Raw genomic sequence first — 57,671 nt, forward strand, 5'->3', positions numbered from 1 at the left:
CATATCAAAATTGCCTCGTCCTTTGCTTTTCTTAAATACATCTGAACGTTTTAATGCGGTAACACCATGCTGTAAAAATACACTTTTCTTTTCTTGAATTGCTTTCGCAGCACGTCCAGATCTCACTCGAATATTATGCACATGTCGCGGTGTTTCAGACGCAATCAATAATTTAGAAGCATATAACATAACAAAGTAGCGATACGACATATGGGTAAGAATATTTTTATGTTCTTTTTTGGCATTTAAATAGTCTTTTGAATCTTTCGATAATACATAGTAATACTGCTGTTTGAGATTATTTTTCTGTACATAATCAAACATTGCATAACCGTTATCTTGCGCCGTTTGAGAAAATTTTTCAAACCCTAACCAAATACGTTTTTTATCTAAATATCCTTTGAATAAACGATAAGTTAAGTAACCTGCTTTATCTTTAAAACTTGTCCACTTGTTTTCGTAATTTTCTTTTTCTCTGATCATAAATGCGATATCGTTAGAGAATGTAACATATGGGTAGATGATTTTAGATTTATCGTCACTCAACAAACTATTATTCAAATAATTGGCTTCCACTTGATCCAATATTTCTTTTTGCGTCCCTTTTATTTTAATTGGATAAACCACTCCATTGAATTTCATTCCAACGAATAAATCCCAATACAGTGGGAAAAACTTATTCCAATCCATTTCAAAAGAAAATTCAACTTCATTTTTTGTTTGGTTGATCATTTTACAATTGATTTGCATGTTATATTCTTTACTTCGTAGTTGCAAATAAGCATTTTCCACTTCAAAATGTTCTTGACTGTTTAGTACTATTTTGAATACATAGCCGTTTCCAGCTTTTTTCATACCTTTTAATTTTGTTTGTACTTGAAAATACTCTCTCGCACCAGCAGTATAGGTAGAAAACACACCACAAATAATATTACTTTTTGTTGTGTAAATTAAAAATGATTGCTCTTCAGTTAGTCGAGTTAGACTCAACCCTTCTTTACGCTTTTTGCTCTTTTTCATACGTAACTTGCATTCCTCATATTTTGAGTAGGTCGTCTCAAGAGAAAGACGAAAATCAAGACGTGGAAATGCTCCTACTGAGTTTTCAATAAGTGGGGACAAGTCAAACCCAATAGCTGGATCATCTTCTGTTCGAACCTTACTTTCTAAAATAATTTCTTCCTTCGTTGCACGTTTGATAACTTTTAACTGGATAGGAGATTTGATGCCATCCAGCTCAGGAATAGTTAAGTTTAGAAATTGCTTCTCAATCGTTAGTTCTGTTACATCTAAGTCTTTCGTAATCACTTTTTTCATGAATCTTAAGTATGCTGGATAAACATCTTGCAATAAACTGATTCCTTTGTCCTTATTGACATACAAACCAACATTATATTTCTCAGGTTGCTCATTATGATGTGCAAACTCCATCAGTAATTTACCGGGAATTTTTTCAACTACACTATCCTTGATTTTTAATGGCGAACGTTTGATTGCTTCAGATGCGATTTCTTGAAGATAAAAATCACCATAAAGTTTTGTATCTTGTTCCAATTCGTTCTTTATATCCGAAAGATCAGCAAAATAGCTACCGTCTTCCATCAGGGATAAATGAATTAAAATCAAGTCAGTTTTTCCACGACGTTTCATTATTAAATTTTGTTTTAAAGAGAATCTTTTTTCTGGTACTAAAAATAGTTTTTCCCCTTCAGACCAGATATTCTTGATTCCTACAGGTTTCGTAACTTTGACTGGATAATTCTTAGCTATAAAAGTTTCATAATCATAAGTTAGCAACATGGTTTGCTTGTGGTGTTGAATGAGTGAATAGCTTAATACATTCTGTGGCTGAACTTTTAAGTCCAAATAAATTTTTTGCTTTGTGATACCATTGATCCCTATAATTTTATATTCTTGATTTGGAGAAAGTGGTGTCTTCAATAGATCTAATGTGAATCGCTCACCCGATTTTTGCCAAGGAATGTAACGTTCTTTTGTTTTGCCTTCCAAAGCGATTTCTTCTAGATTATTTATTCTGATTTCTAAGCTACTAAAATTATTTTTTAAAACCGGTTGTGAGTTTGTGAGTGGTTCGATCCAAATAGAATTACCTTTAATAAAAAATTTCACTTGGTTCCCGAGTATCTCGGGATAGTTTTTTAAAACATGTAATTCCTTTTTGGAGAACTTATAAGGTACGAACGCTTGATTCTCTTTTTTAAACAGCTGGATTTGTTGACTTGGTAGCAAAGTAAGACCTTCTTTTGTCAACTGAGAATAATCTGTTTGTTGCGTTTTAATATATACATTTTTTAAATTTTGAATATCCTGTACAGAGGTTACAAATGCTTTGTTTCGAATAAGCATTGTTTGTTGTACATTCTCTAGTAGAAAGAATGATTCTGATAAAGGATAAAATTGAGCATGTTCATTTTCTACTTTTGAAGTAACGATTTTGGTAGCGACGTATTGATCTAATACATATTCAACAAGATAAAAAGAAGAACTACTGAAGCTTTGAATAACGTCTAACTCCTGAATCATTTCGGTTAGATCAACAGAAAGTTTATTGTCTTTTTGATGACCATTGATCCTCAAATAGTAACCAGATTCATTTTTCACAAAGAAATCGACTTGTCGATAGTTTGCGATTTCTTCAATTGTCAAATGATTATTTGTCAATCGAGCTATGATTTGTTCATCATTTTTTATGATTTGATTTGGTGAGATCATGTAGTTAAATATCTTCGATTCAGAAATAAAGAAATATTTTTCTTCTAATAAATGGATAGGTAACGAACTATCTGAGCTATCTGTTAACTCATTGACCTTAATTGTTCCAAAAAGAGTGACTATTTGTAAGGGACGATTAAAAATGTTTAATCCCTGAATAGAAAAGCGATACCCCATTCCTTCTTTACTTGCAAGTATTTCATATGTTTTTCCAGATATACATTCTGTCAAGTACAATTCTTCAATTCTCTCTTCACCAGATAATTCAATATAAATTGATTGATTATCATAAATTAACTTCTTAGCTACTAACGTTGTTTTCAATTTGTTCACCTCATAAGCAATATAGGAATGTTAAAAATTCCTTCTATCTGACTATATCGTTGATACGTATTCTAACCATTTCAACTAGTCGATTCCTTTTAATTCTTTGTTTTAGTCTATTTATTAAATTAGGTTCATATCGTTTGATTTCTTCAAAAATTCTGGCTGAATTTTGATTATCTATATAGGGAAAGACTGTTTTTGCATGTAAGTTTACATCGTTTGAAAGATAACCTCTTTGCTTCATCTCTAAAATCAAAGATTGTACATCAAAACAGCGAGTTTCTTCTAACTCTTTATTAAGATCGAGATAACTTCCTTGCAGTTGTTGATATTTTTCTATGTCAAATTGGAAAAATATTGTTGGTATTCCTTGGTACAAGGCCTCCCAATAAATGCTAGAATAATCTGTTATTAAACATTCACTCTCAGAAAGAAGTTCGTTTAATGGAACATCGCCCATTGGAATAATACGTAGATTTCTATGTGCAGAAACATCAAACAATTGAATATATTCCGCTAATTTGGGATGAATATAAAAAATGATAGTGTAGCTTTCCATCTCCAAGAACTTTAGGAGCTCCTGATTGGAAAGCAGTTGAGAATATTGTTGAAAAAAATCTGATTTGATAAATTCTTCTTGAGTTAAATCTTCTAACCAAGTTCGCCAAGTTGGCATAATCAAAAATTGTTTCTTCTTTATCAATTTACCTTTATTTTTTTGTAACTCATCCCATCTAGCTAGCCCTGTCACTACAATATTTTGAGGAGTATATTCTAAGTATTTCTGAACTATTTTTTTCTCCCACTCTGCTGATGTGATAAAAAGTTCTGCTTGATTATTTGAACGTGTTGCATTAAATGTATTGTCAAGTTTCTTAAGACCTAAAACACCATGTTGAAGAAAGACATATCTTTTTTTATCTAGAATGGGCTTGATTGGTCCTGTTTGTACCCGCCAAGCGTAACCATGACCCTTAGATTCCGAAGCAACCACTCTTCTGGCTATAAGTAGCAAAAAGAGATGTTTCACACTCATAAAATCAACTCGACGTCGTTGATAGTGATCTAACTTGTTGTACTCTGGTGATTCTTTTTTTATTACAAAATATGCACGTTGATTAGTTTTTTCTTGTAAATAATTGAAAAAATAATATGAATTATCTTGTGCTGTATTTGAGTATTTTTCATGAATCAACCAAATATCGTTCCCTAAAAAAAAGAGACCTATCGTATGAGCTAGGACATAAGCAATCCATTCATTTCGTTTGTATTTTTTCGTCTCATACTCGCTAAAGGGACGATAATTAAGACTGATGGCATACTTCATTGTTTGATATGGATACACGATGTTCTCATCTATTTTTGACTGATAACGTCCCGAAAAGTACTGTAATTTTAAGTACAGAAAGAATGACTTATTGATTATTCTACAAGCATATGTTTCTTGCTCACCTTGGCATTCTAAATATAAATCCCAGTAATAATACGCCCAGTCATAGGCAGTTAAATCAATAGAAAAAACAAGTTTCTTTCCGATTCTTTTTATTGGTTCTAATTGATATGCAGCTGTTAGCGTTCCTCTGTGTTGGATTTTCAACAAATAGGTAAAGCCTTCTCTATACTCTATTGGAATCTTAATTTCTATAACCAACGATGTTTTTTTCCTCAAGGCTAACAACTTCGCTTTTTTATGGTAACGAAATTCATTCATTTTAACTGGTGGCTGTATTGTAAATGATAACGATGTTTTTTGAGAGGCATAGATCATTACTTCACGAGTAGCATCCTTATATATAAAATCAAGATACTTATTTTTTTTTGTATGAATCTTAGCTAGTAAAAATTCATAACTCTTCCCTTCAGTTTCAAGGTAAAAATGGTACTGACCTAATTCATTTATCTGGTCAATTAAGTCAAGATTATTTATTGAAATGGTTGTTATTCCAGCTGTTTGACTTCTAAAGTAATGAATTTTTTCGTATAATTTTCCAGACTTTGAGCGAACGTTTATTGTAAAGTCTGTTTGAGACAGATCAAAAAAGGAAAATTTCAATTGCTGATTTTCAATCAAACAATCAAATATAGGTATCTTGTTTTCCTGACTAATCCTCTGTTCAATGAACCAATTATGCGTCCTTAATTCTATTATTGTCGTATTTAAATCAACTAGTTTAACTATTGAGTTGGTTTGAATGTCAGACGGTAATTCTCGATCGACTTCAATTTGAAAAATAAGTTCATCAGCTAGTAGCATTTCCGTTACATTGACGATCTGAAAATTTTCTTGATTGACTTGTAATGAGTAATTCTCCGAGAAAACGCCAAGAAGCGAGGCGTCTTTCAAACTACCTCGCAAGTTGTTATTATTCAATGATATGAACGAACATTCGCACTTCAAAAAAACACCTCTTTCAACTTTGCAGCATCACTTAAATTACACTTTATTCAAGTCTTTCTTGATTTGTGTTGTTGAGATTTCAGGTGTTCTTGGTAAGTAGAAAACTTCAGCAGTTGTTTCTGTTTCCAGAAAATCAAACTTACCTGCCCAATCGTCTCCCATCACAAAAGTATCAATATGATATTCTTTAATGTCAGACGCTTTTTGACTCCAGTCATTTTCTGGAATGACCAAATCAACATAACGCACAGCTTCTAGCAATTGTTTTCTTTTTTCATAAGAAAAATAGCATTTTTTTTGCTTTTGGTTCCAGTTAAATTCATCTGTTGATAGGGCTACAACTAGATAATCACCTTGTTCTTTCGCTCTCTTTAATAAATTGATGTGACCATAATGTAATAAATCAAATGTTCCATAAGTAATTACTCGTTTCATTTTGTTCCTCCTAAAATTTTCGTTAATAATTTTTCAGTCGCATCAATATCATCAATACAAAAACGTTGATAAAATGCATAATACTTACTACTGGATTTAAAAGACGTTGCCTTTACTGCATGGATTTCAGAAATAAGTTCATCTTTTTTCTGAATGATTGGTCCCGGCAACTTATCCAGTACTCCCTCATAAAAGCCTCTGATTTCTTTTCCGTAAGAGTCTAAATCATACATATAAAAGATCATTGGCTTTTTCGTTAAAGCAAAGTCAAACATGACAGAAGAATAATCAGTAATTAGCAAATCTGCAATCAAATACAAATGACTGATATCTTCATAACTAGAAACATCTATCACACGATTGCCATATTGTTTAGGATCAAAGTGTTCTGCCACTAAGTAATGCAGTCTAGTCAAAATGACCGTATCTGATTCTTGCTCTAAAATTTCAGCGAAAGGAAATTGATTATCAAATTTGTAAGCACCTTTTTTTATAAATTGGTTATCTCGCCAAGTGGGCGCATAGAGGATAACTTTTTGATTGTCAGCAATAGCTAGTTTTTTCCTGATTTGCTTTATTCTTCCATCTTTATCAGGCAACAGAAGAATATCATTTCTTGGATAACCGATTTCTAGTATCTCTCCTTCATATGCAAATGCACTTCGAAAGATTTCCGTACTATAGGCATTCGGTGAAATCAAATAATCCCAACGAGCAGCCTCATTTTTAAAATTTTCCCGATACTTATGTGTATCCGTTCCTGGCATCGTCACATTCTTGATGTCTAATCCTAATCTTTTTAGTGGCGTTCCATGCCATGTTTGAACATAAATATTTTTACCTTTAACCATCCACCCAGGCATCCTAGTATTGAAAAACCAATATTTTGATCTTGGCATTGTCAGCAGCCACTTCAAGCCCATTCGCCTTACATAAGGAACGTCATTTTCAATGAAAGGAGTTTCAAAGCCTTTCTTTACCGCCCAAACACATGTGTACTCCGGATAATTTTCCCGAATATATTCATAAATAGCACGTGGGTTATCACTATATTGTTTGCCGTGAAAACTTTCAAAAAAGATTAGTTTCTCTTTCGGATGTTTGTTAAGTAAAGAAAAAACTTTTTTCACCCATCGATGATAAATTATTTCAAGATTTCTTCGCAATGTACTCACTCATGTCTCCACTCTTTTAACTCTTTTTTGATTTCTACATCTAATTGTTGTGTCTTATTGACCACTTTGACGTCCCTATGCCGCAGAATCGAATATAAATACTTCGGAATCTGCACCAAACGATCGTAACGCTTCATCGAAAGTGACCGGTAAAGCCATTCAAGATCATTGTCTAAATAAAATTTTGGTGCCCGCTTGACTACTCCCGCAAGGACATCAAAGGTGCCTCCTACGTCTAGAAAAACTTTGGCATTCAATTGATCTACGTTTCTTTCCAAAAAGATTTCTTGCTTAGGTGATCCCAAGGCAACAAAGAGAAAGGTACAGTTTGCTTGATTAATTTTTTTAATTACTTCTTCTGTATTTCTGCTCGTGTAGCCATGAAGTGTGCCCGCCACTTCAATATTCGGATATTTTTCTTGAATATTTCGTGCTGCTTGGTTCACTACATCCTTTTTGGCTCCATACAAAAAAATTCGGTAACCAAATTGATTCGCAAACTGCAAGCTTCTTTCCATCACTTCAATACCAGTTATCCGTTCACGAATATTCCCTCGTAACATTTTAGAAGCCTTGACCACACCAATCCCGTCAGCAATCCGATGTGTCGCCCGCTCCAAATAAGCTTTCACTTCTGGATACTGGTAAGCTTGCAAGGTAATTTGAGGATTAACACTTGTAATCAACATTTTTTTATTTGCAGCTAAATATTTTGGAATATCCTCCACGATTGTTTGATAGGTTAAATCATCGACAGGGACTCCACTTATGTATTCAGTCCTATTTGTTTTTTCCACCAATCTCACCCAGTTCCTTTTTCACTAACGCCATTATCTCTCCAACAGTTTCGCCATTTTCATACTGATTCCATAACAGTTTTGTTTTTTTTACCAATTGTTCATTTGCTTCATATGAATATGATTGAATTGTTTGCCCCAACAATTCCTGGCTCTTCACGACTGGTCCAGGTGCCCATTCAAGAAAATCATCTTGAATTCCTGGATTATTTTTATATTTATCAAAATCAGGACAGAAAAAAATAATTTTTGGCTGTTCCTGTATAGTAAGATACTCAAAGGTACTTGCTGAGTAATCCGTAATCAATAATTTTACATTTGGGTAACTTTCCATGATGTTTTGATTCCACCAATGTACATTTTTAGGTAAGGTCCAATTTTCTTGATTGATCGTTGGATGTAGATGTACGTAAAATTGTTCTCCCGATAGTTTAGAAAACGTAGCTAATGCTTGTGTAAAAATGTGCTCCATATCTTTTTGTTCTGGACGATACGTCGGTGCATATAAAATAAATTTTTTTGTTTGTTTCACCGTTTTTGCTACTTTATGAACTGTTTCTAATCTTAGAGAACCTACCTTTTTAATCACGTTGAAATTTAAATCATAGCTTTTTTGAAAAATGCCTGCCATCTTATCTGAATTGACTACTACATAGTTGAAAGAGTTATAAACTTTTTGAAACCTCTTTTGGTCTTGTCGACTACGTTGCTTCGTCTGCGGATCATCCCAACCAAATTTTTTGATTGCACCATCAGCATGCCATACTTGAATGACTATCTGGTCGGAAGCCGTCACTGCTAATTCAGGAAAATAGTTATCAACGATAATCACTTTTGCTTGTTTTAATAAAGAAAGGTTTCTTCCTAAAAACAGACTTTTGGGCGTAAATGGGCGAACATCGACCCCTTCACTCTTTAACTTTTCCGCATACTCGCGGCACTTATCTACAAAAAAAACAGTCACCTTTCCTGGATAGTTCAAGTGAAGCTGTTTGATTAAGTCGCCTTCATTAAACGAAAAACTCATGATGTACACAATCGTCGCGGTCAGTTTTCTTTTAGGCCAAAGCATTGCAGCAGTCATATATCCATTTTTCATTATATCCATTGCTGATCTACTCCTTCCCAACCTAACAATTTTGTCACCTGATCACTATTTTTTATCGATTGTTTTATCCACGAAACGCATAAAAAACAATCGATAAAAATCAATTTTCGGTCTTTAAAAAGGCAATATTTGATTTAATTATACAGAACAATATAGATGATTAAAAGGTGATTTGTTATGTGTAACATCTGAGAAACAATCACGTAATATTTTTTTAACATAAAAGACTTATTCGTAAAGAAAAATATTTTGATAATCGTTATTTTTTAGCTGAAAATAATAAAAAATCACAGATATTTCGTTTTTTAATTACCTACCTACAACAAGAAACACTTTTTAACTCTTTTCCACCCAAAAAAATGAACGTTATATAACAAAACAAACATCTAACTATGAACTAAAAGAACAGTTGCCTTTTTTGCACTAGTTAGATGTTTGCATAATTTGTTTTTTTAACTTATTTGCTTAACTTTTCCCATAAAGCAGGTGCTTGATCCGGACTCCAAACAGCTATCGATGTGTGTGTCTGCAAGCATTTATATTGATGCCCTTGATGAATTACCACATCCCCCGCATGGTACGTGACCCCAACTTTCCACTCTTGGACTTCACTACTATCAGAAGTTGTTGTGCCTGTTACTTGTTGACTGAAATCAGAGAGACCAACTCGATTCACTGCTTTGATTTGATACATGTATGTTGTTTCTGGTGTCAAATTTTGATCCGTGAATTGGTTGTCAGTTGTCGTTGCCACTTTTTTATTCTCACGATAAATCTCATAGGTGGTCACTTCTTCTTCTAAAGCGTTGTTGTCCCATGTTAAAGTTAAACTATTTGCTGTAGCTTTGCTAATTTTTACATTCGTAGGTGCAGAAGGCTTGCTTAACTCGGATGCCTCTTTTGTAACCACATCTAACTTAGTTGAGTGCGCAGATTGATTATTTGACGTGTCTACTGCTACGACTGTATAGCTATAGTTTGTTGCTGCTGATAAACCAGTATGCACAAAATCTGTTGTTTTACTTGTGCCAACTAACTGATCTTTTTCATAAATATTGTAATGATCTACTTTGACATTATCAGTAGAAGCTTTCCAAGACAACGAAACACTGTTTGAGGTTGCAGATGCTGTTAAATTTGTTGGAACAGTTGGTTTCTCTGTATCAGGTACCTGTTCTTCAAATAATCCTTGATAAGTACGTGCAAATGATTCATTGTAACCAATCCCCGCTGAATTTTTTCCTTCATCCCAGTTCACACTCCACGTCATGATCCCTTTTAAAGGAGTCCCTTTTTTCGCTAGCGTTTCAAACACTTGATAGACAACATTCGGATCTTTGACATAACCATTTGCTGCTGCATCTTGGTTGGCTGGAAGTCCTAAAGCTAATTTACTTGCTGGGATATGAATAAAGCCATTATCCCCTTTATCAAAGGCATCTGAGATTCCATATAAGAATTCAAACTTTTTACTATCGTTGTTTTGAGCAATCCATTCTGAGCCAACACTAATACCATCTCCAGCTTGATTATAAAGCTGTGGCGCAATAAAATCATAGTCGTTTTCTAAAGCAGTGATATAAGGTACATATTTCCCTGCTGTTCTCAAATACGGAAATTCTGGCGCCATTGAAATAATAAAGTGTTTATTTTGTTGTTCATAATGGTTACGCACAATTTTTAACGCTGCTGGGATGACTTTTGCATTATCTCCTGCTGCTACAGCCGTTTGTTCTAAATCAATATCTAAGCCATCAAAGCCATATGTATCGACCAAGCGAATAATTTCATTTGCAAAAGCCTGTTCTTGTCCAGTTGAAAGTTCAATATGTGAATCTGCGCCACCTAGTGATAAAAGAACCGCACGATTTTGCGCATTTAAAGTTGCCACTTGGTTTCTGAATGCTTGATCACTCATATTATACGGTTTGAAAGTAGGTATTCCTTCCCCTTTCATAAAGGCAACAGAAATGACATTGTAAAAGGGATTGATCTGGTCTAATTGGACATCAGCGGGAGCTCCGCCCATATAACCTGCCCCCATTTCTCCAGGCCAATTATGATAATAACCAACCGAGATTTGCTTGTTTGCAATACTTGGCATTTCATCTGCTGTATCCGCAGCGACACCATTTGCACAACCAAATATTCCTCCAATGATACTAATTGAAAATAACAATAATTTTTTTTGCATTCTTTTCCCTCCAACATTTATTTTATTTTAAAATCCTCCTCAATTATAAATTACCTCTTATAAAAAAGACTTTTTTGTACGCTATTGCAACAAAATATTCCTTAAAACAAAAGGAATTTTACACTTTTTAATAAAAAAGCAACATAAAAGAAGAATTTCTTTATTCGAATCGGAGTGTGTTATCTTAAACTAGAAATAAAATAACAAAGGGAGTGTTTGGTATGCCAAAACATGCTTTTTTGATTCGGAAGTTAAGGAAAGAACGTGGTTTTACTCAGGAACAGTTGACCATGGGAATTTCCCAACGAGGAACACTCGCTGCTTTCGAATCTCGTGGTACAAAAATCAGTTTTGAGCTTTTGATTAGTTATCTAGAAAAAATGAATGTGACTTTAGAGGAATACGAATTTTTACTAAACGATGGTTCTCTGTCACCAAAACAAAAATTAACCAATTATTTTCTTACAACTCCTGCACTCACTTCTGCACAAGAAGACGAATTACTAAAAGAATATGAAAAAACTGGAAATATTTTTTATCGTTTGCTTTACGCCCAACGGAAAATCATTCTTAATCATTTAGACAACGAAGCAATTACTCCTGAGGTCAAAAAAGAAGCTCAACTAATTATGAATTATTTAGAACATATCGATACTTGGGGGCATTTTGAGCTTTCAGTATTTTCAAGATGTCTTTTTGTTTTTAAAACGGACTATATCGTACGTTCCTTCTATCATAGTGTTACTAAAATGGGAATTTATCAAGATACTGCTGTTCAACAAAACTTATTAGCCAATTTTATTTTAAATGGCGTTAGACTGTCTTTCACTCGCTCATCAAACACTTTAAGAACACTTTTTCTTGCTGAACTTAAAAAACTAGCAGAATTACATACGAATAGCTTAAATATGGCTTATTATAAAATCTTTTCTGCCTTGGATCGTTTATCTCAAGGGGATCAAAGCGTGATTCCCGAAATCGATCAAGGAATTCATTTTTTCAATTGGTTAGGTCTAACGACAATGACGGACTTCATCCTTCGATTAAAGAGCACTTATAGTTGATCACATAATTTTTTTGTTGCAATAACATACAAAATAATTTTTTAAAACTGTTCCATTTTATACTACTTGTTGTTGAGAGATTTGAGTTTTATCTCTCAAATAGAATATTTATTTTGGAGGGTTTCAAGATGAAAAAGAGTACATTGTTAGGATTAAGTTTCATTTTAGTTACAACTGGATTTACTGCATTAACGACTGTTTCTGTTGATGCACATGGCTATGTTAAGGAACCAGCAAGTCGTGGTTATCAAGGCTTTTTAGACAAAAGCAATCTAGGTTGGAGCGGCGCTCATGATAAATATGGTGCAGTTATTGATGATCCTCAATCATTGGAAGCAAAAAAAGGCTTTCCGCAAGCTGGACCTGCAGACGGTCACATTGCTTCAGCTGATGGCGTATTAGGAGATTATACTTTAGACAAACAAACCGCTGATCGTTGGACAAAACATACTGTATTCACTGGAAAAAATAATTTTTCTTGGACATTTACTGCTGATCATGCAACAACAAAATGGCATTACTATATTACAAAAAATGGTTGGGATCAAAACAAACCATTAACTCGTGATGAATTACAATTGATTGATACAATCGATCATGGGGGAGAAGTTGCTTCAACAGATGCAACTCACAAAGTAACGATTCCTGCTGACCATCTAGGCTATCATGTTGTTTTAGCTGTTTGGGATATTGATGACACACCAAATGCGTTTTATAACGTCATTGATGTAAATGTCAAACAAGGAAATCGCTTGACTAATTTAGCACAATAATAAAAAAGGGCTAAGGCAAACGCTTGTACGTTTTGCCTTAGCCCTTTTTATTAACTCATTACAGTTACTTTTACTTGTCGACGTCCCCAAGCAACACATTCTGCAACCGTTGTAAAGTGAACATCAATAATGTTTCCTTTGATTGCGCCTCCTGTGTCAGCAGCGATCGCCACACCATAACCTTCAACATTCACGATTGAATTTAGTGGAATCACACTAGGGTCAACGGCAATTGCTTGCGGATTATCATATAAATCTAACCCACTGGCAGTGATATGTCCTGAACCCGGTTCTGAATAAGAATATGCTGTAGATTCCATCATACGGGTAGCACCTGATGTTGGTACTTCCTCTTTTGGCGTCTCTTCTTTTGGCTTTTCTTTTGATTCTTCCTTAGCTAGTTCAGTCTCTTGTTTTGCTTTTTCAGTCGCCAATTTTTCTGCTTCTGCTTTTTGAGCAGCTTCTTGCTCTTTTACTTCAGCTTGCCTTTTCACTTCTTGTTCTTTTGCTCGTTTTTTTGATTCCTGTTCAGCCGCTTCTTGTTTTGCTTTTTCGGTAGCGATTCGCGTTGTTTCGGCCTCTTTGTTCTTAGCAATTTCGCTAAGTATCACTTGATTGTCTGCTAGCTTTTGTTTTAAAGAATCAACTTTTTCATTCAAAGCCTTCGCTTCAACTTCTAAAGAAGCTCGATTCTCTTTTAGTGAGGTCTGTGTGTCCTCCAACTTTTGATTAAGATCAACTAATTTTTGTCTTTGACTATCCAAACTAGCGATTTTATCTTTTTCTGCTTGGTGAAGAACACGAACGGCATATGCACGGTTGATAAATTCAGCAACTGTATCAGCTTCTAAAAGTGCTTGTAGATTTCGCTCGTTCGAACCATTGATTTGCACATCTTTTAGTCGTTGCGCAACCGCTTCTTTGCGCTTATCAATCGTTGCTTCTGTTTCCTTGATTTCTTGTTTTGATTTATCAATCGTTTGCTTATTTTGATCAATTTCTTGTTTTATTTTCTCAACTTCTTGATACTTTTCATTGACATCATTTAATGTCATTTGTACTTCAACACTGATTTTTTCACCCCGATGTTTTGCAACTTGTTCTTTTTCATTTAAAGAATCAAGCGATTCTGCTTGAGCCACTAAGGGTAGTGCTAAATTTGCTGACAATAAGACAGCAAGCATAACTAAGGCTTTTTTTGCCTTCACGAACTCCAACACCTTTCTCCTAAAATACCAACTCTTACATTATACAAATGATTATTACAATTTATATGTCAAAAATATTACAATTTATTACAAATACAATTCGTGACCAATGAACTATTGGACAAAATAAAAAAGCAATTGAACTTTTTCGTTCAACTGCTTTTTTGAGCAATGATATAAGTTATTTTTTCTTACGCAATTCTTTTACTAATTGACGAATTTCATTCACATCTTTGCCTTCTTTCAACGATAGTTGTGGGAAATTTTTCAAGAAGCGACGTTGCGTATAGTTCAAACGTGGCAAATAATCATTCGTTTTTGCTGACTCTTTAAATGCCTGTAACCAATCAGTAGCAGCTTTTTTCTCTGGTTTTGAGATAATGCCCTTACCGAAAACTGTACCTGAAGTTTTTTGACGTTCTTCCCATTCGTCTTTGGTTTTTTCAAAGGCTTCTTGCAAGTTTGCTTTTTGTTCATTGATTGCTTTTTGCAAATCTGTGACTGCTTTTTGGAAACTTTGCAAGTTTGCCAATGTGTAACCAAGATCCATCATGGTTACCCCAATCAAGATAACTGGTAAATAAAAACCAAAGTGTTCCGCCAACAATTGTTCTAAAACTAAAATATGTGGATGGATTACTTTCACGATCAAGACACAGCCAACGCCCCAAAAAAGTGAGACCGGTACAGCAACTCTCCCATTGATATTCAATGGAACATCATGATAATCCCACCAAGTAGCATGAAACAATTTTTCCAAGCCAAAGCTCGTCAAGTACTCCAAAATCGTGACCAGAACTGTTGATAAAACATACAATAAAACAAGGTTCGATTGGAAGGGCTCGATAAAATACAAGACGCCCAAAATTCCAAATCCATAGATTGGCGTAATTGGCCCAACCAAAAATCCTCGATAGACGAAATGCTTGGCCTTAATGGAGCAATAAATGGTTTCCCATAACCAACCGACAAATGAGTAAATAAAAAATAGCAATACTACACGAATAAACTCGTTCATAAGTACCTCCTTTTTTCTTTTCATTGTATCAATAAGCTGAAAAAATGAAAAGAAACTCTAATGAAAGAGCTTGCTGACTTTTCATTCCAAATTTCATAAGCTACAATGTGTAATGTACTTATCACTTTTCTTCTACTATAAATATAGAAAAAATTTTACTACTCAGGAGGAATCATATGATTCAATTATTGCGTTATGCAAAAGACTATCGTAAGCAAATCATTTTAGGACCCTTTTTCAAATTTCTTGAAGCAGTTTTTGAATTAGTTCTTCCCTTATTGATGGCTTCGTTGATTGATAACGGACTTAAAAAAAATGATACAGGTGTGGTCATTCAAATGGGCGTTTGGATGGTTGTCATGTCAATTATCGGACTGATTTGTGCCATCATTTGTCAATACTATTCTTCGATCGCTTCGCAAGGTTTTGGTACAGAATTGCGTAATCAACTCATGAAAAAAATCAATACACTTTCTCACAGTGAGCTAAATCATTTTGGAACAGACACCTTGATTACTCGAATGACCAACGATATCAATCAATTGCAATTAGCGTTGGCAATGGTTATCCGATTATTGATCCGTGCACCATTTTTAAGCATCGGTTCTGTCGTGATGGCCTTTATCATTGATTGGCAGATTGGTTTATTCTTCTTACTTTTTTTACCTATTTTTGCGGTTATCTTGTATTTTATTATTAAAAAGACAATTCCTCTTTACCAAAAAGTTCAAGAAAAATTAGATTATTTAAACGAAATCGTTAGTCAAAATCTGAGTGGTGTTCGCGTGATTCGGGCCTTTGGTCGAACAAAAACGGAAGTCAAAAGTTTTGACGAGAGTACCGATGATCTAGCCAAGAATTATTTACTGGTTTCCAATATTTCCGCACTTTTGACCCCTGCCACCACTTTGATTATGAATATAGGAATTATTTGTCTATTGACAGTTGGCGGCATCAAAGTCAATATTGGTGGACTACAACAGGGACAAGTTTTAGCGTTGATCAACTATATGAACCAAATGTTGTTAGCTTTGATCGTTGTTTCTAACTTAGTCGTGATTTTTACCCGAGCTGAAGCTTCAGGAAAACGCGTCAAAGAAGTCTTAGCCATGGAAAATTCGATTCAAGAAGCATCAGATGCAAGTACGCCTGAACTTGATAGTAAGATAATCGTTGAATTCAAACATGTAGATTTCCGCTATACACCAGCTTCTGGTTTGTCTTTAGAAAATATCAATTTTCAAGTGAAGAAAAATACTGTCGTTGGAGTCATTGGACCCACTGGTAGTGGTAAAACCACTATGACTCAACTAATTCCTCGCTTTTATGATGTCAGTAGTGGCGAAGTGCTCGTTGACGAATTAGATGTCCGACAGTGGGAAACGGAAAAATTACGAGAGCAAATTGCTATGGTTCCTCAAACAGCTGTGCTCTTCACTGGCTCTATCCGCGACAACTTACATTGGGGCAAAGCAAACGCCACAGATGAGGAATGCTGGGAAGCTTTAGCAATTGCACAAGCTGATGAGTTTGTTCGTCAACTTCCTGATGGTCTGGATACCAGAGTGATGGAAAATGGAAAAAACTTTTCTGGTGGGCAAAAACAAAGACTGACTATCGCACGCGCCTTGATTGCGAAACCATCCTTACTGATTCTTGATGATTCATTAAGCGCACTTGACTATCAAACGGATTTGAATTTACGCAAAGCATTGAAGACTTCTCTTGATTGTACCGTATTGATTATTTCTCAACGAGTTCGTTCGATTCAAGAAGCAGAAACTATTTTAGTCATGGATCAAGGACAGATTGTTGCTCAGGGAACAAATGATGAACTATTACGCACATCAAAAGAGTACCAAGAAATCGTGGCATCACAGGAGGAGGAATAAAATGAAACAAAAAAAATTCTCAATGCAGTTATTCAAGCGATTTATCCCCTACTTGATGGCTTATCCTAAAGAAATTGCTTTAGCAATTTTCTTTGGTTTATTGAATGGGATTGCGACAGTAGTCATGACGTTACAAATTGGCCAAAGTATTGATTTGATGATTGGTATCGGCCGCGTCCAGTTTCAAGAACTCTTTCACTTATTGTTACTCTTTGGTAGCGTAGTACTTGTTAATGTCCTTAGTCAGTGGTTGATCCAAGTCTTAAGTAATCGCCTTGCTTATCTCTCCGTAGCGGCGCTAAGAAAAGATGCTTTTGAACGATTGAACCGTTTGCCTCTTCGTTATTATGACCAGACTGCTCATGGAAATATCGTCAGCCGTTTTACCAATGATATGGATAATATTTCGATTGCCATTGCAGCAGCGTTCAATCAATTATTTTCTGGTGTTGCAATCATTGTTTTATCTTTTATCTTTATGATTCATTTGAGTCCGTTGTTAACTGTGGTCGTCTTGTGTGCCACCCCAATTATCTTTTTAGTCAGCTTTCTGGTTGCACGTTCTTCTCAAAACGACTTTAATCAACAGCAAAAAATTATTGGGGATATTTCTGGATTTGTTACTGAACGGATTGGCAATCAAAAAATCGTGAAAGCTTTTCAACAAGAGTCAGCTAGTCAACAGGCATTTGAAACATTGAATCAGGAACTTTACGTCAAAGGACAACGTGCTCAATTTTCTTCTTCTTTGACAAATCCTTCTTCGCGATTTGTTGATCATTTAGCTTATCTCTCAATTGGTTTAGTTGGCGGATTACTCGCTTTACGAAGCGGTTCAGCAATTACCGTTGGTGTTATCTCAAGTTTCACTATCTATTCGAGTCAATTCTCAAAACCTTTTATCGAATTATCTGGTATCACTACGCAAATTCAAACTGCCTTTGCTGGATTAGATCGAGCGTTTGAGTTGATCGATCAACCAGAAGAGACACCTGATGCCTCTGATGCATTTGCTTTAGATCCCCAAACGATCAAAGGAGAAGTCGTTTTCGAACACGTTTCCTTTTCATATGACCCAGATCAACGTTTGATTGAAGACTTCAATTTTAGAGCAAAACCCGGGCAAACAATTGCGATTGTTGGAAAAACAGGAGCTGGAAAATCGACACTAGTCAATCTTTTAATGCGTTTTTATGATACGAATAGTGGAAAAATCCTGATTGATGGTCACGATATTCGTGATATCAAGCGAACGACTTTGCGTAAAAGCTTTGGGATGGTTTTACAAGACACTTGGTTATTTGATAGTTCCTTACGGGCAAACCTACGCTACGGCAATCCAAATGCTAGTGATGAAGAAATCAACGAAGCGTTAAAAGCTGCCTATATGTATGAATTTGTCGAGCGGTTACCTGAAAAGCTTTCCACCAAAATTGGCGGTCAAGGACTAAAAATTTCTGATGGTCAGCGACAACTATTGACTATTGCACGAACAATGATCAGTAATCCACCTATGTTGATCTTAGACGAGGCAACTAGTTCTGTTGATACACTAACTGAAAAGAAGATTCAACAAGCATTCTTGACAATGATGGAAGGTAAAACTAGTTTTGTGATTGCACATCGGCTTTCTACCATTAAAAATGCTGATCAGATTTTAGTCATGGATCAAGGACACATCGTCGAAATGGGAACGCATGATGAATTAGTGAAAAAAGCAGGCTATTACAATCAGCTTTATCAAGCACAATTTACACATCAATAAAAAACAGGCAATCTTCTGGGATGGGAAGATTGCCTGTTTTTTATTTTTATTTCGTACGAACTGTTAGACTTTGTAAAATCTTTTTATAAGGGATACTCCGTCCAACATAGTAAATTGCAATTGATTGAAGTGGGATCCAAATGACTGTTTTCAATAATCTTGGTGCCCAAACGACCCAACTGAATAAAGGAACGTGATACATCAAAGCTAGCCAAAGCGGTGTCAAAATCAAATTGATAATCAACGTGACACTCAGCGTTGCTAAGATAGCATTCTTCCAAGTGATTTCCTTTCGATAGAAAAAGAAACCATAAATCGCCCCTTCGATGAAAGCATTCAAAGTAAATCCAATAAAGAAAGCTGATTTTGAGAATAATGCCATTCCAACAAGGTCAGCTAACACAGCTCCTATACCAGACCAAAAAGGACCAAATAAAATCCCCATGATGACCTGTGGAATAAATGTTACACTGATTTTGATAAAAGGTGTTTCGATAGATATTAGTCGTGATAAAGTAACCATTAAGGCAATCAATAGCCCCATGATCGCAATCATCCGTGCGTCTAATCGATTTTTTTTCATTTTTAGCATCTCCTTTAAGAGCTGCTACACAATAATATGCAGCGAATGCGAAAATAAAACCGCGAACAAGTTACCTTGTCCTTCGTCCAGGTGGCAACATCCCATCCTCCTAGCACTTAACGCTTTATTTCCTACTCTGATTTTATTTTGGGAAACAATTCCCTCACAAAATATAACATAATTACCAACGACTAGCAAATAGGAAAACTGAATATTACTATGCTTTTTTTCTTTTATGTTCGCTATTCAATAAATTATATTAGTATTTATTCACATTATTGGATAAAATACCGAAAATTCATTCATGTTCTGTTGAAATCGCTTCTTTTTCCATTTCATGAACGACCGTCCGAAAATCTAAATACCCCGCTGCTAACCCCCGCAATAAAACTTCAGCTGTGCCAATATTGGTTGCCAAAGGAATTTCGTACACATCTGATAAACGAATCAATGCTGTTACATCTGGCTCATGTGGCTGTGCTGCAAGCGGATCACGCAAGAAAATGACTAAATCAATTTCATCTTCGGAAATCATTGCCCCAATTTGTTGGTCGCCTCCCAACGGACCTGATTTAAAACGATGAACTGGTAAATTAGTTGCCTCTTGAATTCGTAAACCGGTCGTCCCAGTAGCATAAAGCTCGTGTTTTGCTAAAATCATTTGATAAGCTGTCGCTAATTTAATCATTAATGGTTTCTTTCGATCATGTGCAATCAAAGCAATTTTCATCAGTCACACTTCCCTTCTTTTCTTTAGTGTAACAAACTTAGGAAAACGTTTAAATTTTTTGTTACCATTTTTTTGATTTTCTTTGTCACTCTGACCAAAAAACAGACAAATTCTTGTTCATTCTGCCATTGTATAAGGTTAGCGCTTTCATTTATACTTTAGTCAAATAAAACTTATAGAAAGTGTGGAATTTACTATGGTAGAAATGGCGTTGACACATGTTTATAAAAAATACGATAATGCAGAAAATTATTCAGTTACTGATTTTAATTTAAATATCCAAGATCGTGAATTTATTGTTTTTGTTGGACCATCTGGATGTGGGAAATCAACTACTTTACGTATGATTGCTGGTTTGGAAGACATTACTGAAGGTGAATTAAAAATTGGCGAAAAAGTCATGAATGATGTTGCTCCAAAAGATCGTGATATCGCAATGGTTTTCCAAAACTACGCACTTTATCCTCATATGACTGTTTTTGATAATATGGCATTTGGTTTGAAATTAAGAAAATACGATAAAGCTGAAATCAAAAATCGAGTTGAAAATGCGGCAGAAATTTTAGGTCTAACTGAATATCTAACTCGTAAACCAGCTGCATTATCTGGTGGACAACGTCAACGTGTGGCTTTAGGTCGTGCAATCGTTCGTGATGCAAAAGTCTTCTTGATGGATGAACCTTTATCAAACTTAGATGCTAAATTGCGTGTAGCGATGCGTGCAGAAATTGCTAAATTACACCAACGTTTGGAAACAACAACCATCTACGTGACCCATGACCAAACAGAGGCTATGACAATGGCAGATCGAATCGTTATTATGAAGGACGGATTTATTCAACAAATTGGTTCACCAAAAGAGGTTTATGACACACCAGTGAATGTTTTTGTTGCTGGATTTATTGGCTCACCTGCAATGAATTTCTTCAGTGTAACGCTAAATGACGGCGTGATTACTGACGGTCATGGTCTAAGACTTCGTATTCCAGAAGGAAAAAATAAAATCTTAGTGGAAAAAGGCTATAATGGCAAAGAAGTCATCTTTGGTATTCGTCCTGAAGACATTCACAGCGAACAAATTGCTTTAGATGCTTCACCAGAAGCAGTTGTTCATTCTGAAGTTGTGGTTTCAGAATTATTAGGTGCAGAAACAATGCTTTACACAAAAACTGGCTCAACTGAATTTATTTCAAAAGTCGATGCACGTGACTTCCACAAACCAGGTGAGATGATTGATCTTGCTTTCAATATCAATAAAGGACATTTTTTCGATAAAGAAACAGAAAATGTGATCACTTTACCTTAATTTTAATTGATGCCCCCTTTTTAAGAGCTGTACCGAAATCAACGGTGCAGTTCTTTTTTTGACATAACTGGGGACTTGGTAGGTTACATAAAGATAAAGGTGCTTGAGATAAACGCATTTAGCTCTAAAAAAAACATTCTGGAAATAACTCCAACTGATTTTGCGACGATTTTTACTTACTAGCCAGATAGGTAAAAAAAAGATAGGTAACTTAAAACAGCATCTGTATTAAGTCACCTATTTTTACTAATGGTATCAAAAATGTTCAACAGGAAGTGGATCTAAGCCATTTTTTAATCCAATTATTTTTAGCCAAGCTTATCCATGTTCCTCGCTTGTTCTTTTGCCGCAGTAAATACAGGAATATCAAAGTATTTGCTTAACGTACCTGCAACAAAGTAAGCAATATTATAGTCAACTAAACTGTGAATCAATCCACCAATTCCCATCAAAATAAATACTGTATAGAAATAGCCTTCCGAATAATACGTATCAGGCATATTTCCCATAAAATAAAAAGCACTCACAACCAACATTTCTGCAATCGAATGGATCACCCCAATGAAAAAATTAAATCCTTGAAATTTCCAGTTTGCTAGCGTAAATTTCCCGTCCTTCAAGACGATCCCGGGTTTCTTTTGCAAATACCAAGCACCAACCACTGCAAAAATAATGTGTGATAATGCTCTTAAGGCGATAATGACTGGTGTCGATAAAAAGAACCCAAATGTTGTTCCTAATGCGACAGCAACAGCTACCCCTGGTGAAAAAAACATTGCTAAGAATAATGGCACATGCGACGCTAAGGTAAAAGATGCTGGCGGAATCATGATTTTTGGCATAACTAAAGGAATGATGATCCCCATCCCAATCAGCAATGCGGAAATAGTTAAGTGACGAACAGAATTATTTTTCATTTTTACTCTCCTTATGTGTCTTGACACATTGATGTTGTTTATTGTACTGATATTCTCTTTAACTGTCAAGACACTTAAAGGAGTATTCGACTGTTCTTCGTCAAGTTTCTATTTTTCCACGAACTTAGTTGGAACATACCAATGCTTTTTAAATTTGTTGTGCCTTTCAGCACATGACTTGTCTACTTGAGCAGATAAGCCATCCTTTTTTTCAAGAAAAACAATCGCTTTTCTAAATACTTCTAAATCATTCTTTCGTCACTCAAAAACTGATTTAGAAAATGACTTGTTAGTTGCGTTCCTTTTTATTTCATCCTACTTCTACTATAGATACGCATTTTTTCAAAAATTTTTTCCTAACTAATAAAAAAATCACAGAAAAACGTAAGCACTAGGCTCCGCTTTTCTGTGATAAACCATTTTTCAATTATCTAAATCTTCTTACCCTTGTTTATTCGCCATCATTGCATTGCTTAATGCAGCGAATTCTTCTAATGACAGTGTTTCACCACGACGTTTCGGATCAATTCCTGCGTCAGCTAAACTTTGAGTCAACCATGCTTTCGTTGCTTCATCTTTTCCATATGCATGTTGCAAATTGTTCCATAATGTTTTGCGACGCAATTGGAATGAAGCTTTCGTTAAACGGAAAAATTCTTTTTCATCTGTAACTTCAACAGCTGGTTTGTCTCTGCGTGTCAATTTTAAAATCGCTGAATCAACGTTTGGTTGTGGTACAAAAACGGTTTTAGGCACGATAAATGCCAAAGACGCATCCATATGATATTGCACAGCAATTGAAAGTGAGCCATAAGCTTTCGTACCTGGCTTTGCAGAAATTCGATCAGCAACTTCTTTTTGCATCATCACAACCATTTCATCCACACGTACGTCTGATTCAAGAAAATGCATCATGATTGGCGTTGTAATGTAATAAGGAAGATTTGCGACCACTTTTAATGGTAGCTCTTCTGCAAAATATTCAGCAACAGCAGCAGCCAAGTCCGTTTTTAAAATGTCTTGGTGAACAACCTTTACATTTGGATAACGGCGAAGTGTATCTGCTAATACTGGAATCAAACGATCATCGATTTCAAATGCAACGACTTGATTTCCATTTATGGCTAATTGTTCAGTCAACGCGCCAATTCCTGGCCCTACTTCAATTACATTTGTTTCATGGTTGATTTCAGCTGTTTCGACAATTTTTCGTAGAATGTTAGGTTCTGTTAAAAAATTTTGTCCTAAACTTTTTTTAAATTGAAATCCATGTTCTTTCAAGATTTCTTTTGTTCGAGAGGGTGTTGCGATCTCACGATATTCAGTCATGTTTTGCCTCCACTTTTTTCATTGCTTGTGTTAATTCTTCTGGGGTAATGCGAAACATTTTCAAACGCTTCGCTAATTGTTTGCCATTGGTATAGCCAATTCTTAGCTCATCTCCAAGTCGTTCTCTTTTTTCTTTGGCCTGTGCTCCCGCTATTAAACCATAATCCAAAAGCATCTGTCTAGGGATTTCGTTAAACTCTTCCTCGCTAGGTGTCACAACTTTCTTCAATGCCTCGAGAATTGCTTCATTGCTTGCGTGTTCAACACCTAAGCTCCCCTTTTTCTTTGGTCGAGCTTGCTTCCGAGGTAAAAAGGCGTGTTTTGCTTGGGGCACGACCTCCATAATTGTTTTACGGATTTTTTCGCCTGAAAAATCTGGGTCCGTAAAAACAATCACCCCTCTTGTTTCTTGTGCGTGTTCGATCTGCATCAAAATAGCTTCATTGATTGCGGAACCAATTGTTTCAATCGTATCTACATTCACGACTTCTTGTAATCGTCTCGTATCGTCTTTTCCCTCAACGACTACAATTTCTTCAATAGTCAATTTACTCATTTTCTGAAATCCCAAATAAACGATGTGCATTATGCCATGTTTGTGTTGCAATTTCTTCAAAAGGTACTTGACGAAGTTCCGCAATTTTTTCGACCGTATAACGAGTATACCCGGGTTCATTTCGTTTACCACGATAAGGGACTGGTGCAAGATAAGGTGCATCCGTTTCTACCAACATACGATCTAAAGGGACATTCATTGCAGCTTCTTGGACATCTAACGCTTTTTTGAATGTCACAACACCACTAAAGGAAATATGCATACCAAGATCAAGAAAACGCTGCGCCCATTCGTAATCTCCACTAAAACTATGCATGATCCCACCAATATCATGAATTTTTTCTTCTTTTAAAATCTGGTACGTGTCTTCTATTGCATCACGCGTATGGATACTAATCGGTAAATTCATTTCTTTTGCAATCGCAATTTGACGACGAAAAATTTTTGCTTGAACTTCCTTTGGATCTTCCATCCAATAATAATCCAAACCAATTTCTCCTAATGCCACAACTTTAGGTAATGTCAATCGTTCTTGTAATTGTTGTTCAACTTCTTTCGTATAACTGCCAGCCTCAGTTGGGTGCCAACCAATAATGCTATAAATAGTTTCGTAGTCTTGACTAAGCTGTAAAGATTTTTCAATCGTTGGTTGATCAAAACCAACTACAGCCATTTTTGTTACGCCCAACTCTTTAGCACGCTCAATCGTTTCGGGAATATCTTCATTAAATTGTTCCGCATTTAAGTGAGTATGAGAATCAAATATCATTCAAATCGCTCCTTTTCTTTCCTACTTTAGCACATAAACGGTTAAGACAGAAGTCAGATGAAAAAAAAGATGATAAGAGCTTCGCCACTTCCAATTTTTTCATTCTAGCAAATAAAAATTCTTTCTAAAACTCATACTTTTTTGTTTTTTCAGGTAACTACCTACCAAACACCATTCCGTTTCAACGCTTTGGATCACAAAAAAAGATGCGAAAAAAGCGAATGTCAAAAGAACCCCGCTTTAGATTTAATCATCCATTAAACAAATGAAAAAGAGATTGAGACTTAGCTCAACCTCTCATGCTTATTTTTTATTTTTATAGAAATAAACTGGAATCCCTAATAGCGTTACACCGATTCCAATCATCGCTAGTGCTGTTTGCGTTAAGATCGTCATTCCTAAAATAAAAATCGCACCAATAATCGCAATTAGTGGGATCACCGGATAAAGTGGTACTTTGTATGGGCGATTCATCTCCGGCGCTTTCTTTCGTAAAACGAAAACAGCGATAAATATTAATAAACTAAACAACCACATTACGAAAATCAGCATATCTGTCAAAAAATCAAATGAGCCCATCGTCATCATGATACAAGCAATCACTAACTGAAACATTGCTGGCACGTAAGGAACTGTGAATTTCTTCGATAATTTTGTTAACTGATTACTAAATGGTAATTCATTTTCCAATGCCATCGCGTAAGGAACACGAATTCCAGTCAACGTATACCCATTCAGCGCGCCATAAACAGAAATCAGAATACCAATCGTAACTAACTTTCCTCCAAATGAACCAAAAATCACTGCTGAAGCATCTGATGCTGCGTTCAAGTTACCGGCAATTCCTTCGATGGGTAAAGTCTTCAAGAAAACAAAATTAATCAACAAGTAAACCACTGTTACAAAACTTAATCCTAAAATAATTGCTTTAGGCAAATCTTTTTCTGGCTTTTTCATCTCACCAGCGATTGCTCCGACACCTAACCAACCATCATACGCGAACAAAGTAGCCAACAGCGCACTACTCAATCCTTCCATAAAAGAAACATCTTTTCCTGCTTCAATTGGAAAAAGCTGAACCGTACCGGATCCGGGAACCATTAATCCCCAAACCACAATAACTGCAATCGGGATCAATTTAATAATAAGAGTAGCAGACTGGACAGTCGCACCAACTTTAGTCCCCAATAAATTCAATCCCGTCACTGACAAAGCAGTTACAGCTGCAATCAATATCAGATAATCAGTGGATAGCTGAAAGAGATTTGTCAACTGTGTAGCAAAAATAATTGAAAGAGCTGCAATGTTCGCTGGAAAATAAATCAGACTTTGCGCCCAGCCTAGTAAGAAGCTTGGTAATTTTCCATACGCAGCCTCTATGTATTTGACTGCTCCGCCTGTTTCTGGAATCGCTGTGGCTAATTCTGCAACAGTCAACCCTGCACAAATGGTCAAAAAGCCGCCCAATAACCATACAAAAAGTGTCAAACTCGATGATTGTGTGCTGGCAGTTACTGAAGCAGTCTTAAAGAAAACTCCTGCCCCAATAACAGTTCCCATAACCGTTGCTAATGCACCAAACAAATTAATTTCACGTTTTAATTTATTTTCCATTCCTCATCCTCTTTCCTATTTTATTAATATAATTGCTAGTATAACCGAGTTTTTTCCCCTTGGCTACGCACAAATACAATAAAGGGTTTTCAAAAAAATCCCCCTTAAGTCGGATGATTTTTCTTTTATTTTTGATTACAATTTAGCTAGTTTCTATTTAAAGGGGGGCTTGCTTTTGGACTTTCAGCATTCACATCCAAAATTGGCAAATTTTCTCACAGATCATTTTTCGATTACACGAAAAGAACAGCAACAATCACGTTGGCACTGGGCTACGTTGATTCTTTTTGGTCTTTTGACTATTGCTTCGTTTAGTCAACAACTCCTTCTTATCACGGGTCTAGTGATTTTAGTCGCGTTATTCAAAGGTCCAGGCTTGATTCTCTGGAGCATCGCCTATTCCTTTCTAGTCGGTCTTTTTCCACCATTAGGAATCGCTTTATCCGCAATTTTCTTTTTGCTCAATATTGGGACCTTTACTAAAAATTGGCGCATCACTTTCGTTGGAATCTACTTTTACCTTTATCCGGTTTTAGTCATGAGTTTACGTTATTTCAAATGGGACAATCAATGGTTTCTCGCTGGCTCATTGATTGTTGGATTAAGCTTACTTCACTTGATGTTAATGAACCTCTATCAACGATATGGTATCGGGCGAACGATTTCTTGGTATATCTTTGCGATTCCTTTCGCTGTTGTAAGCGCCCTATTGCCAACTCGCTTGAAAAAGCGATTGAAAAGATATCCTTCAATAAAATGACATCAGGTGTTCTCTGTGTATATAAAAAGGAATCCAACCATGAGGATTGGATTCCTTTTTTATTTATGCGATTTCTGAACCATTTGGCATTCCTTTTGGCGCTTCAACTACTTGCAATGAGCCATCAGGTGCTTCTGCTGATAGAATCATTCCTTGGCTGATTTGACCACGCATCTTACGCGGTTTTAAGTTTGCCACGATCACAAGTTTTTTGCCGATTAACTCACTTGGATCAGGATAATATTCTGCGATTCCAGATAAAATTTGACGGTCCTGATTATCCCCTGCAGCTAAACGGAATTGCAATAACTTATCTGCACCTTCCACTTTTTGACAGTTGATTACTTCAGCAACTTTCAATTCAACTTTATCGAATACATCAAATTTGATTTGTTTTTCTTTTGAAGAAACAAATTCTGTTTCTTCTGGGTCCCACTTCACTGTGTCCTCTGTACTTTGTGTACCTTCAGACATTTTCATTTGGATATAAGCAACTTCTTCATCCATATCTAAACGTGGGAAAATCGGTGTGCCTTTAGTAACAACTTTTGTTCCAGAAGGAAACTCACCAAAATGTAACCCTTCCAAGTTCATTGATTCAGCATCTAATCCTAATTGTTTAAAGATTTTGACTGGTGTTTCAGTCATGATTGGTTGCAACAAAATAGCGGCAATTCGTAAGGTTTCAGCCAAATGAACCATTACGCTATCCAATTCATTTTTCTTTTCTTCATCTTTTGCTAATACCCAAGGCTCTGTTTCATCGATGTATTTATTCGCGCGAGAAATCAATACCCAGATTTCAGCTAAAGCCGTGTTAAATTCCATTTTTTCCATAGCATCATGGTAACGTCCAACTACGTTTGCAGCAGTCGTTGACAACTCGCTATCAAAAGGTGTCACTAGTGAAGCATAATCAGGAACAATTCCATCACAATATTTGTTGATCATCGCAACAGTACGGTTCAATAGATTCCCTAAGTCATTCGCTAAATCGTAGTTTACGCGAGAAACAAAATCTTCTGGTGTGAAGACACCATCAGACCCAAAAGGAACTGCACGTAATAAGTAATAACGTAATGCATCTAAGCCATAACGTTCAACTAGCATTTCAGGATAAACAACATTTCCTTTTGATTTAGACATTTTACCATCTTTCATCAATAACCAGCCATGTCCAAAAACTTTTTTAGGCAATGGCAAATCTAGTGCCATTAACATAATTGGCCAATAAATTGTGTGGAAACGAACGATTTCTTTTCCAACCATGTGAACGTCTGCAGGCCAGTATTTCTCAAACAAGCTGTCATCATCTGAACCATAGCCTAACGCTGTAATATAGTTTGACAATGCATCGATCCAAACGTATACAACGTGTTTTGGGTCACGTGTCACTGGGATGCCCCAGCTAAATGTCGTTCTTGAAACAGCTAAGTCTTCTAAGCCAGGTTTGATAAAATTGTTGATCATTTCTTTTTTACGTGATTCAGGTTGGATAAATTCAGGATGTGCTTCGTAATACTCAAGCAAACGATCTGCGTACTTACTCATGCGGAAGAAATAAGATTCTTCTTTGACTAATTCCACTTCGTGTCCACTTGGTGCTTTCCCACCAATCACGTTACCTTCATCATCTTTGTAAACTTCAGCAAGTTGGGTTTCTGTAAAGAATTCTTCATCAGAAACTGAATACCATCCTTCGTATTCCCCTAAATAAATATCACCTTGTTCTAGTAAACGATCAAATATTTTTTGAACAGCTGCTTTGTGATAATCATCCGTTGTTCGAATAAATTTATCGTAACTGATATCAAGTGTTTTCCATAATTTTTTCACGTCTGCAGCCATTTTATCCACATACTCTTGTGGTTCAACACCTAGTTCAGCTGCTTTTGTTTCGATTTTTTGACCGTGCTCATCCACCCCAGTAAGATAAAACACATCAAAGCCCATCAACCGTTTGTAACGTGCAACAGCATCACAAGCAATCGTTGTGTACGAGTTACCAATGTGCAGTTTGCCACTTGGATAATAGATTGGCGTAGTAATATAAAAAGTTTCCTTTTCTGCCACGGGGCTCCTCCTCCTTTATCGCATGATGCGAATTCGTTTCCTTGCTAGTATACCACAAAATAATCTTAATGTTAGCGAATTTTTGAAAAGGGAATTCGACAGCAATGCTTGTCTTCCCATCTGGAAAAAAGGGGAAACATTAAGACACTTTATGCGTTTATTCAGTTACGTTTTTTGGAAAATTTTTCCTCGCTATTTTTCTAAAAATGAATCATGTATAATAGAAACTGAAAAACCAACGAACAAAGGTAGGAATGATTATGCAGAAAAAACACACGATTTTTATGATCAGTATCGCAGTACTGACAATTGTTCATTTAATTTTTAGTTATTTTTATATAAGGATGTATGGTTACTTTAATTTAAACGGCAACTTGAGCAGTTTCCTTCTTGTATCCAATCTTTTCCGTATCGCATTAGATTTATTTATTATCATTTGCGGATTTCTTGCTCTTCGCGAAGAAAAAATGAAATTTTTGCCTTTTTATTTACTGTTCTTTTTGGTCAACTTAGTTTTCCCCTTCCTCTTCCATCTTTGATAACCATGAAATTTTTCGGGAAATCCTTGGTTTTTTCCGAGAGTCTGCTACAATAAAGTAAATTGTACTTTTATCGGCAGTGGAGGTGTCAGAATGAAAGAATTTACTTCTAAAGAAGAAGAAAAATTATATTATGAACAAGAAGCCAGTGAAGAAGATTTTTTAACTTGGTATCAAGCACAAGAACGTCCTGAATACGACAAGCCTTCTTTGACTGTCGACATCGTTTTGATGTGTTACAACAAAGAAGAAGATCAGTTGAAAATTCTTTTGATTCAAAGAAAAGGACATCCTTATCGAAACTCTTGGGCATTACCTGGTGGCTTTGTCCAACGAGATGAGTCAACTGGCGAAAGTGTCTTACGCGAAACACAAGAAGAAACGGGAGTCATTATTTCTAAAGAAAACATTGAACAACTTCACACATTTAGCACGCCCGACCGTGATCCACGTGGCTGGGTCGTAACTGTCAGTTATCTTGCCTTTATTGGTGAAGAACCTTTGATTGCAGGAGATGATGCCAAAGAAGTCCGCTGGTTCACTTTAGAACGACAAATGAATCAAATCCACTTGACCAGTGGCGATGTCTCAATCGCGCTTGATTTAACAACTGGCCAATCAACTGGAAAAGATAAGTTGGCATTTGACCATAGTTTTATCGTGTTAAAAGCCTTTAACCGCATCGTTAATAAAATGGAACATGAACCACAAGTCCTCCAAGTATTAGGTAAAGATTTTACAATTACTGAAGCTCGCAAAGTGTTTGCTAAATTTTTGGGAATTGATTTTAAATCCATTGACCACTCAAATTTTAAAAAAGCAATGTTGCAATATTTTGACGAAATTGGTGAACGCCCTGTTGGAATCGGTCGTCCATCAAAAATCTATCAATTAAAGCCCGAACATCATCCAAAAATAGAAGATTAATTTATAAAAACCAAGGACTGTAACAAAAATCATTACTGATTTAAGTTACAGTCCTTGGTTTTTGGTTTCTCATAATTAGTGAGCTTTTCCTTTAGGCGAAAAGAAAATTCCTAGAAACAAAAGTTTAAAAACTTTTTATTAACAAGGCGAACTCTGGCGCTCCTACCAGTTTAGACATCAAAAAGTAATTGTTTTCCAATTCGTTCCAACAGTCTACTCTTTTCTTGCGCAGAATGACTGTGGATATCCTGTGTATTAATCAAGAGAAAGGTTTTCTGATACCATTCTGCTTTATACCTCAATTTGGTCAACAGTTTGTGCCAATCTTGCACTGAAAAATCAGAAGCAAGATTCTCATCTGGCAATGATTCAATAAACAAATAATCAAATTTATTCACCAGAACAGCAGAAAGTTGTTCTAAGTAATCTTCCCGTTGATATTTTTGTTTTTGATACAGATTCAGTACTTTTCTTTTTTGTTTTTGATAATTTTTTGCTCGTTCTAAAGCTTTTTTTCGTTGTTGAGCTGCTTTTGCTCGAATACTCAATTTTCTTTCTGCTACAGCGATTTTTTGATTTGTCACCAAAAGTTTAGGTGCAACAACCTCGATTTTCTGCGAAGTTTCGACTAATCCTTTGGGGCAATACGCGATTCCCACCCATTCATTGGTTTTCTGTCTTTTATTCAGCGGAACTTCACATAAAAAGGAAACGTAAAACTCTTCATTATATCGTGAAGAAATCGTAGCTGAACGGATCGTACCTTCGATTGGTCGGTGGACATGCACGTTGAACAACTTTTTTTGTTTTGGTAATTTCAATTGATTTCCTTCTAAATAAATGGTGTGTCCTTGGTTATTTGTGGTATAAGACTGCCACATACTCTTCTTACTTTTCAATTTTGGAAAGCTCGCTCGTCCTTTAAAATAATTGCGAAACGCACGATCCAAATTCAACTGAGCATTGGCTAATGCCAAACTATCTGCCTCCTTTAAAAACGCATAACGCTTTTTCAAGGTAGCTGGTGTCAACGAATAATCAATCACACCTAATTGCTTATAGGTTTCTTGTCGTGAAAGTAGTAAGTGATTATAAGTGAAACGAACACAACCAAAATTTTGAATCAACCACTTTTTTTGTTCATCGGTGGGATACATCCGGAATTTAAAGGCTTTGAGCATCAGCACTTACCCCCTAGTTTGTTACGAGTAAGTTTTCTTTTTTTCGTTGCAATTTTTTCGCGTAATAAGCAACTTCTTGTTCTGTTGCGTACACAAAATGTTCTGGGGCAATTTCTTTTAATGTACGTACTTGATTATCCTCTGGCTCTGGTTGATATTTGATTCGACGACGTTGTCTCTCATGATCTGGATCTGGTAACGGAATAGCAGATAACAAACTTTCTGTATAAGGATGAACACCAAAGTTATAAATTTCATCACTTGTCCCCATTTCCAACAATAAGCCATTATGCATGACACCAATGCGATCACTAATGTGTTTCACCATCGATAAGTCATGGGCAATAAACAAGTAAGTTAAATTTTGCTCTTCTTGTAAGTCTTGTAATAAATTCACTACCTGAGCCTGAATTGACACATCTAACGCAGAAATAGGCTCGTCACAAATAACAAACCGTGGATTAACTGCTAACGCTCGAGCAATGCCAATCCGTTGACGTTGTCCACCTGAGAATTCATGAGGATAACGTGTTCCGTGACTGGGATTTAACCCAACTGTTTTTAGCAATTCATCAACTTTTTGCGCACGCTCCTGCGGTGATTTTGCTAAGCCGTTCACATCAATGCCTTCAGCAATAATATCACGAACTTTCATTCTCGGATTTAAGGATGCGTAAGGATCTTGAAAAATCATTTGGACTTCATGACGAAATTTCGTCATTTCTTTTTTTCCTTTGATTTTTGTTATATCTTGTCCATCAAATAAAATCTCACCACCAGTTGGTTCATTTAAACGAATGACCGTCCGACCAGTCGTCGACTTTCCACTCCCAGATTCACCAACTAACCCAAACGTTTCTCCTTCATAAATATGGAAACTGATATCGTTCACCGCATGCACTTCATTTTTTTTGCCAATGTTGAAATATTGTTTTAGACCTTTAACCTCGAGTAGCTTGTTTTTCATCCACTATTCCCCCTTGGCTCCCTTGTTTTTCTTTAAAAATTGCCCAACGGCGTTGAATTTCTTCTGGTGGCAGAACTTTTGGTGCTTGTGGTGCTAACAACCAGGTTGCCGCTTTGTGTGTTGCAGATAATTCAAAAAATGGTGGTTCTTGCTCTGCATCAATTTGCAAAGCATATTCATTACGTGGATAAAAGGCGTCCCCTTTTGGTGGATTCAACAAATCTGGAGGCGAACCAGGAATTGCATAAAGTTGCTTACTTGCGCTTTCCAACGTCGGCATTGAGCCAAGTAAGCCCCAAGTATAAGGATGTTGCGGATTATAAAAAATTTCTTCTGAAGTCCCTACTTCGATGATTTTCCCACCATACATAACAGCTACTCGATCAGCAACATTTGCTACTACACCAAGATCATGGGTAATAAAAATAATCGATGTATCAATTTTTGTTTGAATTTCTTTTAGTAATTCTAAGATTTGCGCTTGGATTGTTACATCTAACGCGGTTGTGGGTTCATCAGCGATTAAAATTTCTGGATAACAAATCAAAGCAATCGCAATCACGATCCGTTGCCGCTGTCCACCTGAAAACTGATGTGGGTAACTTTTGATTCTTTTTTCAGCTTCTGGAATTCCAACTAACTTTAGTAAGTCAAGTGCTGCTTTTTCGCCATCTTTTTTTGATACTTTATTATGTTTGCGTAAAGATTCCGCTACTTGCTTTCCAATTGTCATGGTTGGATCTAATGATGTCATTGGATCTTGGAAGATCATCGCAATTTCTTTCCCGCGAATTTTTTGCATTTCTTTTTCGGATTTGTTCACAATGTCTTCCCCTTTAAACAGGATCTGACCGGCATCAATGTTGGCATTACTTGACAGGAGTCGCATGATACTTCGAGTTGTAACAGATTTTCCACTCCCAGATTCACCAACGATTGCCAAAGTTTCCCCTTTATTCAAGTGAAAATTCACGCCGCGAATTGCTCGAACTTTACCAGCATAAGTGTCAAAAGAAATTTCTAAATCTTTCACTTCTAAAATTTTCGTCATAATTCTCACTCTTTCATTTTAGGATCGAAGGCATCACGTAATCCATCAGCTAATAAGTTAAAGCCAATCATGATAACCGATAAAGTTGCTGCCGGAATCCATAATAGATAAGGCAGATATAAGAATGTTTTGTAGCCATCACTTAGCATTGTTCCTAATGAAGCAGACGGTGGTGTTAAACCTAACCCGATGAAACTTAAGAATGCTTCGAAGAAAATAGCAGATGGGATACTAAACATCATTTGGATAATGATGACACTTGAGATATTCGGTAAGATATGTTTAAACGCGATTTTCAACTTTGATTCACCCAAAGTCAAACCAGCCAAAACGTACTCTTGATCTTTCAATTTCAATGTTTGTGCACGAACGATCCGCGCCATTGGAATCCAGTTTGTGATTGCCATCGCCGCTACGATTGAAAAAATTCCCGGTTCAAATACAACTAACATCAAAATCATTACGACTAGGTTGGGAATCCCAGATAAAATTTCCAAAAAACGTTGCATTGCATTATCTACACGTCCGCCTAAAAGACCAGAAACCAAGCCATAAGCAACGCCAATCGTCACGTCTAAAATGGCTGCAATAAATGCAATCAATAGAGAAATTCTCGTCCCCATGAACAAGCGACTCAACACATCACGACCTAAACCATCTGTTCCCAAAAGAAAATTTACATTTGCTGGGACATTTGCCTGCGCGTATTTATCAACTAACTCGCCACCAACCATTGCTTTCCCATTTAGGCCATCGATACTGATGCCAGGAATACGCGGTGGTAAGTTGATATAATCAACATTTTGCGCAGTTGGATTGTGTGGTGAAACAAAAATCGTCACGATTGAAATCAAAATGATTGTCGTTAGTAAGACCATCGAGATCACTGCGGCTTTATTTTTCTTCAATCGACGCCAAGAATCTTGTAAGAAATTCAACGAAGGAGCAGAAATCTGTTCACGCTCGGCTTCGGTATTCTTTTGTAAAGGAAGAAACTCGTCTGCCGGAATCTCGGCAACTGTTTCATAGCGCTTCGGTACCATTTCCATCTATCCTCGACTCCCTTCAGAAACACGAATTCTTGGATCAACTAACCCGTACAATAAGTCAACGACTAAAATAACAAAAATCAACATAAATGAGTAAAGAATTGTCACAGCCATGATTGTCGGATAATCATTTGTGGTAATTGATTTCACAAATTGTTCCCCGATTCCAGGAATGGCAAAAATATTTTCAACTACTAATGAACCAGTCATCAACGCAACTGCCAGTGGTCCTAATAAAGTCATCAATGGGATCAAACTGTTTCTTAAGCCGTGTTTGAAGGCAATTTCCCAACGACTAAGTCCTTTTGCTCTAGCTAATTCAACATAATCGCTATGAAGAACTTCAACCATTTCGGTCCGAATAAAGCGGGCGGAATCGGCAAGTGGAGACATCGCTAAGGCAATTGTTGGTAAAATGGTATAGACGAAACCATCCCATTTTGCGATTGGTAAAATGTGTAACTTCATTGCAAACACATATTGGAGTAACACTGCAAACACAAAGTTAGGGATCGAACGTCCCAAGATTGCAATTAAGGTCGATGAACTATCCACCCACGTGTTTTGCTTCATTGCAGAAATCGTTCCTAAGATTGTTCCAACAAACGTTCCAACGATAATTGCTTGTAATCCTAATTGTAAAGAGGGGCCAATTCTGCCTGCTAATAAATTAGCCACAGGTTGGTTTTTAAATTGGAAAGAGATGCCAAAGTCACCTTGAAGTAAATTAGAAAGATAAATTCCATATTGAACAAGTACCGGTTTGTCTAAACCTACTTGTTTATTCAACATTTCAATCGTTTCAGGACTCAAACGTTCCTGATTGGTATATGGTGTTCCTGGTAGTAACTGCATTAAGAAAAAAGTGATTGTGGCTATCAACCACAGCGTGATCATCATGAAGAAGACACGTTTTAAAACATATTTGATATAACTATTCACAAATGTTTCCCCCTAGCTTTTGACTTCTGACAAATGTTTCGCTACATTATTAAGTAATGAACCAACTGATAAAGGAGCAAAAAAATGAACAAAAAGTATCTTCCTTATGCCATTTCCATTTTGTTGATGGTCTTCATTTTAATCAAAAATTTCTTAACCAATCAATTAACTTTTCTGCAATTATCAAATGATTTTTTCTTATGCGCGTTGCCGTTTTTGATTATCGGCGGATTTTTATGGGTTTTTTCCTCGGGTTTCTTTGATCATTTTCAACGATCGATTCATCTAGCTAGAACAAGAAACCGGAAGAAAAAACCAGAGTTCTCGCTGCTTTCATCTGCCAGCCATGGTATGTACAGCTTTTGGCTGATTATTGCTGGGATTTTACTTATTTTTTCCATTCTCTTCATGCTTTTCGCTCTTTTATAATTGTTGATGAGAACAGGGTGTGTCGTTGGATCAATGACCTACCCTGTTTTTTCTCATCTTCAATTGTTACCTATATAGAAGTGGTTATTCTTCGATATATGTCCACTTGTAATCCCATGAAGCCCCAGCTGCATGATGCACGATACCTTTGACTTTTTCATTGACTAAATGACCTTCAGCCTTTTGGTAAACTGGTGCAACACCCATATCATCAGCAATGATTTTGTTTGCTTCTTGCAAATCGTCCCAACGCGCTTTTTCGTCGCCGGCATCAGCTGAAGAAGATGCTTTCACTACTTTGTCATATTCTTCATTGCTCCATTGTCCGCGGTTATAAGAGTTTCCTGTTACGAATAGATCTGTAAAACTACTTGGGTCTGCGTAATCAGCACCCCAACCACCTAATACTGTATCGAAATCACCTGATGATGAACGATCCAAACGAACAGAGAATGGTACTGGAACTGGTTTGACTTTCACGCCATCTAAGTTTTCTTGAATTGAATTTTGGATGTATTCAATCACTTTCTTCGTTGAGTCATCATCTGATGCCATCAATTCAAATTCAAGTGAGTCAATACCTAGTTCTTTCTTCGCTTTTTCCCAATGTTCTTTTGCTTTGTCTTTATCATAAGAAACTAAATCGCCAGCTTCTTTTGCAAAGTCTTCGTTTGTATCAGGATTTTTTGTCATATCTGCTGGAATTAGTCCAGTTGATGCAACTGAGCCATCCCCCATCACTTGTTTTACTAACGCATCGCGATTGATAGAATACGAAATTGCTTTTCGCAAATCAGCATTATTGAAAGGAGAGTCTTCTTCACGTTGATTAAACTCGAGATAACTTGTACGAGCTTCTTTCACAGATGTATAAGCTGGATCATTTGCATTTTGTTGTGCTAACTCACCTGATAAAATGACATCATCTGCTTGTCCATCTTTAAAGAGATTCAATGAAGTAGAAGATTCTTTTATTACACTTACTTTGACTTCTGATAGCTTCACTTCATCTTTATCCCAATAGTTATCATTTTTCTTGTATGTCCACTCTGTATCAGTACCAGGGCCGTCAAAATCTTCTAATGTAAATGGACCATTGTAAACTGCTTTGTCACTTGCTGAAGCATAAGCATCACCATTTTCTTCAACAACTGCTTGACTTTGTGGGAAGAAAGATGGGAAAGCTAATAAATATTGGAAATAAGGTGTTTGTTTTGTTAGTGTGATCTCTAATTCGTGATCACCATTTGCTTTGATGCCTAATTCTGATTTATCTTTTTTGCCAGCTGTAATATCTGCCGCATTAGCAACTGGTTCAAATAGATACGCATATTCAGATGCTGTTTTTGGATCAACCGTACGTTGCCAACCATAAACATAATCTGCTGCCGTTACAGGTTCACCATTCGACCATTTTGCATCTTCACGTAATTTGATTTTATAAGTTAAACCATCTTCGCTGACATCTGCCAACTCACTTGCACCTGCAGGCTGTGGTTTACTATCTTTATCAAGACGATAAATTCCTTCATATACATTATTCAACGCTGTGAAACTAATTGTATCTGTCGCAACAGATAAATCAGCTGTTGGCATCTCTTGAGGTACAACTAAATTAAATACGCCGCCTCCACTAGCAGAACCACTGCTTTTTGTATTACTGCTCCCTGTATCTGAACTGCCACCATAACAGCCAGCAAGGACAAGGCCACAAACCGCAACAAAACCAAAAGTTACTTTCTTTTTCATCTTTCGTACCCCTTTTATCGGAATTTTCAGAATAATTAAATATTTCTGAAGTTGTTTAAGAGTTTAATGAATAATTATTAAAAAATCAACTACTTTTTTCTTTTTTTTCTAAAAATAATCTCTTTAATCAGTATTTTTCGTTATATTTTTCAGAAAATTCCCTTTATTTATAAAGAAAATAACAATTTTTCATTTTCAATAAAATAATACGTAAAAAAGAGTTGATTTATTCAAAAAATGCTTTAATGTTCGGGTTTTACTCAAAAAAAGAGTCGAGCAAGGAATTCCTTGCTCGACTCTTTTTCATTTTTTCTTCTTTTTATGTGGTTGGTCTCGGCACAAGACCTTTTGCCATCCAAATATCAGGTCTATTCCAGCCATTTGCATCTGGGATCACACCAACAATTTGATAACCTAATTTCTCATAAAACTCATAGGGGTGACTTTTCAAGTTTTGAATAGCTTGTGCTTTATCAAAAGTATGTTCAAATAAATTGTCATAACTTAATGTTGTTCCATGATCCAGATCATCTGTCCCTAAATACATTGTGATCCCACCTTTTGAGGTCACTTCTTTTTCTATATAGGTCACTAACCTTGTCCCAATTTGATTTCTTCTTCGAGTACTTTCTACTACTAAGGGATGTAATTCCCAGCCTGTGAATCCATATTGAGGAATCGCTCCAACGAAACCAATCAACGTATCTCCATCTAAGGCAGAAACGGCAATGCGATCTGGTTCCATCAACTGGTCAACTTCTTTTGTCGCATTGGTCCCATATTCCTCTGGCCAAGTTAATCTTAATAGATCTGCAAGTTGATCTCGCAAATCGAGATTTTTACGATCGAATTCAGTAATAATCATTTGTTTCCCCCCATTCCAGCTCATTTTAGCAATGATTATGGAAAAATCCAAAGATTTCTTCTTGAAGGTTCAAAAATGATCGCTTATTTCAGATCAAACAAAAGAAGACGTGAACATGTCACGTCTTCTAAAATAAATGTCGTTTCTTACTTACGATCTTTTTTCTTTCTTCATTTGCTTACTACGTAATTGTCCACAAGCCGCATCAATATCTGTCCCGTGTTCTTTACGAACGACACAGTTGATGCCATTTTTCTTCAAGACATCATAAAATTTCAAAACATCCGCTTTAGGACTGCGTGAATATTGATCATGTTCACTTACTGGATTATATGGAATCAAATTGACATACGCTAATTTTTTCTTATCTTGCAATAGATCAGCTAATTGCTGTGCATGTTCTGGTCGATCATTCACGTTGTTCAACATAATGTATTCAAACGTGATTCGACGATTCGTTTTCTCAAGATATTCATCAACTGCTTCCATCAATTTTTCAATTGGAAAGCTTCGGTTGATTCGCATAATTGACGTCCGAACTTCATTATTTGGTGCATGCAAGGAAATTGCTAAGTTTACTTGCAGTCCATTATCAGCAAATTCTTTGATTTTATTTGCTAAACCACTCGTTGACACAGTGATGTGACGTGCCCCGATTGCTAGACCTTTTGCATCATTGATAATATGCAAGAAATCCATCACGTTATCATAGTTATCGAATGGTTCACCAATCCCCATGACAACAACGTGAGAAACTCGTTCGCCTTCTTCACGTTCATCAAAATAATGTTGAACCATCATGATTTGAGCAACAATTTCTCCTGCGGTCAAATCACGATTTTTTTTCAATAATCCACTGGCACAGAAGGTACAGCCAATATTGCAACCAACTTGAGTCGTAACACAAACGGACAAGCCGTATTCCTGACGCATCAAGACTGTTTCGATCATATTCTTATCTGGTAATTCAAATAAATATTTGACTGTCCCGTCAGCTGCTTCTTGTACAACCATTTGTTTTAATGGATTAATCACAAAGTTCTCTGTTAGTTTTGCAATCAAATTTTTTGATAAATTGGTCATTTCTGAAAACTCAGTTACCCGTTTTTGATAAAGCCATTCCCAGACTTGGGCAGCACGGAACTTCTTTTCACCATTGTTGATAAACCAATTTGTTAGTTCTTCATTCGTCAAGCCATAAATGGACGTTTTTTCCAAAATTATTTCCCTCTTTTTCTCAAAGTTTCGCTACATACTATAACTGATTCTATCAGGGAATGCAAGGAAGTTTGCGAGAACCTTCACTTGTTCATTCGTAGTGAAGTTCAACTAAAAAACCAGTGAACACAGGAGTATTCGCTGTGTCGACTGGTTTTTTGTGCACATATGACTTTTTGTTTCTATTAATTATAGATGATCATCTGGCTGGCCTTCTGGTAAATCATTCATAGGCTCTTCCAATTGTTCAATAAAGACTTTTCTTGGCTTACTTCCTTCTGACGGACCTACCACCCCATGCGTTTCTAGTTCATCTACTAGACGCGCTGCACGATTGTAGCCAATTCTGAATCTTCTTTGTAATAAAGAAATACTTGCTGTTTGCATCTCAACAACTAAAGCTTTGGCATCGTCATATAATTCATCTTGTGGTTGTTCTGGAGTACCGGTTGACTCAACTTCATCTGTTGGCATCATTTTCTCTTCGTAACGTGCTTCTTGTTGAGATGTTACAAAGCTTACAACGCGCTCAACTTCATGATCCGAAATAAAGGCTCCTTGTACGCGGATTGGTTTGTTTTCTCCCATCGGTAAGAAGAGCATATCCCCACGTCCAAGTAATTTTTCTGCCCCATTTGAATCAATGATCGTACGAGAATCAGTTCCACTAGAAACTGCAAAGGCCATTCGCGAAGGAACATTGGCTTTGATAATCCCCGTGATAACATCCACACTTGGTCTTTGTGTTGCTAAAATCATATGAATCCCAGCAGCCCGAGCCATTTGTGCCAAACGAATGATTGCATCTTCCACTTCATTACTGGCAACCATCATCAAGTCTGCTAATTCGTCAACGATGACAACAATAAATGGCAATGTCGGATGCTTCGTGCCATCTTCTACATTCTTTTGTTGAATAAATTCGTTGTACCCAGAAATATTTCTCACCCCTGTAGCGGCAAACTTTTCGTAACGTTCTTCCATTTCTTGAACCACTTTTTGTAAAGCTTGCGCTGCTTTTCGTGGATTTGTCACAACGGGTGTTAAAAGATGTGGAATCCCATTGTACATATTCAATTCAACCATTTTGGGGTCAATCATCATCAATTTGACTTCATGTGGTTTTGCCTGCATCAAGATACTTGTGATAATACCATTGATTGCAACAGACTTCCCGCTCCCAGTAGAACCTGCGACAAGTAAGTGAGGCATTTTGCTTAAATCAGCTGTCTGTACGCGACCAGATACATCACGACCTAATGGTACTTCCAACAGTTTATCTGGATGTTTTGGTTGTGCTTCGATTACTTCTCTAAAGGAAACCATACTGATTTTGCCATTAGGAACCTCGATCCCAATCAAAGATTTACCTGGAATTGGTGCCTCCATCCGAACATCTTTTGCTGCCAAGGCTAAGGCAATATCATCAGTTAAGTTAACGATTTTACTTACCTTTACACCCACAGCAGGCTGTACTTCGAATTTCGTAACGGACGGACCAAGACTCGCTTTTACCACTTTGGCATCCACACCGAAACTTTGGAAAGTTTGTTCCAGCACACCAATGTTTTTTTCGATTTTCTTATATTCATCACTTTGGTCAACTGCTGGAATCGAATCCAGCAAATCAATAGATGGTAATTCATACGCATGATTTTCTTCTTCAGCGGCAATTTCAAATTCTAGAACAGAGCCATCATCTTCAGGCACTTCTTGTTCAAGTCCTTCATGTCCATCGATTGGTAACGTTGTTTGTGTTGGCGTATGTTCAATCGGCGGCTTCGTCTGCATTTGTTCTTGGAAGCTATTGATTGGTACAAAATTGGCTTCGTTGGTTTCTGTCGCCGGTAATTCATCCGGTTCGTCGTATCTTGTTTGTTGATGTTCCCGACTTTTTTCCATTTCGGCTATCTCTGCTTCAGCTGCTTCTTGAGCGGCTAAACGTTTTGCTTCTCTCGCTTGTGCTCGTTGTTCTTTTCTCTCTGCTTTTTCCGCTTGTTTTTTTGCTTGTTTTGCTGGATCGCCTTCCAATAATCCTTGTAGTCTCTCCCCTAATGTTTGGATGCCTTCCAATAATTGATACCCTTCAAGATTGCTAAATAAAAATGCACCGACAATCAATAGTAAAACGGCAACCAGATAACTGCCTGGCTGCGCAATCAAAAAGTAAGTAAAATGATATAAAATAGCTCCGATCATCCCACCACCTACATTACGACTGACTTGACTTTGCTTAATATCGCTTGCTAATAAATCCCAAGTAGTGCCAAGAATATTTGGTTCTCCACTATGGAGTTTTCCAAATAAATGAGCGTGGAAGAAAAGTAAGATTCCTAAATAAAAGAAAATTCCCCCTACCAAACGTCGAGGTTTACCAATCTTTAATTCCGTATTCTTGATAATAATCCAGAATCCTGTGATGGCTAATAACAAACAAAGAATTGGATAAGTGTTCCCCGCAAATATTCGAAAGCCGTTGGCAACTAAAGTTCCTAGAAACCCTAATCGTAAAAAGCCAAACACAGCAAATAAAATCAATGCAAAACCGACAAAGATCGTCAAAAGTTGCTCTTGTTGTTGCTTTTGCTTTTTCGTCTTTTTCTTTTTCTTTGCAGGACGTTTTTTCTGCGCCATTATTTATCCCTCATTTCATTCCCCATTATACAAAAAAAAGGAAGGGAACTAAAGTTTTGTTTCAAAGAACTCGTTTCTTTCTTTTCATTTCGTCATTTTTTCATAAAAATATGAAAAAAATTTGATTATAGTGAAGAGGCAAGAGGATATTCTGTTACTGTTTGATTATCAGAACTTAAATTTCCATTCACTAAAAAAAGTTGAAACAACAGCTACGCAGCTATCGTTTCAACTTTTTGATTTCGTTTTTTCTTATTCGATTGATTCGCCATTTTCTTTAATGACTGATTGATACCAATAGTAGCTATCTTTTTTGTAACGTTCAAGCGAACCTTCTTGTGTTTCATCTTGATCCACATAAACAAAGCCATAACGTTTTTGGTAGCCATTCAACCAACTTAATAAATCAGTATAAGACCAGGTACAGTAACCTAAAACCGTTGCGCCATCAGAGATTGCTTCTTTGATAGCTTTCACATGGTTAGCCAAATAATTAATTCGATACTCATCATGGATTTTTTTGTCTTCGGTTAACTGGTCATATTCACCTAATCCATTTTCAGTAATCAAAATAGGTGTTCGGTAACGACTAGTGATTCGACGAAGAGCAATTCTCAACCCTTCCGGATCGATTTCCCAATCCCAGTTTGTTCGTTCAACAAAAGGATTCTCAACTTTTTTGTACATTCCTGGCACACCTGTTTCTTCAGAAGAACCTTTTTTACCACTCGTATTCATTTTACCTGCGCCCACACCGTCTAACGGGTTAAACGCATTTGTTGCTGTCTGATAATAATTGATACCTAAGAAATCAGGTTTTGCTGATTGTAATAGTTCTTCGTCTCCTTCTTCAATCGTTGGTGCCCAACCTTGTTCCTCTAAAAATTTCATTGCAGCAATTGGGTACTTGCCCCACATATAGACATCCATCCAGTAGTTTGCCATTAGATCTTCTGCATTTTCAGCAGCTAAAATATTTTTAGGATCACTATTGATTGGATAATTCGGCGTATATGCAAAACTTGGTCCAATCTTCCCTGGCATATTTAATTCATGGAATTTATTGATTACAGAAGCATTTGCTAAATTTGCGATATGATTCACTGCATACATTCGTTTAGGATCTGTTACACCTGGCGGATGAACAGCCAATAAGTAGCCTAATGAAGTGAAAACATTTTGTTCATTCAAACTAATCCAATAATGAACTTTTCCACGAAAAGCTTCAAATAATGTTTCGGCATAATTGGTAAAATCCTCAATAATTTGACGTGATTCCCAGCCTTTATATTCATCTTGCAATGCTTGTGGCAAATCCCAATGATACAAAGTAACCATTGGTTCAATATCGTTTTTGATCAATTCATCCACTAGCTCTTGATAAAAAGCCAATCCAGCTTGATTGACTTCTCCACGTCCTGTTGGAAAAATTCGAGTCCAAGCAATTGAAAAACGATAAGCTTTCAATCCTTGTTCTTTCATTAAAGCAATATCTTCTTTAAAACGGTGATAATGATCCACCGCTAAGTCACCATTGGTACCTTTAAATGTTTTACCTGGTATCCGAACGAACTGATCCCAGACAGACTCTCCTTTGCCATCTTCTTGCCAAGCACCTTCGACTTGATAAGCAGCTGAGGCAGATCCCCATAAAAAATCTTTTGGAAACGAAGTTAATGTTTGATGTTCCATTGTCTACTTCCTCTCTTCCTTCATTCAATCCTTACAACCTTAGAATAACACGAAACCCCTTTCACTTCAAAGGATTTTTCCTTAAAAGTCTAGACATTAAAAATAATCAACTCCCTATTTCTTTACTACTGACTTAAAAAAGCTTCCGATAGTTGTATATACATGATACAATAGTTCCAAGTAACAATGTTACCGTTTTCTTTTGCTATAAAATAGAATGGAGTGACCATGATGAACCCTAATCCTCATAATATCCAACTAGTTGCTGTTGATATGGACGGAACTTTTGCACGAAGTGACTATACGTATGACATTCCAAGATTTAAAGATATTTTAGCTAGAATGGCTGCTGTAGGTTGTCGATTTGTTGTTGCTAGTGGCAACCAGTATCATCAACTACGTTCACTGTTTCCTGACGATGCTCACGAGTTGAGTTTTGTCGCAGAAAATGGCGCCTTAGTAATGGATCAAGAAGAACTTCTCTTTGCAGCAGATATTAAGGAAGAAGCAATCATGAGAGTGCTCTCCTTCTGTAAAGAGTATCCCGAAATCAAGAACGTGATGTGTGGATTTAACAGTGCGTATTGTGAACGTGGAAAAGTCAGCGAAGATTTTTTCAACTTAACAAATATTTACTACCACAAATTAAAGTGGGTCGATGATTTTTCACAAGTTGATGATCGTATTCTAAAATTTGCACCCACTGTTCCCGTAGAAAAAACTACCTATTACTGTGAATTATTTGGTGAAAACTTACAGGGAATGTTAGTTCCTACCAGTAGTGGTCATGGTTCAATTGATTTGATCATTCCGGGTTGTCATAAAGCGGCTGGTTTGCAAAAATTGGTACAACGTTGGGGGATTACGTCTGAGCAATGTGTCGCTTTTGGCGATGGTGGAAATGATCTTGAAATGTTAAAGTATTGTGGGCTTAGTTACGCGATGGCTAACGCGCCTGATGAAATTAAAAAATCAGCTAGCTACGTCTGTCCTTCAAACGATGAGGATGGTGTCTTAGTCACACTTGATAAACTATTTCCTAAATAAGTTTGAAGAAAGCTTCCTCGATCACTCTCTCTAACCGTCAAAAACTACTACTGAATTAAATTTGCGTTTTCTACGATTTTGTTAATGATTCGAGCCAGATTTTATTTGTCCATTTCTTTTTCTAGATCACTGAATTATTTTAGCTAATACTTCCACACCAGTAGCTAAACAATGGGTAAAAATGGCAATGGTTGGGTTGGTTTTTATTATCAAAAAGGTTATGATACTGGAAGAAAAGTCATAACAACAAAAGCTAAAACAGAAGAACTGGATTGAGGTCTAAAATGTCAATTGCATATAATAAATTCAAAAAACGCCACCCGTATCTCAACCTGATAATCATTTTTATTGTTGCTAATTTACTAGGTATTTTGATCGAATATATCATCAATGGAGATTTCATTGGTTCGGGATTCTACACAGCTTTATTTTTAATGATCATTTATTTACTAAAAGCATGGCTTGAACAGAACAATGAAAACGGAAAAATTGGCTTAACAAAAGCAAGTAATAAATGAAAAAGAGGAATCCTTATTGAAAGGATTCCTCTTTTTCATTTGTCTTAGATTCCATGAATCGTTTTCCTACCCACCGTATCGAATAAATAAAAGCTATGTCATTTTAGTAATCCTCGATTATGATAACTTGCATCATAATAACTTTCTATATTAAACTCCACTTAACCGGATGATAAAATTCCACATGCCTAATTTCATCATAATTCACTTTGCTAGAACCTACATAGATCCCTAACTCATCATGTCCTAAAACAACACCAACAATATCGTTAGGATAATAGCCTTCAGAATCTCGTTCTTTTATTTGTATAGCAACAGATTCTCGTTTTATGAGTGCCTTATTCAACACTTCTGAGATTGCTTCAGTTGTCATTTGTGTTTTTGCCACATTCACTTGCGCAGTTTCTTTCGTCTTACTAGTAATTTTTTCAGTATGGTCAGATAAATACATGCCTTGCCATTTGATAATCCCTCGATCTTCATAATCAAACATGCTCGATTCCTCCATTTCCTCCAGCGTGCCCACCAACTAAATTACTTCGATCGATACTTCTCGCACCTTCGAGATAAGAAGACGCATGAACAATTGAACTAAATCCATATTTTCCACGAATTTTATCAATGATTCGATCTAAATTTTCTTCTCTCATTTGTTTTTCTGGATCGCTAAATAAATCTAATTGCGTGGAATCGGTATACACTAACTTGCTATAAGCTATGGAAACATGTCGGACTTCTTGACCATCATAAAATTTATGAAATAAATACATACAATACATTTGAAGTTCTTTCGTGTTATTCGTCAAAGGTATTTTCATTTGGCGAGAAAATCCCTCTTTTTCTTCCAAAATAGACGTGCCAATCCCTACATGGATACAGCTGGTTTTACAACCATGTTTTCTAATTCTGATTGCTACTTGTTCAGCCATTTCTTTCACGACAATCTCAATCTCTTCTTTTCTAGTATAATCTCTTGGCAAAACTTGAGAGTTTCCATAACTTTTTTCTTTTGTTTGAGGTGGAACAACTGCGATGTCTGTACGATCAATCCCATTAGCATGGAAATATAATTGTAATCCCAGCACGCCAAATTTATTTTTCAGTGAATAAGGTTTCCAATTTGCTAACCCTTCGATCGACATGATCCCCATTTGATTCAGTCGTTTTTTGGTCCGTGAACCAATTCCCCAAAAATCAGTCATTTCTCTGATACGCCAAACTTTTTTAGGAACATCTTGGTATGTCCACTCAGCGATGAATCCTTCATTTCTTTTTGCTTCATTGTCTAATGCTAGTTTTGCAAGTAAAGGATTATCCCCTATTCCTACAGTGGCAATCAATCCCATTTCTCGATAAACATGTCGCTGAATTTTTCGAGCCAATTGCTTCCGTTGGTCGCTACGACTTTTCCCAGCTGTCGTAAATAATTTCATTGAGCTAGTGACTTTCAAAATCGATTCATCAATTGAATAAATCAGTAAATCTTCATCTGCTACATATTTTCTAAAAATATCATTTACTTCCATATTTCTTTTGATGTACAAATTCATTCTAGGTGCAGCAATAATCAAACTGTCAGGAAAAGGCGAAGGCAAATCTCTTGGTCGGCTAACATTAGAGATTCCATACTGTTGCTTAGCCATTGGCGAAGACGCTAGAATCAGACCTGAACCAGTATTATCCGCTTGACTCATAACAACCAGTTCTGTTGTCAAAGGATTCAATCCACGTTCGATACATTCAACCGAAGCATAAAAACTTTTCATATCGATCATGAAGTAATCATTCACAGGCTCATTTGAATAATCTAGCATGTCGTTACACCTCACTTCATGCTCATTATACAAACGTATGTTCGCTTTGTAAACTGATTATACTAACTTTTTTCGTAAAAAAGTAAAAAACGAAGGCACAAAGTTTAGTCCTTCGTTGTTTTATTTAATTTTTTTATTTCTATCACAGCTATTCCATTTGTTCTGCTGAAACAATCATTTTATATTCGTATGTTCTATTATTTTCTAAGAGTTTCTTTTCATTTTAGTCAATAAATTGGAATTATTTTACTAATCGTTCACTCTTGATTCAATAAAAATTTTTTGATTTGTTCCCAGTAAGTGTTCTTTCCGATAATCAGCGATAATTCCCCCGTCAGACCATAACGATCCACTATTTTTTTATTTGATTTTAATCGCCCTTTGATTAAGTAAAAAATGCCTTCCTCGGTTGTAGTACTCGTTTCAGGTATTTCTGTTATCTCTCCATCAAGCGTTGTTGCCACAGCTTTTCTATCTAATTTGAAGTGAACGAGCATTCCTGTTTTGATATGTGTCATTTCATTTGCTGGTATCCTAGCAGTAAATGGTATTTCATCGTCTTTAAAGGATGGATAAATTTCTGCTAAAAGTGTGCCTTTTGGTAGAAAGGTTTGTTCCTTTACTGCATCATTCAAATGGAGAATACCGTCTTTTTTAGCTCTTACTGTTCCCAAATCAATTTGTTCGTTTATATTCTCTATAAGTACTTTCTTTTTCTTTTCAGACTCATCTAATTCAAGTATCTTTTGCTTCGTTTTCGCTAAAATTTCTTCCTTACTTTGTGCCAATCTTTCACGTTGGGAGTTGATTTCATCCTCTGGTGTAACAGGTTTGACAAGCGTTTCTTGTTCCATTTGTAGTTGTTCAATTTCTTTTTTTAATTGGCTGATTTGCTCATCAATGACTGTCAAAGTAGTTGTTTGAATTTGCTCTTTTTTATCTTCTGAACCATTTTTCAGTTCCATTTGCCATACTTGATATTTAGCTTTGATTGCTTCTGAAACATTTCTAATTGTTTTTTGGTCTTTCCATGCTACTCTTACTTTTTCCCACTCAGATTGTTTATTTTTTCGTATACTAATCTCCTGACTATGCTGGTCCATATTTTTTTGATATGTTTCTTGCTCTTTCTGATTTGCTGCCAGCATTTGTTTTGATAAAGATTCACTGGCTTCTTTTTCTGCAAAGAAACTTTTTAATTGGTTACTATAACCAAAAACATCCTCTACTTTAAAAAGATTTCTTTCTTCAGCTAAGCTATCAAGAAAAAGCTGCGCTGCTTCTTTTTGTTTTACAAAGTTCTCAATTTCTGTTTCCAGTTGGGCTTTCTCATTAGTTAATTCCTTCGTGTTAAAAATAACTAGAGATTCTCCACTTTTCACTGTTAAGTTCTCTTGTAATCTATTTTCTTTCATTTCTGCTTCTATCGGTACTTGAATCTTTTCTATGGATAAAGGAGTTATTTGTCCTTGTGCTCGTACCGCGATTTCATGTTTAGCAAATGCTAAGAACAAGCCAGCGAACAGAAAAAAAATCATAATCGGATAGAGGATCCAACGATAAAAAGTTTGATGTTGTTGTCGATATACGTTTGAGTGCTCAAGCCAATCTTTATTTTTCATTACTTCCCCCACCATTGTTAAATCTCCCATAGTTTTTGATACATACCACGATTTGATCTTAGCTCCTCATGCGTCCCTTCTTCAACAAGTTTACCTTCGTGAAGTACAAGAATCTGGTCACAAGCTTTCGCAATTGGCAAATGATGAGCGATAAAGAGGATTGTCTTTTCTTTTAACCCCAGCAGATATTCTAAAATAGCATGCTCTAATAATGTGTCTAGTCCACTGGTTGCTTCATCTAATATTAAAATATCTGAATCTTTCAATAACGCTCGAGCAATTGCTAATCGTTGACGTTGCCCACCTGAAAGATTCGCGCCCCCTTCTTCGATCATCATTTCAAATCGTAAAGGTTGTTGATTAATAAAGTCATTTAGTTGAACAGCCTCACATACTTCTAAAATCCGTTCAAAGTTCGGTATATTTACTAACCCAAATGTCAAATTTTCAAGAATAGTACCACTGAAAAAAAATGACTCTTGTGGAACATAGGTCACATTCTCCCGTAATTGTGCGTAGTCAATATCTAAATGATTGATTTTGCCATAACAAATTGCTCCATCAGAAATCGTGTAAAAATTCACAAGCAGCTTTGCCAACGTGGATTTTCCTGAGCCACTTACGCCTACTAAAGCGACTTTACTGCGTGCAACAATGTGACATGAAATATTTTTTAATACTGGAGTTTTCATAGTATAGGAAAAGGCTACGTTCTCCAAATGAATCCCACTTTGAAATAGTTCTTTAGTGATTGTTTGTTTCGTTGAGCTTTCCTTTTTTTCAGGCTCAATTGCTAGTATTTCGTTCAATCGTTTATTTGCTACCTGAGCCGTCTGCATTTTGACCTGTAAATTAATAATATTCTGCAAAGGATCTGTAAAAAAAATCAATAATGCGTTATAGGTAATTAACTGACCCAAGCTAATTGTTTCATCCATCACATAAAATGAACCTAGCCAGAGAATAAGCGCACTACTAATCAATTGAATGCTATGTTTGATTCCTTGCTGTAGATTGTCCAAAGTCACTGTGCGAAAAGATTTTTTCATCAACTTAACGAATTCATGATCCACTCGATGATAAACTTTTTCTTCACTGTTATATGCCTTGATTGTCTCAATTCCTTTTAGACTCTCTATTATACTTGAATTTAATGTTGCACCTGCCATCATTTCCTCTTGATTTGCGCGTTCATAACTTTTGACAAAAGTAAAAATCGTCAGAACATAAAACGGTAACGTTCCCAAAGTAATCACGAAAAGCATACTATTTTGAATAGCTAGTGTAACGCCAACAAGCAAAACCATTCCGATATCTAAAAAGATTGAAAGTGTCGCACTTGCTAAAGCATCAATAATCTTATTTGCATCAAGAAATCGAGAAATAATTTCCCCTGACTTTCTGGTAGCAAAAAAATTCATTGGTAGTGAAAGAACATGTTTAAAATAGTGTAACATGATAGCTATACTTAAGCGCTGACCCAAAACAACTAACAAGTAGTTCCTACTATACTCAAAAAGAACGCGAAATAAGTAGACAAAAATCAAACCAATGGAAACAATCGTTAATGTCGATCGCGCTTGATTTGGGATGAAATAATCTAAGATTCCTTGAAAATAATAGGAGCTTCCTATTCCAAATAGCGTAATAAATAATGAAGCAAGTATGATATGTGCAACTAAATTTTTTTGTTGCCAAATAATTGGGAAAAAAGAGCTTAGCCCAGCAACTTTTTCTTTACTTGGCCGATAGGAATCCTTTGGTGTTGGTAAAAGTAAAACCCCTGTCCATTCTTTTGAAAATTCTGTTATCGTTTTCTTTATTTTTCCTTTTGCTGGATCGGCAATCAATAAGAAATCATTTTTCACACCATACACAACTACATAATGCATGTAGCTGTTATTAACACAAATGTGTGCAATTAGTGGCGTGGGCAACTCTGTTTCCTTCCAAACTTCACTATCTGCTTGAACAGCTAAGCAATCAAATCCCACTTTTTCCAAAGCCATTTTCAAGCCAAAAGCTGAAGTACCTTCTAAATCTGTTCCAGAAAATTCACGTAATTTATAAATAGGAACTTCTGATTTATAAAAGTTTAAAATCATTGCCACACAGGCAACCCCACAATCTTTTTCGTCTTGCTGTTGAATCCAAGAAAAATGCCTCATATGACTTTTCCTTTCTCAAAAGTATACATTTTTTATGTAGGTGAATGATTTATCAAAATGAGCACATTCATCGAATCCTACGATAAATCATTTCCCCTTTAACCTAACTAAAACTAGTATGCCATTTGCCTTAAACGGATGATCAATTTTGTCTTGAATCATGGGAAAAATACTCCTGAGTAAAAAACAGCTGATTTCTCTTTTATTCAAGCTAGAAATCATATACTTCAAGACATTTTTTATCGATAGAGAAACTTCTGTGCTATATTTTCAGCGTAGTAAAAATCTCTGTATAAAGGTTGAGATAGAATCATGCAAAAACAACACATCTGCTATTTAAAAGGACAAATGCACATCGTTAACTGCATACAAAATGGAAATTTTCAAATAACCGATCTGATTAATCTGAGGTGTACTCAATGATAGAAAGAATCTGGCAAAAATATCTATGGCTAATCAAAATTCTCTTAAAAAGAATCATTTGAAGCTCTTTCACTTTTGGACATTCGTGAGACAAATTATGAGCAGCTATTTGATAGCGTCACCTGTGATGAATGACGATAAAAGACTGGAACACCTCAAGTAATTTGCAAATTTCCTTGCTGTATCCTCTTTTAAAAAAGAAAGAGGACACAAAAAGAAGAAAGCGACTGGCAAACTGAATCCCCGGTCGCTTTCTTCTTGTTTGATCTACTTATTCTCTCGGCTAAATTGATTAAATCGAAATTTTTTTATGTTCTAAAGGCTTGTGAGTGCCTCTTTGATCTTTTTAGCTTTTCCAATTGCAAACGTTCTGAAAAGGTCTGGACTAAAATAAACAAATCGATTTTTATAGTTCACTTCTTTGACGTTGCTTAAGTTAACTAAACAAGATCGGTTTATCTTAAATAAAGTTGGATACTTATCCGACAATTCACTCAATTTCCCATAAAATTCATATTGACCATCTGCAACATAAAGAATTAAGCGATGGGGAATGTCTGAGGTCTCGATAAACCAAACTTCTTCTAAATCTAAAGTAAACGTTTGGGAACCTATTGAAAAAACAAATGCTCGATTCTGTTCTACTTTTAACGAATCGATTCTTTTTTGAGCAATTGATAACAACTCGATGATCTCCGCTCGATAAGCTTCCAACGGCTGATCTTTTTCAACAAAGCCAAGTGTTTCTACTCTTCTTTTTATGGTCAATGGTAACAGTTCATCATGAGTCGTGATGAATATGATTTTGGCTTGAGGATCGCGTTCTCGTATTTTTTCTGCCAGATCAATTCCATTGATAGGATGATTTAAATCGATATCTAAAAAATAAATCCCTTGTTTAGGCATAAATTTTTTTAAATAGTTTTTTACTTCAACTGGGCTTTGTGTTTTCAACGAAATCTCAAATGGCTCATCATGGAACAAAATATAATTTTGAATGATCGTTTCAAGCTGATGTAACTGAATCAACTGATCTTCACAGATAATTATTGGATAACTCATATTACTCCTTTCATTTAGCCATTAGTATCATTTGAATCGAAAACCTCGTACGATTCTTTTTAAATTGGATAAGGATATTAGGATTTCTTCTTTCAATTTCACGAATATTGCTTAAGCCCAGTCCCTCATGGTCAATTTTTGTTGAAATTCCTTGCTTCATCAACATTTCCACAGGTAAATTGACATCGACACAACTATTTTCAATAAAAATTTCAGTTTGTCGCTTATCTTGATGAAACATGATAGAAACTTTGTGCTCTGTGCTCTCTCTAGCAGCCTCAATCGCATTATCTAACGCTATGCCAACTAAACGGATACAATCAAAAATAGGGATAGGAATCTCTTGAATTGGGGAAAAACATTCAAAGTGACAGTCCACTTTCTGTTCATTCGCTTCAAAGAGTTTTGTAATAACTAAACTTTTCAAATATGGGTTTTCAATATTTTTGCAATAGCGATAGTTTAAATCTTTATCTAAAAAATACTGGTTTGAATAATGCTCCAAACCCTCGATCTGGTGAAGTGCTTCTCGATCACCCGTTTCGGTAAATGCTTCTCTCAAACTTAGTAATAAATTTTTATAATCATGTTTAAATTTTGCCATGCTCATTTGATTCTGTTCTAACTGGTCAGTATATTTCTTTAAACTTTCAAGTTGTTGCTGCTCTAACTCGCGTTCGTATTTTTCTTTTTGTTTTACGTATGCCCTCGTAAATACCAAGAGGACAAATACCGTTTGAACAATGAGAAAGGTCGCAATTCCAACAATAAACTTATCGAATGCTTCGTAGTAATGAGCTGCGTAAGAAACAGTTAGAGTAACTAAAAACAAATAACATAATAAGAGTGCAACAATCCCAGAGTTGTTTTTTTTCAATAAGACACCTAACTTAAACTGTCGATATAAAAAGAGCATGAGAAATAGAATCAGTCCTTGGATAATCAATTCGATCAATATAAAATAGATCCCTTTGATTCCTTCAAAAGTGACAAAATAAAGCATGAGTGATGAGCTTAGTATAGAAGATACATAGTCTATCAGCATACTCAATACCGCTGTGCTCAAAAGAAAGTAGTCTGTTTCATGTTTTCTTTTGAGAAATAGATAGCTACTAAAAACGGGGAGAATATCTGCAAATCCAGTGAATACATTAGCTAAAAATGTACAAGGAAAAAAAATAAAAAATAGAATTAGTTTCTTTTTAATCGTCCCTTCTCGATAAATCGAGAAAAAAGTCACATAATAAAACAATGTGGCGATAGTCATCCTTAGTATATATGCTTTTGTATCAATAATAACCAACAGCCTCTCCCCCTTTGATTAAATTATATCAAAACGGGGAGAATACTAACACTTCTTAAAAAAAGAAAGCAAACATTTTGCAACATCCGTAGCAGGTTTTCCTAAAACAGTTGTTCCTGATCCTCCCATTACTTTTTTTAATTGCTGATCAGTTATTTTTTTGATTTTCATTGTTATATCTCCTTTCATTTTTTTGTTATTCTCAGTATTTCATAACCGTAACTCTAATGGCGGAAAATTTCCTGAACCCTGTCAAAAGTTATCTCAAACCAAAAAATACTTGGTTCTCTTTTGTTCAAGATAACAGAGAAAGTCTCTTAAGATGTTTCAACATATTGAGCAGATAACCATGATACAGTCATGTTGTAATACAAATTCATTCAAAAGGAGTGTGTTGCTACATGCAAACGATCAAAGAATTGAACACGATGGAATTACAAAAAATAATTGGAGGTGAAAATGACCATCGGATGCCTTACGAATTGAACCGTCCAAATAATTTATCCAAAGGTGGAGCTAAGTGCGCTGCTGGAATACTTGGTGCTGGATTAGGCGCAGTAGGCGGTGGACCTGGCGGATTTATTAGTGCCGGAATCAGTGCTGTTCTTGGTTGTATGTAAAGAATCTTTTTCATTTCTCTAGCTTATCATCTAAGAATCTCTAGAAGATAAGACACTACTTTTTAACTACGCACAATGTACAATGCCTACAAGAAAATGTTGATCATTTTCTTGTAGGCATTTTGTTCGTTTCATAAGACTTTTGCTAAAACAGAGTGTTTTTCAAAACATACCTCTTTATTTATTGTGCTGTTAGCTAGCATTTTTTCTTTTTCTATAGCTTCTAATTATCTCAATTAACAAAACCAATAGACTACAGAAAAAAAGTAATCGAAAGAGATTTCCCCCTTCAGTAAACCAAAAAACAATCAAAAGAATGAGAAAGCCAATGACATTTATGATCCAAATTTTATCTTTCGATTTCAACCAATTCCCCTCCTTTTTCTCATTTTGATTCTTATTTATTATGACACAACCAATTGATTTTCTTTCAATCATATCCTCAATGATCTCAAAAACCATCATGAATGGCCGTTTTTTCTATTTCTTTAGGATAACCAATAGTCAAGTTATTCTTGTTCGATTAGTTTATTAGAAATCTAAAAATTCGTATCTTTTTCAAAAATTAGGTATGGTAATCATACATACTGGAGGTGCAAAAATGGAAACTTTGTTAAAAAATGTGCGTGTTGAAACAAATTACCTAACAACCGGAAATTATATTCATGGCACGGCAACGAGAACGGTCGATATCTTATTCAATCAAACAGCCATTGTTTCTGTTCTAGATGCTGGAGAAATGTCAGACAGTGATCGACAGGTTATTGATGGTAAAAATGCACTTTTTCTGCCCCAATTAAGAGAAATGCACTGTCATTTTGATAAAAGCAAATTGGGTATTCCTTGGACACCAATCGAGCCGGCAGCAAACATTGTTGAACGCTTTACTCAGGAATACGATTATTTAGAATCCGCACCGCTTTCTTTTGATGAGCGAATGAAAAATCTAATCCATTTGGAATTACTTCATGGTGCCACTCACTTTCGTTCACATATTGATGTTCATCCTTTGGTCGGACAACGTTATTTAGAAGATGCACAAAAAGTTTTAGCTGCGTATACAGACAAGTTGGCTTACGAATTAGTTGCCTTTCCTCAACACGGATTACTTCGCTCAAATGCTTACGAAGAAATGAAAAAAGCTTTGCAAAATGGCGCAACCTTAGTCGGTGGTGTTGATCCAATTAGTCTTGATGGTAACTTGGAGAAATCTTTAACAACCACATTTGATTTGGCTACACAATTTGATGTGCCCATCGATCTTCACCTACATGAACGTGGAGATAATGCCCGACAAACTTTTGCAAAAATCGTCGCGTTGACTGAAGAAAGTGGCTGGAATGGTAAAGTAACCGTCAGTCATGCTTACGGGTTAAAAGATTTATCTGCTAGTGAACGAAAAGAACTATTTCCACGTTTGGCGGAAAACAACATCACAATTATCTCAAGCATTCCACTAAATCCTGTTATTCCACCACTAACAGAACTAAGGACTGCCGGTGTAAAAACATTCATTGGTTGTGACAACATTTACGACTGTTGGTCTCCTTTCGGCAATGGTGATGTGATGGATAAATTAACTCGCTATGCCGAGATTTTTAATCTAACGAGTCAAAAAACGCTTACTGAAAGTCTTGAATTAGTAACGAATCAACCATTAATTGAACCCGATGGCTGGGTCAAAGTCGGTATGCTGGCAAATTTCACATTAGTCGATGCAACTTCTACTGCTGAATTTGTCGCACGAAAAATCCCTATTTCAGCTAGTTATTTTAAAGGAAAGAAAGTAACCATCAACTAACTAAAAAAATATTGCTCCTAAATGAAATGACCCTTAAAAGTTAGACTAAAATTCTAACTTTTAAGGGTCGCTACAATTAATTGATCGTTTTTTATTGTAAACTGACAATTTGATTTAACTTAATTCACATTTCCGCTCAAAAGAGAAATGTAATCTTTTAAAAATATATCCTCTTTTTCCATACTCTTTTTGGAAATATCTGTAAGTATTCTAACATCCAAAAATAAATTGCTAGTTACAGCAAGCTACATTTTTACAACAAACTGACAGTCACAAGATAATTTAATATTCATCTTTTGCCAATCGAAGAATTTTATCTTTAAAGGCTTTACATAATGCTTCTTTCGCTTCGGTTTCTTTATCCACATCAGAAACAATTCCCGGACTACCAAAATAACCAATCAAGCCTAATCTGAATAACGCAAGTATTGGATTATCTGTCAGCGTACTTAACAGTGCCTCTTGTGCGCTTTTCAGCATATTTTCCTCCGTAGCAGCATATCTGGTAGCAATAAAACTAGAATAT

The 57,671-nt window shown here is 36.0% G+C and carries 48 protein-coding genes and 1 riboswitch (2 of these 49 cut by a window edge); of the genes, 13 read left to right on the forward strand and 35 right to left on the reverse strand.

Going from position 1 to position 57,671, the window contains the following annotated elements; genetic code table 11:
- The 7 genes from AC4BD1_RS09515 to AC4BD1_RS09545 all read right to left on the reverse strand — a co-directional run.
- On the reverse strand, positions 1 to 3,057 hold the 5' portion of the coding sequence (locus tag AC4BD1_RS09515) for a CDP-glycerol glycerophosphotransferase family protein (RefSeq protein ID WP_490485528.1). The gene continues 711 nt to the left of window position 1, outside the view; only the first 3,057 of its 3,768 coding nucleotides appear in the window; it begins with the start codon at positions 3,055 to 3,057; its stop codon lies beyond the left edge, outside the window.
- 43 nt (positions 3,058 to 3,100) lie between these two features.
- Positions 3,101 to 5,404, reverse strand: a complete 2,304-nt coding sequence (locus AC4BD1_RS09520; protein WP_490466373.1) for a CDP-glycerol glycerophosphotransferase family protein — start codon at positions 5,402 to 5,404, stop codon at positions 3,101 to 3,103.
- 90 nt (positions 5,405 to 5,494) lie between these two features.
- Positions 5,495 to 5,893, reverse strand: coding sequence for a glycerol-3-phosphate cytidylyltransferase (gene tagD, locus AC4BD1_RS09525; RefSeq protein WP_206909476.1), 399 nt, complete (start codon positions 5,891 to 5,893; stop codon positions 5,495 to 5,497).
- Positions 5,890 to 7,068: a CDP-glycerol glycerophosphotransferase family protein gene (locus AC4BD1_RS09530; protein WP_490485529.1), complete on the reverse strand. Its 1,179-nt coding sequence runs from the start codon at positions 7,066 to 7,068 to the stop codon at positions 5,890 to 5,892. The genes tagD and AC4BD1_RS09530 overlap by 4 nt, the downstream gene beginning before the upstream one ends.
- Positions 7,065 to 7,865: a WecB/TagA/CpsF family glycosyltransferase gene (locus AC4BD1_RS09535; RefSeq protein WP_490485530.1), complete on the reverse strand. Its 801-nt coding sequence runs from the start codon at positions 7,863 to 7,865 to the stop codon at positions 7,065 to 7,067. The genes AC4BD1_RS09530 and AC4BD1_RS09535 overlap by 4 nt, the downstream gene beginning before the upstream one ends.
- On the reverse strand, positions 7,849 to 8,973 hold the full coding sequence (locus AC4BD1_RS09540) for a CDP-glycerol glycerophosphotransferase family protein (RefSeq protein WP_490485531.1): 1,125 nt from the start codon (positions 8,971 to 8,973) through the stop codon (positions 7,849 to 7,851). The genes AC4BD1_RS09535 and AC4BD1_RS09540 overlap by 17 nt, the downstream gene beginning before the upstream one ends.
- A 457-nt stretch (positions 8,974 to 9,430) precedes the next feature.
- The gene (locus tag AC4BD1_RS09545; RefSeq protein ID WP_490466375.1) at positions 9,431 to 11,167 is read right to left on the reverse strand and encodes a fibronectin type III domain-containing protein; all 1,737 of its coding nucleotides are present in this window, start codon (positions 11,165 to 11,167) and stop codon (positions 9,431 to 9,433) included.
- 221 nt (positions 11,168 to 11,388) lie between these two features.
- Here AC4BD1_RS09545 and AC4BD1_RS09550 point away from each other — a divergent pair, with 221 nt between their 5' ends.
- Together AC4BD1_RS09550 and AC4BD1_RS09555 are read left to right on the forward strand one after the other, a co-directional pair.
- The gene (locus AC4BD1_RS09550) at positions 11,389 to 12,231 is read left to right on the forward strand and encodes an Rgg family transcriptional regulator (RefSeq protein ID WP_206909470.1); all 843 of its coding nucleotides are present in this window, start codon (positions 11,389 to 11,391) and stop codon (positions 12,229 to 12,231) included.
- A gap of 128 nt (positions 12,232 to 12,359) precedes the next feature.
- Positions 12,360 to 13,004 (forward strand): lytic polysaccharide monooxygenase, encoded by a 645-nt coding sequence (locus AC4BD1_RS09555; RefSeq protein ID WP_490466376.1) that lies wholly within the window; start codon positions 12,360 to 12,362, stop codon positions 13,002 to 13,004.
- Positions 13,005 to 13,054: 50 nt separating this feature from the next.
- On the opposite strand, the gene AC4BD1_RS09560 is transcribed toward AC4BD1_RS09555, so the two are convergent.
- Positions 13,055 to 14,212 carry a 3D domain-containing protein gene (locus tag AC4BD1_RS09560; RefSeq protein WP_490486027.1) on the reverse strand — a complete coding sequence of 386 codons (1,158 nt, stop codon included), beginning with the start codon at positions 14,210 to 14,212 and terminating at the stop codon, positions 13,055 to 13,057.
- 181 nt (positions 14,213 to 14,393) lie between these two features.
- Positions 14,394 to 15,230 carry a putative ABC transporter permease gene (locus AC4BD1_RS09565; protein WP_490485532.1) on the reverse strand — a complete coding sequence of 279 codons (837 nt, stop codon included), beginning with the start codon at positions 15,228 to 15,230 and terminating at the stop codon, positions 14,394 to 14,396.
- 176 nt (positions 15,231 to 15,406) lie between these two features.
- Here AC4BD1_RS09565 and AC4BD1_RS09570 point away from each other — a divergent pair, with 176 nt between their 5' ends.
- Positions 15,407 to 17,122, forward strand: coding sequence for an ABC transporter ATP-binding protein (locus AC4BD1_RS09570; RefSeq protein WP_490485533.1), 1,716 nt, complete (start codon positions 15,407 to 15,409; stop codon positions 17,120 to 17,122).
- A gap of 1 nt (position 17,123) precedes the next feature.
- Positions 17,124 to 18,887, forward strand: a complete 1,764-nt coding sequence (locus AC4BD1_RS09575) for an ABC transporter ATP-binding protein (protein WP_206909463.1) — start codon at positions 17,124 to 17,126, stop codon at positions 18,885 to 18,887.
- A gap of 46 nt (positions 18,888 to 18,933) precedes the next feature.
- On the opposite strand, the gene AC4BD1_RS09580 is transcribed toward AC4BD1_RS09575, so the two are convergent.
- Both AC4BD1_RS09580 and AC4BD1_RS09585 read right to left on the reverse strand, forming a co-directional pair.
- Positions 18,934 to 19,470: a folate family ECF transporter S component gene (locus AC4BD1_RS09580; protein ID WP_206898247.1), complete on the reverse strand. Its 537-nt coding sequence runs from the start codon at positions 19,468 to 19,470 to the stop codon at positions 18,934 to 18,936.
- A 37-nt stretch (positions 19,471 to 19,507) separates the two neighbouring features.
- Positions 19,508 to 19,611: riboswitch (THF riboswitch) on the reverse strand.
- A 157-nt stretch (positions 19,612 to 19,768) separates the two neighbouring features.
- Entirely contained in the window at positions 19,769 to 20,200 is a 432-nt protein-coding gene (locus AC4BD1_RS09585; protein WP_206910883.1) for a methylglyoxal synthase, read from the reverse strand.
- A 196-nt stretch (positions 20,201 to 20,396) separates the two neighbouring features.
- Between AC4BD1_RS09585 and AC4BD1_RS09590 the strand changes: the two genes are divergently transcribed.
- Positions 20,397 to 21,506: an ABC transporter ATP-binding protein gene (locus AC4BD1_RS09590; protein WP_206910885.1), complete on the forward strand. Its 1,110-nt coding sequence runs from the start codon at positions 20,397 to 20,399 to the stop codon at positions 21,504 to 21,506.
- Positions 21,507 to 21,814: 308 nt separating this feature from the next.
- Here AC4BD1_RS09590 and AC4BD1_RS09595 read toward each other — a convergent pair whose 3' ends face one another.
- From AC4BD1_RS09595 to AC4BD1_RS09615, 5 genes are all read right to left on the reverse strand, one after another.
- Complete coding sequence (locus AC4BD1_RS09595) at positions 21,815 to 22,423, reverse strand: hypothetical protein (RefSeq protein WP_490466378.1); 609 nt, start codon at positions 22,421 to 22,423, stop codon at positions 21,815 to 21,817.
- Between the two features lie 441 nt (positions 22,424 to 22,864).
- A complete protein-coding gene (gene rsmA, locus AC4BD1_RS09600; protein WP_206910889.1) occupies positions 22,865 to 23,752 on the reverse strand; it encodes a 16S rRNA (adenine(1518)-N(6)/adenine(1519)-N(6))-dimethyltransferase RsmA in 888 nt (295 codons plus the stop codon).
- Positions 23,745 to 24,308 (reverse strand): ribonuclease M5, encoded by a 564-nt coding sequence (rnmV, locus tag AC4BD1_RS09605; protein WP_206910891.1) that lies wholly within the window; start codon positions 24,306 to 24,308, stop codon positions 23,745 to 23,747. The genes rsmA and rnmV overlap by 8 nt, the downstream gene beginning before the upstream one ends.
- Entirely contained in the window at positions 24,301 to 25,077 is a 777-nt protein-coding gene (locus tag AC4BD1_RS09610; protein ID WP_490485534.1) for a TatD family hydrolase, read from the reverse strand. Before AC4BD1_RS09610 ends, rnmV begins: the two co-directional genes overlap by 8 nt.
- Before the next feature lie 303 nt (positions 25,078 to 25,380).
- Entirely contained in the window at positions 25,381 to 26,691 is a 1,311-nt protein-coding gene (locus AC4BD1_RS09615; RefSeq protein ID WP_490485535.1) for an APC family permease, read from the reverse strand.
- Positions 26,692 to 26,866: 175 nt separating this feature from the next.
- Between AC4BD1_RS09615 and AC4BD1_RS09620 the strand changes: the two genes are divergently transcribed.
- Positions 26,867 to 27,451, forward strand: a complete 585-nt coding sequence (locus AC4BD1_RS09620; RefSeq protein ID WP_206910897.1) for a hypothetical protein — start codon at positions 26,867 to 26,869, stop codon at positions 27,449 to 27,451.
- Between the two features lie 63 nt (positions 27,452 to 27,514).
- Here the strand turns inward: AC4BD1_RS09620 and metG are convergent, their stop codons facing one another.
- On the reverse strand, positions 27,515 to 29,524 hold the full coding sequence (gene metG, locus AC4BD1_RS09625) for a methionine--tRNA ligase (RefSeq protein WP_206910899.1): 2,010 nt from the start codon (positions 29,522 to 29,524) through the stop codon (positions 27,515 to 27,517).
- 260 nt (positions 29,525 to 29,784) lie between these two features.
- Here metG and AC4BD1_RS09630 point away from each other — a divergent pair, with 260 nt between their 5' ends.
- Both AC4BD1_RS09630 and AC4BD1_RS09635 read left to right on the forward strand, forming a co-directional pair.
- A complete protein-coding gene (locus tag AC4BD1_RS09630; RefSeq protein ID WP_347401447.1) occupies positions 29,785 to 30,063 on the forward strand; it encodes a hypothetical protein in 279 nt (92 codons plus the stop codon).
- Positions 30,064 to 30,156: 93 nt separating this feature from the next.
- On the forward strand, positions 30,157 to 30,990 hold the full coding sequence (locus AC4BD1_RS09635) for an NUDIX domain-containing protein (RefSeq protein WP_206910901.1): 834 nt from the start codon (positions 30,157 to 30,159) through the stop codon (positions 30,988 to 30,990).
- A gap of 170 nt (positions 30,991 to 31,160) precedes the next feature.
- Here AC4BD1_RS09635 and AC4BD1_RS09640 read toward each other — a convergent pair whose 3' ends face one another.
- From AC4BD1_RS09640 to opp3b, 5 genes are read right to left on the reverse strand one after another with little or no spacing between them, the layout of a single operon-like run.
- Positions 31,161 to 32,171, reverse strand: coding sequence for an RNA-guided endonuclease TnpB family protein (locus AC4BD1_RS09640; RefSeq protein WP_490485536.1), 1,011 nt, complete (start codon positions 32,169 to 32,171; stop codon positions 31,161 to 31,163).
- Positions 32,172 to 32,184: 13 nt separating this feature from the next.
- Positions 32,185 to 33,138: an ABC transporter ATP-binding protein gene (locus tag AC4BD1_RS09645; protein WP_206910906.1), complete on the reverse strand. Its 954-nt coding sequence runs from the start codon at positions 33,136 to 33,138 to the stop codon at positions 32,185 to 32,187.
- Positions 33,113 to 34,189 (reverse strand): ABC transporter ATP-binding protein, encoded by a 1,077-nt coding sequence (locus AC4BD1_RS09650; RefSeq protein WP_490466382.1) that lies wholly within the window; start codon positions 34,187 to 34,189, stop codon positions 33,113 to 33,115. The genes AC4BD1_RS09645 and AC4BD1_RS09650 overlap by 26 nt, the downstream gene beginning before the upstream one ends.
- Positions 34,190 to 34,194: 5 nt before the next feature.
- On the reverse strand, positions 34,195 to 35,238 hold the full coding sequence (locus AC4BD1_RS09655) for an ABC transporter permease (RefSeq protein WP_206898229.1): 1,044 nt from the start codon (positions 35,236 to 35,238) through the stop codon (positions 34,195 to 34,197).
- Positions 35,239 to 36,180, reverse strand: coding sequence for an oligopeptide ABC transporter permease (gene opp3b, locus AC4BD1_RS09660; RefSeq protein WP_206898228.1), 942 nt, complete (start codon positions 36,178 to 36,180; stop codon positions 35,239 to 35,241).
- Positions 36,181 to 36,264: 84 nt separating this feature from the next.
- Between opp3b and AC4BD1_RS09665 the strand changes: the two genes are divergently transcribed.
- Positions 36,265 to 36,609 (forward strand): DUF3899 domain-containing protein, encoded by a 345-nt coding sequence (locus AC4BD1_RS09665; RefSeq protein ID WP_206910910.1) that lies wholly within the window; start codon positions 36,265 to 36,267, stop codon positions 36,607 to 36,609.
- Between the two features lie 84 nt (positions 36,610 to 36,693).
- Here AC4BD1_RS09665 and AC4BD1_RS09670 read toward each other — a convergent pair whose 3' ends face one another.
- From AC4BD1_RS09670 to AC4BD1_RS09690, 5 genes are all read right to left on the reverse strand, one after another.
- Positions 36,694 to 38,358: a peptide ABC transporter substrate-binding protein gene (locus AC4BD1_RS09670; RefSeq protein ID WP_490485537.1), complete on the reverse strand. Its 1,665-nt coding sequence runs from the start codon at positions 38,356 to 38,358 to the stop codon at positions 36,694 to 36,696.
- Between the two features lie 319 nt (positions 38,359 to 38,677).
- Entirely contained in the window at positions 38,678 to 39,223 is a 546-nt protein-coding gene (aac(6'), locus tag AC4BD1_RS09675; RefSeq protein WP_206910912.1) for an aminoglycoside N-acetyltransferase AAC(6')-Ii, read from the reverse strand.
- A gap of 150 nt (positions 39,224 to 39,373) precedes the next feature.
- Positions 39,374 to 40,441, reverse strand: a complete 1,068-nt coding sequence (gene rlmN / locus AC4BD1_RS09680) for a dual-specificity RNA methyltransferase RlmN (protein ID WP_206910913.1) — start codon at positions 40,439 to 40,441, stop codon at positions 39,374 to 39,376.
- A 189-nt stretch (positions 40,442 to 40,630) separates the two neighbouring features.
- A complete protein-coding gene (locus tag AC4BD1_RS09685; RefSeq protein WP_206910914.1) occupies positions 40,631 to 43,075 on the reverse strand; it encodes a DNA translocase FtsK in 2,445 nt (814 codons plus the stop codon).
- A 252-nt stretch (positions 43,076 to 43,327) separates the two neighbouring features.
- Positions 43,328 to 44,767, reverse strand: a complete 1,440-nt coding sequence (locus tag AC4BD1_RS09690; protein WP_206910916.1) for a glycoside hydrolase family 1 protein — start codon at positions 44,765 to 44,767, stop codon at positions 43,328 to 43,330.
- 231 nt (positions 44,768 to 44,998) lie between these two features.
- On the opposite strand from AC4BD1_RS09690, the gene AC4BD1_RS09695 reads away from it, so the two are divergent.
- Positions 44,999 to 45,814, forward strand: coding sequence for a Cof-type HAD-IIB family hydrolase (locus AC4BD1_RS09695; protein WP_490485538.1), 816 nt, complete (start codon positions 44,999 to 45,001; stop codon positions 45,812 to 45,814).
- Between the two features lie 284 nt (positions 45,815 to 46,098).
- The gene (locus tag AC4BD1_RS09700; RefSeq protein WP_490485539.1) at positions 46,099 to 46,332 is read left to right on the forward strand and encodes a hypothetical protein; all 234 of its coding nucleotides are present in this window, start codon (positions 46,099 to 46,101) and stop codon (positions 46,330 to 46,332) included.
- Between the two features lie 145 nt (positions 46,333 to 46,477).
- On the opposite strand, the gene AC4BD1_RS09705 is transcribed toward AC4BD1_RS09700, so the two are convergent.
- The 7 genes from AC4BD1_RS09705 to AC4BD1_RS09735 form a co-directional block, all read right to left on the reverse strand.
- Complete coding sequence (locus AC4BD1_RS09705; protein ID WP_206910435.1) at positions 46,478 to 46,825, reverse strand: hypothetical protein; 348 nt, start codon at positions 46,823 to 46,825, stop codon at positions 46,478 to 46,480.
- The gene (locus tag AC4BD1_RS09710) at positions 46,818 to 48,146 is read right to left on the reverse strand and encodes a Y-family DNA polymerase (RefSeq protein ID WP_206910436.1); all 1,329 of its coding nucleotides are present in this window, start codon (positions 48,144 to 48,146) and stop codon (positions 46,818 to 46,820) included. Before AC4BD1_RS09710 ends, AC4BD1_RS09705 begins: the two co-directional genes overlap by 8 nt.
- Positions 48,147 to 48,403: 257 nt before the next feature.
- Positions 48,404 to 49,783: a bacteriocin secretion accessory protein gene (locus tag AC4BD1_RS09715; RefSeq protein ID WP_490485540.1), complete on the reverse strand. Its 1,380-nt coding sequence runs from the start codon at positions 49,781 to 49,783 to the stop codon at positions 48,404 to 48,406.
- A gap of 2 nt (positions 49,784 to 49,785) precedes the next feature.
- Positions 49,786 to 51,936 carry a peptide cleavage/export ABC transporter gene (locus AC4BD1_RS09720; protein WP_490466389.1) on the reverse strand — a complete coding sequence of 717 codons (2,151 nt, stop codon included), beginning with the start codon at positions 51,934 to 51,936 and terminating at the stop codon, positions 49,786 to 49,788.
- Positions 51,937 to 52,674: 738 nt separating this feature from the next.
- Positions 52,675 to 53,421, reverse strand: a complete 747-nt coding sequence (locus tag AC4BD1_RS09725) for a response regulator transcription factor (protein WP_490466390.1) — start codon at positions 53,419 to 53,421, stop codon at positions 52,675 to 52,677.
- 10 nt (positions 53,422 to 53,431) lie between these two features.
- Positions 53,432 to 54,724 carry a sensor histidine kinase gene (locus AC4BD1_RS09730; RefSeq protein WP_490485541.1) on the reverse strand — a complete coding sequence of 431 codons (1,293 nt, stop codon included), beginning with the start codon at positions 54,722 to 54,724 and terminating at the stop codon, positions 53,432 to 53,434.
- Positions 54,725 to 54,769: 45 nt separating this feature from the next.
- The gene (locus AC4BD1_RS09735) at positions 54,770 to 54,895 is read right to left on the reverse strand and encodes an EntF family bacteriocin induction factor (RefSeq protein ID WP_242589985.1); all 126 of its coding nucleotides are present in this window, start codon (positions 54,893 to 54,895) and stop codon (positions 54,770 to 54,772) included.
- Between the two features lie 230 nt (positions 54,896 to 55,125).
- Between AC4BD1_RS09735 and AC4BD1_RS09740 the strand changes: the two genes are divergently transcribed.
- Positions 55,126 to 55,344 (forward strand): bacteriocin, encoded by a 219-nt coding sequence (locus AC4BD1_RS09740; RefSeq protein ID WP_206910443.1) that lies wholly within the window; start codon positions 55,126 to 55,128, stop codon positions 55,342 to 55,344.
- 601 nt (positions 55,345 to 55,945) lie between these two features.
- Positions 55,946 to 57,145, forward strand: coding sequence for an amidohydrolase family protein (locus AC4BD1_RS09745; RefSeq protein WP_490485542.1), 1,200 nt, complete (start codon positions 55,946 to 55,948; stop codon positions 57,143 to 57,145).
- A gap of 282 nt (positions 57,146 to 57,427) precedes the next feature.
- Here AC4BD1_RS09745 and AC4BD1_RS09750 read toward each other — a convergent pair whose 3' ends face one another.
- Positions 57,428 to 57,671: the end of a non-contractile tail sheath protein gene (locus AC4BD1_RS09750; RefSeq protein ID WP_490485543.1), read on the reverse strand. 3,032 nt of this gene lie beyond the right edge of the window; the window shows 244 of its 3,276 coding nt (coding positions 3,033-3,276); its start codon lies off the right edge, out of view; it ends in the stop codon at positions 57,428 to 57,430.

The sequence above is a fragment of the Enterococcus sp. DJ147D b genome (genome assembly GCF_058216655.1).

Coding starts and splice junctions, on each gene's coding strand:
- tagD (WP_206909476.1), bottom strand. CDS start 5,893: ATGAAACGAGTAATTACTTATGGAACATTTGATTTATTACATTATGGT.
- AC4BD1_RS09540 (WP_490485531.1), bottom strand. CDS start 8,973: ATGGATATAATGAAAAATGGATATATGACTGCTGCAATGCTTTGGCCT.
- AC4BD1_RS09545 (WP_490466375.1), bottom strand. CDS start 11,167: ATGCAAAAAAAATTATTGTTATTTTCAATTAGTATCATTGGAGGAATA.
- AC4BD1_RS09550 (WP_206909470.1), top strand. CDS start 11,389: ATGCCAAAACATGCTTTTTTGATTCGGAAGTTAAGGAAAGAACGTGGT.
- AC4BD1_RS09555 (WP_490466376.1), top strand. CDS start 12,360: ATGAAAAAGAGTACATTGTTAGGATTAAGTTTCATTTTAGTTACAACT.
- AC4BD1_RS09565 (WP_490485532.1), bottom strand. CDS start 15,230: ATGAACGAGTTTATTCGTGTAGTATTGCTATTTTTTATTTACTCATTT.
- AC4BD1_RS09570 (WP_490485533.1), top strand. CDS start 15,407: ATGATTCAATTATTGCGTTATGCAAAAGACTATCGTAAGCAAATCATT.
- AC4BD1_RS09575 (WP_206909463.1), top strand. CDS start 17,124: ATGAAACAAAAAAAATTCTCAATGCAGTTATTCAAGCGATTTATCCCC.
- AC4BD1_RS09580 (WP_206898247.1), bottom strand. CDS start 19,470: ATGAAAAAAAATCGATTAGACGCACGGATGATTGCGATCATGGGGCTA.
- AC4BD1_RS09585 (WP_206910883.1), bottom strand. CDS start 20,200: ATGAAAATTGCTTTGATTGCACATGATCGAAAGAAACCATTAATGATT.
- AC4BD1_RS09590 (WP_206910885.1), top strand. CDS start 20,397: ATGGTAGAAATGGCGTTGACACATGTTTATAAAAAATACGATAATGCA.
- AC4BD1_RS09595 (WP_490466378.1), bottom strand. CDS start 22,423: ATGAAAAATAATTCTGTTCGTCACTTAACTATTTCCGCATTGCTGATT.
- rsmA (WP_206910889.1), bottom strand. CDS start 23,752: ATGACTGAATATCGTGAGATCGCAACACCCTCTCGAACAAAAGAAATC.
- rnmV (WP_206910891.1), bottom strand. CDS start 24,308: ATGAGTAAATTGACTATTGAAGAAATTGTAGTCGTTGAGGGAAAAGAC.
- AC4BD1_RS09610 (WP_490485534.1), bottom strand. CDS start 25,077: ATGATATTTGATTCTCATACTCACTTAAATGCGGAACAATTTAATGAA.
- AC4BD1_RS09615 (WP_490485535.1), bottom strand. CDS start 26,691: ATGGAAAATAAATTAAAACGTGAAATTAATTTGTTTGGTGCATTAGCA.
- AC4BD1_RS09630 (WP_347401447.1), top strand. CDS start 29,785: ATGCAGAAAAAACACACGATTTTTATGATCAGTATCGCAGTACTGACA.
- AC4BD1_RS09635 (WP_206910901.1), top strand. CDS start 30,157: ATGAAAGAATTTACTTCTAAAGAAGAAGAAAAATTATATTATGAACAA.
- AC4BD1_RS09640 (WP_490485536.1), bottom strand. CDS start 32,171: ATGCTCAAAGCCTTTAAATTCCGGATGTATCCCACCGATGAACAAAAA.
- AC4BD1_RS09645 (WP_206910906.1), bottom strand. CDS start 33,138: ATGAAAAACAAGCTACTCGAGGTTAAAGGTCTAAAACAATATTTCAAC.
- AC4BD1_RS09650 (WP_490466382.1), bottom strand. CDS start 34,189: ATGACGAAAATTTTAGAAGTGAAAGATTTAGAAATTTCTTTTGACACT.
- AC4BD1_RS09655 (WP_206898229.1), bottom strand. CDS start 35,238: ATGGAAATGGTACCGAAGCGCTATGAAACAGTTGCCGAGATTCCGGCA.
- AC4BD1_RS09665 (WP_206910910.1), top strand. CDS start 36,265: ATGAACAAAAAGTATCTTCCTTATGCCATTTCCATTTTGTTGATGGTC.
- AC4BD1_RS09670 (WP_490485537.1), bottom strand. CDS start 38,358: ATGAAAAAGAAAGTAACTTTTGGTTTTGTTGCGGTTTGTGGCCTTGTC.
- AC4BD1_RS09685 (WP_206910914.1), bottom strand. CDS start 43,075: ATGGCGCAGAAAAAACGTCCTGCAAAGAAAAAGAAAAAGACGAAAAAG.
- AC4BD1_RS09690 (WP_206910916.1), bottom strand. CDS start 44,767: ATGGAACATCAAACATTAACTTCGTTTCCAAAAGATTTTTTATGGGGA.
- AC4BD1_RS09695 (WP_490485538.1), top strand. CDS start 44,999: ATGAACCCTAATCCTCATAATATCCAACTAGTTGCTGTTGATATGGAC.
- AC4BD1_RS09700 (WP_490485539.1), top strand. CDS start 46,099: ATGTCAATTGCATATAATAAATTCAAAAAACGCCACCCGTATCTCAAC.
- AC4BD1_RS09705 (WP_206910435.1), bottom strand. CDS start 46,825: ATGTTTGATTATGAAGATCGAGGGATTATCAAATGGCAAGGCATGTAT.
- AC4BD1_RS09710 (WP_206910436.1), bottom strand. CDS start 48,146: ATGCTAGATTATTCAAATGAGCCTGTGAATGATTACTTCATGATCGAT.
- AC4BD1_RS09715 (WP_490485540.1), bottom strand. CDS start 49,783: ATGGTGGGGGAAGTAATGAAAAATAAAGATTGGCTTGAGCACTCAAAC.
- AC4BD1_RS09720 (WP_490466389.1), bottom strand. CDS start 51,936: ATGAGGCATTTTTCTTGGATTCAACAGCAAGACGAAAAAGATTGTGGG.
- AC4BD1_RS09725 (WP_490466390.1), bottom strand. CDS start 53,421: ATGAGTTATCCAATAATTATCTGTGAAGATCAGTTGATTCAGTTACAT.
- AC4BD1_RS09735 (WP_242589985.1), bottom strand. CDS start 54,895: ATGAAAATCAAAAAAATAACTGATCAGCAATTAAAAAAAGTAATGGGA.
- AC4BD1_RS09740 (WP_206910443.1), top strand. CDS start 55,126: ATGCAAACGATCAAAGAATTGAACACGATGGAATTACAAAAAATAATT.
- AC4BD1_RS09745 (WP_490485542.1), top strand. CDS start 55,946: ATGGAAACTTTGTTAAAAAATGTGCGTGTTGAAACAAATTACCTAACA.